The sequence below is a fragment of the Falsiroseomonas selenitidurans genome (assembly GCF_012103215.1).
In the GTDB taxonomy this organism is placed as follows: Bacteria; Pseudomonadota; Alphaproteobacteria; order Acetobacterales; family Acetobacteraceae; genus Falsiroseomonas; species Falsiroseomonas selenitidurans.
This window is the reverse complement of record NZ_JAAVNE010000016.1, coordinates 55,063-105,477: the sequence shown is the minus strand read 5'-3', so window position 1 is coordinate 105,477 and position 50,415 is coordinate 55,063. Positions and strand designations below refer to the sequence as shown.

The following is a 50,415-nucleotide window of genomic DNA, read 5'->3' as shown; positions in this document are numbered from 1 at the left end:
CCAACTCCTCCAGCGCGGCATTGGCCTCGCGCGGGCGGCGCTCGCGCGCCCGGGCTTCAGGGCGGCGGCGTTGCGGGTTGCCGCCGGGGGGCGGGCGGCAGCGTTGCGCTGGGCTGCGGGGCGTGCCGTGGCGGGGCGTTGCGCGGCGGTCTGGGCCGGCCGGGACTGCTTCTGCGCGCTGCGGGCGCTACGCTCCGCGGCGTCGGCCGGCGCGACGAACAGGGCGCTGCCGAGAAGGATACAGAGTGCTGCCAGCGTGCCTCTTGCCCGCATGTAGGACGATCCCCTGCTTCACCGCTCCCGTCATCCGGATGGACGACCTGGTATGCCCAACCCCACGGCTCCGTGAGGCCTGCCTCCGGTTAACCGTTGCAGCGGAAGCCGGGCAACCCGGTGTGATGACACGTGGCGAAATATGGGGTGATTCGTTCGTCGCGACGTCGTGCCGCGGCCTGGGACAGGATCATCTTCCTGCCGCGAAACACGATGAAACACGAAGCCACAGTGTTGCGGCACGAAAGCAACAGTCGAGCCGCAGAGTCGGGACGTGGTAAAACCGTGTCACATGGCTGTCATGCCGCCGCGGAATGACCCGCGGCGGCAACCAGCCCTGGTCGGGCTTCAGCGGCAGGCGGTGACCATGATCTCCACCAGGTGGCGCGGGTCGGCCATGTTGGCCTCGACGCAGGCGCGCACCGGGCGGCCGGCCTCGCCCAGCCACTCGATCCACACCTTGTTCATGGCGTCGCGGTCGCGGATGTCCTTCAGCCAGATCTGTGCCTGCAGCAGGCGGGTGTTGTCCGTGCCATTGGCTTCCAGCGCGGCGTCGATCTTGGCCAGCACCTGCCGGGTCTGGCCGGCGATGTCCTGCGACAGGTCGTCGGCGGTCATGCCCGCCAGATAGACGAAGTTGTGGTACTCGACCGAGGAGGACAGGATCTGGTTGCTGCCCTGGCGGGTGATCTTGGACATCGGCGCATGGCTCCTTCTGCGAAGCCGCGCTTCTACAGCAAGTTCGCGCGCAGCGGAATCGGCGGGGCGGCGGGAAATGGCCCGGGCCGGCCCCGCGGCTCAGCCTTCCGGCGCCGGCGCGGCCTCGCCATGGTCCGCCGCGCCGGCCGCCAGGGCGCAGCCGCAGAAGGGGCAGCGCGCCAGCGCCAGCAGGCGCCCCTGCAGCTCGGGCGGCAGCGGGGCGGCGGGCGGCAGGCCGGCGAGGTCGGCCGCCAGTGCCGCATGGTCCCCCGGCGCCGGGCAGGCGGCCGCGCCGTAATCCGACGCCACCGCGGCCGCGGGCACCTCAAGCCGGAAGGCGCGTGCGGGCGCGGCGGCCAGGGCCGCCGGCAGGCAGGCCAGCAGGGTACGGCGACGCGGGATCAAGCGGCGATCCTACGCCACCGCGCTGCCTCAGGCCACCACCGCGTAGCTGCTGCCGGAGGCCGCGGCGCCGATCATCGCCTCGAACACCGCGACGCCATGGATGGCCTGCTCGACCGGCAGCGGGTAGGTCGGGCCGCCGGCCACGGCGGCAGCGAATGCTGCAAGTTCCGCCGCTTCGATATCGGTCTTGGGAAACTGCTTCACCCAGGGCTCGCCTTCGCGCGGGGTGAAGCTGAGCGTCTCATGCCCCTGAAGCTGCAGGATTCCTTCGGTGCCGAACAGCGCCACCCGCCAGAAGGACGGGGTCAGCGCCAGGGTGGCGAAGCCCACCGTCGCGCCCCGCTCCAGCACCCCCAGCATCGCCGTGGTGTCATCAATGGTCCGGGAGACCAGGGCATGGCTCTGCACCGTCACCTGCCGGAAGCGGCCGGCCAGGTGGATGATCATGTCGATCATGTGGATGCCCATGCCCCCCATGCCGCCCAGCGGGCTTTCCGCCCGGTCCGCCCGCCACATGCCGGAGGTGTAGTTGCGCGCGCCGGGGCCGCTGAACTGGCCTTCCACATGCAGCAGCGTGCCCAGCGCGCCGCCATCGAGCATCGCCTTCATCTCTGCCACCGCGGGCAGGAAGCGGCGGTTGTGCCCCAGCGCCATCACCACCCCGGCCTCGGCGCAGGCGGCCACCGCGGCGGCGGCGCTGGCGCGGTCCAGGGTGAAGGGCTTCTCGACGAAGACATGCTTGCCGGCGCGCGCGGCGGCAATGACCTGCGCCGCATGCTGGGCGTGCGGCGTGGCCAGCGCCACGGCCTGCACCGCCGGGTCCGCCAGCACCGCCGCGAAATCCGGCAGGATCCGCAGGCCCTGGCCGGTGGCCCAGTCCCGCGCCTTGTCCGGGGAGCGGGTCTGCCCCGCCACGAAGTGGATCGTCGCCCCGGGCTTCGGGGCGCCACCCGCCTGGACGCTGTCCACCAGCACCTGGCCCCAGCGCCCCATGCCCACGATTGCCGCCTTCAGCATTCCCGCCACTCCCTCATCCCGCCGCCGGCCCGGCCGGCGTGCCTTCCAGTTCCTGCTGCATCCGCCGCAGCCGCGCGACCCCCCAGGCGAAGACGCCGAGGAACAGCAGCACCGCCACCAGCGTCGGCCAGCGCAGGCCGAACACCTCGCCCAGCGCGCCCAGCGCCAGCGCCCCCAGCGCCGGGCAGGCGCGGGTGATCAACCCCCACAGGCTCAGCATCCGGCCGCGATAGCCGGGGTCCGCCGCACTCTGGATCAGGGTCTGCACGCTGATCCCATGCACCGAAGCCGCGCCGCCGATCAGCGCCGCGCACAGCATGCCGAGCGGGAAATAGCCGGTGGCGATGAAGCCCACCGTGGCGATGGCCTGCGCCAGCGCGGCGAAGACCGCCAGCCGGGACGCGCCTTCCAGCCGCCCGCGCGAGGCCACCCAGAGCCCGGCGGCCAGCGCGCCGATGCCGAAGCAGGCGGTGAGGATGGCCAGGCTCTCGGCGCCGCGGCCGAACAGGCGTTCGACGAAGGGGGGCAGGATCTCCTGCATCCCGCGCAGCAGCACCGCGCCCAGCGCCGCATAGAGCAGCAGCGGCCCGAGCCCCTTGTGGCGCGCGGCATAGCTGATGCCGGCCAGAACCTCCCGCCCCAGGCTGGTGGAGACGGGGTGGCCGCGGCGCTCCTTCGGGTCCACCCGCAGCAGCCAGATGGTCGCGAAGGCGAACAGATAGCCAACCGCATTGGCGGCGATGGCCGGCACAACGCCCCAGATGGCGATCAGCGGCCCGGCGATGGCCGGCCCGACGAAGCGCGCCACGGCGAAGCAGAGGGAATTGGCGGCGACGGCGGCCGGCAGGTCGGCCCGCGCCACGATCCCCGGCATCAGCGTCTGCCGCGCCGGCTGGGCGAAGCTGGCCGCGGTGCCGCCGCAGACCTCCAGCACCAGCAGGATGCCGATGGTCATGTGGCCGCTATAAGTGATGCCGGCGACGGCGGCGGCCTGCAGGGCGATGGCGATCTGCGTCCACATCGCCAGCTGCACGCGGTCCACCCGGTCCGCCATGGCGCCGGCCAGCGGGCTGACGAGCACCGCCGGCGCCAGGTCGCAGAAGGCCACCATGCCGACCCAGAAGGCACTGCCCGTCAGTTCCCAGGCCAGCCAGGACACCGCGATGCGCTGCATCCAAAGCCCGGTCCAGGCGACCATGGAGCCGGTGAAGAACAGCCGCGAGTCGCGGGTGGACAGCGCGCGCGCCAGGGCGTTGGAGGAGGCCACCGGCGAGGCCGGTCAGCGCCTGCCGCTGGCCCCCGGCGTGGCATTGCCCGCCGCGCCGGTGCGGGCGCCGCTGCGCAGGCATTCGGCGATCATCCGGTCGCGGTCGATCTGCGCCGCGCCGCGGTCCGATTCCAGCCGGCTGAAGGGCGCGACGGTCAGGGTACCACGGCTCGACTCCATCTCATCCGTGCGCATCTGCTGGCCGCGTTCGCGGAACTGCACCACCCGCGTGGCCTCCGCCCGGCAGGCCTCGTAGCGTCCATCGCGCTCCCCGGCCGGCACCGGCGCGGGGGCGGCGATCGGGCTGGGCAGGGGAATGCTGCAGGCCGGCAGGGCCAGCAGGGCCAGAAGGGCCAAGGGTGCATTCAGGCGCGGCGAGCGGGGCATCGGGGTTCTTCCGGATCAGGCCGGGACGCGCGCCCCGGGCAGGGTGCGGGAGACTAGCGCGCGAAGCGCCTCCGCGTCGAACCTGCCGCCGGAATCGAGCGGCAGCACGCAGGCCGCGCGCAGCAGGGCCGGGTGCAGCTCCACCCCGTCGCGCGCCACCACGAACAGCCCGGCCATCCAGGCGCTGCGCCCCATCACCTCGACCAGCGCCAGCAGCCGCAGGCAGAGCGCGAGGCCCGGCAGGGTGGCGAGGCCGGCGCGGCGGTCCACCGCCTCGGCCCAGGACCGCGCATCGCGGTCGGCGATGAGCAGCACGGTGCCGCCGCCTTCCGCCGTGCGGAACAGCAGGCGGCGCACCGGCCCCCAGCTTCCACCCTGGGCATGGGCACGGGCCGCATCCCAGGCGGCGAGCAGCGCGGCGGGGGTGACGGCGGGCAGGGATTCGGGGGGCAGCGGCACGGCATAGCTCAGGGTGCCGTCCGGCGCTTCGGCCAGCTGGATCGCGGTGTCGGACATCGGTCCAATGTGGCACTGCCCGCCGCCGCTGCCAGCCCGGTTCACCTGCCGGCTTCGCAAAGCCGCCACATCGTGGCGGAATGGCCGCATGACCGATCCCGCCCGTCTGACCGCCACCGAAGCCGCCCGTGCCATTGCCGCCGGAACGCTGACCCCCGCCACCCTGATGGAGGCCTGCCTGGCCCGCGCCGCGGCGCGGGAGCCGGTGGTGCGCGCCTTCGTGCATCTGGACCCGGAGCAGGCGCGGCGCGCCGCGGCCGCGGCCCGGCCGGGCCCGCTGCACGGCCTGCCCTTCGGGGTGAAGGATGTGCTGGACACGGCACAGTCGCCGACCGGCTATGGCTCCCCGATCTGGGCCGGGCACCGGCCACGCGGCGATTCCGCGGCGGTGGCCGCGGCGCGCGCCGCCGGCGGCGTCATCATGGGCAAGACCGTCACCACGGAATTCGCCACCCGGCATCCTGGCCCCACCACAAATCCGCACAATGCGGCCCATACGCCGGGTGGTTCATCCTCCGGTTCCGCCGCCGCGGTGGCGGATTGCATGGTGCCGCTGGCCTTCGGCACGCAGACCGCCGGCAGCATCGTGCGGCCGGCGGCCTATTGCGGCGTGGTCGGCTTCAAGCCCACCTACGGCACCATCCATCGGGGCGGCATGAAGGTCTGCTCCGAAAGCCTTGATACGATTGGTATCATGGCGCGCAGCGTGGCCGATATCGCGCTGGGCATGACCGGGCTGACCGGCCGCGACCATGGCGACCCGGAGGCGAAGCGCGCCGCCCCGCCGCGCCTGCTGCTGAGCCTGGGCCACGCGCCGGAAGCGGCAGCGCCGGAGACGGTGGCACTGCTGGAGCGCGCCGCGGCGGCCGCCCGCGCCGCCGGGGCCGAGGTGGTGGAGTCCCCGCTGCCCGAGGCGCTGCGCCTGGCGGCGGAACTGCACCCCTTCATGATGAACATGGAAACCCGCCAGGGCCTGGCCTGGGAATATGCGGAGGCGCGGCACCAGATGTCCGCCGTGCTGCTGGACCGGATGGACTGGGCCAGCGGCTTCCCGCCGGCCAAGCTGGGCGAGGCGCGCCGCGCCGCCGTCGCCGCCCGCGCCGCCTTTGCCGAATGGACCGCCGGCTTCGACGCGGTGCTGACGCCATCCGCCCCCGGCGAGGCGCCGGAGGGGCTGGCCTATACCGGCGATGCCACCTTCAACCTGCTCTGGACGCTGCTGTACGGGCCGAATGTGACGGTGCCGGTCGGCACCGGGCCGAAGGGCCTGCCGCTCGGCGTGCAACTGGCCGGGCGCATCGCCGAGGACCCGGCGGTGCTGGCCACCGCGCGCTGGGTGCAGGCGGCGATGGCCTGAAAGGGGGGGATTGATGCCCGAAAGCGCCGTTGTCGCTGCCGATGTCGCAGGAGAAGGCTCCACGATATCAACGGGCATCAAGGCACACCCTCGGTTCATTCACGCTCCCTGAGGGGAACCCGGGCCCGCGCCGCCGCGTCTGCTTGCCGCATGGGGCAGGAGGCGGCGATGGCGCGGGTCCACTACCGGGTGGTGCAGCATGATGGCGGCTGGGCCTATCGGCTCGGCGACGTGTTCTCCGAGCGCTACCCGACCCATGACGCGGCGCTGGCCGCGGCGCAGCGGGTCGTGGCGGAACTGCGCCAGCCGGGCGAATCGGCGACCATCGAATACCAGGATGCCGAGGGTGCTTGGCACACCGAGCAGGTGGCCGCCGACGACCGGCCGGAGGCGGATGTCATCGATTCAACCGAGCGCCGCGAGCCGTGACGCCGTGACCGGATCCGCCGGGTAGAAGGATTCGATCGCGAGTTCGGACAGCGTCACCTCCATCGCCGTGCCGAACACCGTGGTGGTGCCCAGCAGGGTGAGGCGCCCCGCTGGACTTTCCAGCAGCAGTGGCACCACCACGCCGCCGGGGGCGAGGCTGGGTTGGCTCGGCGCCGCCAGGGGCGGGGCGGGCAGGGCCAGCAGTTCCGCCCGCAGCGCCTCCAGCACCGGGTCGCCGCTCGCCTCCAATTGCCGACGCAGGCGCTCCAGGATGTGGGCGCGCCATTCCGGCAGGTTGCCGATGCGCGGCGCCAGCCCGCCCGGATGCAGGCTGAGCCGCAGGACGTTCACCGGCGGCGCCAGCAGGGCCGGCTCCGCCAACCCGGCCAGCAGCTTCGGCAGCACGGCATTGGCGGCGACCAGATGCCAGTGGCGGTCCACCGCCAGCGCCGGGTTGGGCGCCTGCGCCGCCAGGATCATCGCCAGGGCCTGTCGCGCGCCTGCCATGGCCGGGTCCTCCAGCGCGGCATCCGGGTAGGCGGGGGCATAGCCGGCGGCCAGCAGCAGCGCGTTCCGGGCGCGCAGCGGCACCTCCAGCTGTTCCGCCAGGCGCAGCACCATCTCCCGGCTCGGCCTGGCGCGGCCGCTTTCGACATAGCTGAGATGCCGGGTCGACACCGCCGCATCCAGGGCGAGGTCCAGCTGGCTGCGGCGGCGGCGCTGGCGCCAGTCGCGCAGCAGGGCACCGATCGGGGGGGCGGGGTGGGGCATGGCGCGGATGCTACCGCCCGCATCGCCGGCTTCCCATGACCTGCGAGGTTATCGCGCGGCGGCCGGGCGCGGGTGTTGGGTGGGGCATCGGCAACCGAAGGAGGACAGCCCCGATGCCCCCGAACACCCTGCCAAACCCCAGCCTGCTGCACATGGCCCTGCTGGCCGATGCCGCGGGCTGCGCCGTCTCCGGCCTGGCGCTGGTGGCGACGGCTGGCGCGCTGGCCGCGCCGTTCGGCCTGCCGGAGGCGCTGCTGCGCGGCGTCGGGCTGGGGCTGCTGCCCTGGGCGGCCGGCATCGCCTGGCTCGGGCTTCAGCCCATGCCGTCGCGGCGCTTCGTGCTGGCCGTGGTGGTGCTGAACGCGATCTGGGTGCTGGACAGCCTGCTGCTGGCGGCCGGCGCCTTCGGCCCGGCGCCGACGCCGCTCGGCAACGCCGCGATCCTGGCTCAGGCGGCGCTGGGCGGCGGCTTCGCGGCGCTGCAATGGCTCGGGCTGCGGCGGGCGGAGTCCTTCGCATGATCCGCACCAGCGACGATGTCCGGCTGTTCCACCGCGCGCTTGGCGCGGGCCCGCCGGTGCTGTTCCTGGCCAGCTGGTCCCTGCCCAGCGACAGCTGGGGGCAGCCGATGCTGGCCATGGCGGAGGCCGGGCTGCGCGCCGTGGCCTATGACCGGCGCGGCCATGGACGCTCCGACCACCCGCCCGGCGGCTACGACTACGACCGGCTGGCCGATGATCTGGCCGAGGTGATGGCGGCGCTGGACCTGCGGGAGGTGACGCTGGTGGCCATGTCCGGCGCGGCGGGGGAGGCGGTGCGCTGCCTGACGCGGCACGGCGCGGCGCGGGTGGCGCGGCTGGCCCTGATCGGCCCGACCACGCCGCTGCTGCAACAGGCGCCGGACAACCCGGACGGCATTCCGGCCGCGGCGCTGGACGCGCTGCGGGCCGAATTGCGGGCGGATTTCCCGGCCTGGCTGGCGGCGAATGCGCGACCCTTCGGCGGGCCGAAGCCGTCCGAGGCCATGCTCGACTGGATCCGCGGCCTGGCGCTTCAGGCCAGCCTGCCCGGGCTGCTGGCCTTCCACCGGGCGCTGGCCGGCACGGATTTCCGGGCCGAGCTGGCGGCGCTGCGCCTGCCGGTGCTGGTGATCCAGGGCAGCGCCGACGAGACCTGCCCCATCGACCTCACCGGGCGGCGCAGCGCGGCACTGATCCCGGGCGCCAGGCTGCAGGAATACGCCGGCGCGCCGCATGGGCTGATCGTCAGCGACCCGGTGCGGCTGGCCACGGATCTGGTGGCCTTCGCGCGCGGCGCCTGAAGGCCCGGCGGCCACAACCGTCGGACCGGCCGGGACCCTGCGTGGCGCACCAGGTTCCGACCTGCGGCCCGCCCGGCGCTTGCGGCGCATGACGGTTTCACCGTCGTGCGCCGGCTGTCAGTCGGGCAGGGCGACGCGCTGGCCGGTGCCGGGCTCGCTGAACCAGCGCACATGCTCCGCCACCAGGTCCAGCGAAAGCTGCGCGCCTGCCGGCAGCGGCACCAGCAGGCCGGTCTCCACCGCCTCCCCCGGGGCCAGCGGCGCCTTCAGGAAGCGGTGGCGGCGCCAGTTCTGGTCCGCCAGGCTGCCATCCGCCTGCAGGAGCAGGAGGCCGAGATTGACCGCGCCGCGCTGCCCGCCGGAGGGCAGCCAGGTGGCATCGCCGGTGTTGGTGATGCGCAGCACCAGCCGGAAGCCCTGTTCGACACGCCGCGCCCGCAGCAGCGCGATGCCGGCGGCCAGGCCCTCCCGCTGCAGGCTGTCCTGCGCCGGCCCGGCGGCGCGGTGCAGCACGAACAGCCGCACACCCTCCAGCGCCGGGCGGGCCAGCGCCCGCAATGCTGCGATCTCCGCCGCCTCGGCAGGGCCCTCGGCCAGCAGGGCGGTGAAGGCGGCCGGGGGCAACAGCAGGGCCTGCTGGCCGAACAGCGCCCGGTCCAGCCGCACGAAGCCGCATTCCTCCGCGGCAAGGCGCAGGCGATCCGCGGCGATCTCCGGCCCGCCAGCCTCCTCCAGCAGCACCGCCCGGCCGCCGGGGGTGAGGATGCGGGCGAAATCGGCCAGCAGCCCGCCCGGATCGTCGGCGGCGAACAGCGCCCGGTGGCACAGCACCCGGTCCTGACTGGCGGCAGGCAGGTCCAGCCGGATGCCGTCATGCAGCAGATGGCCCGGCGGGGCCGCGCTGCCCGGCGGCGCGGCAAAGCAGGCCTGGCAGCCGGACGCTTCCAGCAAGGTGCCAGACCAGCCATCCCGGCTGCCGTAATCCAGCACCCGAAGCCCGGGCACCAGGGCCGCCGCGTCCAGCATCGCGGCCAGCCCGGCCAGGCGCACCGCCAGTGCGGCGGGCGCCCCGGGGCTCATCGCTTGGCCGCGTATTCGGGCAGGCCCTTCAGGCTTTCCGTCGTGTCGAAGTCGCGCAGCACGGCATCGCTGGCCATTTCCACCTCCACCAGCCGGTCGGCATGGCGGGCCGCCAGGTGGCGCGCGCCGATATCGCCGGTGATGGCCAGCATCTGCGGCAGGAATTCCCGCGCCCAGAGCATGGGGTTGCCCTGCTTGCCGCGGAAGGTGGGTTGCACGATGGCGCGACCCTCCTCCGGATCGAAGGCAGAAAGCAGGCGGTCCAGCATGACGCCGGAGACCAGCGGCATGTCGCCCAGGCAGACCATGATGCCTTCCGCCTCCGGCGGCACCGCCGCCAGCCCGGCCTTGAGCGAGGCGGACAGGCCATCGGCGTAGTTCGGCGCGAAGGCGAAGAGCACCGGCCGGCCGGCCAGCGCCTCCTCCACCCGCTCCCGCTCATGCCCCGTGACGACGATGACCGGGGAGGCGTGCGAGGCCAGGACGTTGTCCACCACACGGAGGATCATCGGCACGCCCTTGTTGTCGGGCAGCAGCAACTTGTTCAGCGGCGCCATGCGGCGCGACCGGCCGGCGGCCAGCACCAGGGCGCAGACGGTCCGCGCGCGGCGCGGCGGGCCGGTGACAACCGGGTTGCGCGGCGCCTCCGCCCGCGGCAGCGGCCGCGTCTCGATCTCCTTCAGCAGGCCGCCGACGCCCATGCCCATGATGTCGCGCGCCGTCACCTTCTGGCCGGCGAACAGGCGCGCCAGCACCCAGTCGAAGCCGTTGAGCTTCGGGCTGCGGGCGCAGCCGGGCAGCACCAGGGCCGGCACATCGCCCACCCTGCCCAGGCAGATCAGGTTGCCCGGGTCCACCGGCATGCCGAAATGCTCGATCACGCCGCCGGCGCGCACGATCGCCGCGGGGCCGACATCGCGCCGGTCCACCACCGCCGAAGCGCCGGCAATCAGCAGCAGGTCGGCGCCGGCGCGCTTCAGCCGCCCCAGCGCCTCGGCCACCGGCGCTTCCTCATGCCGCGCGCGCTCCACCGGGAGCATGGTGCCGAGCAGGGCACGGATGCGGGAATCCGTCGCCTCCACCGCGCCTTCCATGACGCTTTCCTTGATACCCGGCAGTTCGGTCAGCACCAGCCCGACGCTGAGTGCCCGGAAGGGCTGCACCGCCAGCGCCGGCAGGCCCGGGGCGCCGCTGCGGCGGCTGCGGGCGATCGCCTCCACCACCGCCAGCACCCGGCCGGGCACGGCGAAGGGGATGATCTTGATGGTGGCCAGCATCTCCTTGGCCGAGACCACGCTGTGGTTCGGCAGGGTGGCGATGGTGACGCTCTCATCCACCGCGTTCAGCCGCTCGATCAGCGCGGCATCCAGCGAGAACAGCCCGGCACTTTCGGCGAACAGGTTCACCCTGCCCGTCGCGGCGCGGGAGCGGGCGACCAGCGGCGCCATCAGCGCATCGGCGATGCGGTCCGCCGCCTCATCCTCCGGCACGTCGCCGGATTCGAGGCGGACGGCGACCACCTCCCGCCGCCCGGCATCGCGCAGCGCCGCGATGGCGGCCTCGTCCAGCACCGTGCCCTTCTTCAGCACCTTGCCGGTCAGGCGCACGGTGTGGGCGAGGATGGCGCCGCGCGCCTCCTCCAGCGGGGTGGGGCCGAAATTCATGTCTTCTCCGATTTCGGGCCGCGCCGGCTGGCAACGATCTGGGCAAGGATGGAGACGGCGATCTCGGGCGCCGTCACCGCGCCGATGTCGAGGCCGACCGGGGCGTGGATCTTCGCGAGTTGCGCCTCGTTCAGCCCCGCTTCCCGAAGTCTTTCCAGGCGCTTGGCATGTGTCCTTCGACTGCCGAGGCAGCCGATGTAGAAGGCCGGGCTGCGCAGCGCAACCTCCAGCGCCGGGTCGTCCAGCTTCGGGTCATGCGTCAGGGTGACCACGGCCGTGCGGCTGTCGGGCGCCAGCGCCGCCATCGCCTCGTCCGGCCATTCGGCGGAGAGGGCGACCTCGCCCAGCCTTTCCTCGGTGGCGAAGGCGCGGCGCGGATCGACCACGGTCACGGCGTAGCCCAGCCGGGCGGCCATCGGCACCAGCGCCTGCGCGATGTGCACGGCCCCGACCACGATGAGCCGCAGCGGCGGGTTGTGCGGGTGGATGAACCAGGCCTCGCCGTCGATCGTCACCTGGCGCGCGGCGTCCGCCCGCAGGGCCACATGCGCCGCGGCGGTCAGTTCCTCCGCCACCGGATCATCCGGGAACAGCAGCTGCGTGCCATCCGGCAGGCGGGTCAGCAGGGCGACGGGTCGCTTGGCGGCGCGCGCGGCGGCAAGCCGCGCCAGCAGGTCGGGCGTCATCCGAGCCGCTCGACAAAGACCTTCAGCTTGCCGCCGCAGGCCAGCCCGACCTCCCAGGCGCGATCGTCGGAAATGCCGAAATCCAGCAGCTGCGGCGTGCCCGTTTCCATCGTCTGCCGCGCCGCATCGGCCACCGCGCCCTCGATGCAGCCGCCGGAGACGCTGCCCTCCATGCGGCCGGAGGCCGTCAGCACCAGGCGGGAGCCGGCCGGGCGGGGGGAGGAGCCCCAGGTCTCCACCACGGTGGCCAGCGCCACCTTCTCGCCTTCCGCGGCCCAGCGGGCGGCGACGCCCAGCAGGTCTTCCGATTCGGTCGAAACGGCGCTCATCCCGCGCTCCTCATGCGGCCGGCGCGCGGGTCCGAGAGGGTGGAGACCAGGTCGCGCAGGCTGGACAGGTTATGCACCGGGCGAAACTCATCGACATGCGGCAGCATGGCCCGGATGCCCTGGGATTTGGGCTGGAAGGCCGCGTAACGCAACAGCGGGTTCAGCCAGATCAGGCGGCGGCAGGATCTTTGCAGGCGGTCCGTCGCCTCCGCCAGGCCGCGCGCACCTTCGCGGTCCAGCCCATCGGTGATCAGCAGCACCACGGCGCCCTGGCCCAGCACGCGGCGCGACCAGAGCCGGTTGAACAGCGCCAGCGAATCGCCGATGCGCGTGCCGCCGGACCAGTCCGGCACCGCCTTGGCCACCGCCTCGAAGGCCACTTCCGCGTCGCGGTGGCGCAGCTGGCGCGTCACATTGGTCAGCCTTGTGCCGAACAGGAAGGTGTGGACGCGGTCCCGGTCATTCGCCACGGCATGCAGGAAGTGGATCAGGATCTGCGCGTAGCGTGCCATGGAGCCGGAGATGTCGCACAGCGCCACCAGCGGCGGCGGGCGGACCACGCGGCGGCGGCGGGCGAGGTCCAGGATCTCCCCGCCCGTGCGCAGGCTGGCGCGGGTGGTCTGGCGCAGATCGGTGAAGGGGCCATTGGGGTCGGCGCGGAAGCGGCGGGTCGGGCGGGCATCCAGCGGCAGCACCATGCGGCGGATCTCCCGCCGCGCCGCGGCCAGCTCGGCCGCCGACATCGCCTCGAAATCCATCGCCTGCAGGCGTTCGCGTTCGCTCACCGTGAAGGTCATGTCCACCCGGTCCTCGGGTGGTTGCTCCGGCGGGCGGGGGGGCTTGGGGCGGTCGCCCTGCAGCGCCTCGGCCAGGCGGCGGGCGGCGGGCGGCGGCTTCTTCTCCTCCTTCATCCCGTCCATCAGCGCCATGGCGGCGGCGTGGCGGGCGGCGTCCGGGTCGCGCCAGAAGATGCCGAAGGCCTGGTCGAACAGCAGGAAATGCTCGTGCCGATGCACCATGGTGGCGCGCAGCGCGGCATGGACCTGGGCGCGGTCGCCGATCGCCACCTCGCCCAGCGCGGCGGCGCCGGCCAGCATCTCCGTCGGGCCGACCGGCAGGCCGGCGCGGCGCAGCAGCCGGCCGAAGGCGAGCAGGTTGGCCGCCAGCGCGCCGCCCTGCCCGGTGGGCGGCAGCGCCAGCGCGGCCTTGGGCGGGATCATGCGCGGCCCGGCTTCACGCCGCGCCCGCCTGCTTCGCCTCGGCCACCAGCCGCGCCGCTTCCGCGCCACGGATGCGGGCGATGTCGTCCTGGTACTTCAGGAGCGCGCCCAGCGTCTCATCCACCAGGGCCGGCTCCAGCTCCCGCGCATCGAGGGCGGACAGCGCGGCGGCCCAGTCGATGGTCTCCGCCACGCCGGGCGGCTTGAAGGTGTCCGCGCCGCGCACCGCCTGCACGAAGGCCACCACCTGGGCGGAGAGCGATTCCGCCACCTGTGGCGCGCGGATCTTCAGGATGGCGCGCTCGCGGGCCGCGTCGGGGTAGTCCACCCAATGGTACAGGCAGCGTCGGCGGATCGCGTCATGCACCTCCCGCGTCCGGTTGGAGGTGATGACCACGACGGGCGGGGTTGCGGCGCGCACCGTGCCCAACTCCGGGATGGTGATCTGGAAATCCGCCAGGATCTCCAGCAGGAAGGCCTCGAAGGGCTCGTCGGCGCGGTCCAGCTCGTCGATCAGCAGCACGGCCGGCGCGCCTTCAAGCGCATCGAGCAGCGGCCGGGGCTGCAGGAAGCGGCGGTCGTAGATGCCGGCCTCCAGCGCGGCGCGGTCCTCCGCCTGGCCGGCGGCTTCCGCCAGGCGGATGGCCATGAGCTGGCGCGCGTGGTTCCACTCATAGGCGGCGGAGGCCAGGTCCATGCCGTCATAGCATTGCAGCCGCACCAGCCGGCGCGGCAGCTGGGCGGCCAGGACCTTGGCGATCTCCGTCTTGCCGGTGCCGGGCTCCCCTTCCAGGAAGATCGGCCGGCCCATGCGCAGCGCCAGGTGGATGGTGGTGGCAAGCTGGCGGTCGGCGACATAGCCGCCTTCCGCCAGCAGGCGCTGGGTCGCGCCGACGTCCTGCGGCGTGGTCACGTCAGGAAGATGATCGCGAGCACGGCGAGCATGGCGGCACCGCCCAGCCAGACCTGGGCGGGGAAGCCCATGAAATCCTGCGTCAGCAGGCGCAGCGGCAGCGGCATCTCGGCCGGCGCCGGGCCGGGGCGCTGCACCGCCCCGCCGGGGGAGACGCCATCCGCCCCATGATGGGTGATCGGCGCGGTGCCGCGGCGATCCGCCAGGTACTCGGTGTCCGTGCCGGCGACGGGCGCGGCGAGGGCGGCTTCGGCCGGGGGCTCGGCGGCGGCGGCCATCGGCTCCGGCGCCACCGTCTCCGGCGCGGGCTGCAGCTGGGCCGCGAATCGGTCGAAGAACTGGTCGGCCATGGATTTGGCGGTGCTGTCGATCAGCCGGGCGCCGAGCTGCGCCATCTTGCCGCCGACCTGCGCCTTCACATTGTACTTCAGCAGCGTGTCGGAGGGGCCCAGCGCCTCCAGCGCCACATCGGCGCCGCCCTTGGCGAAGCCCATGGCGCCGCCCTGGCCCTCGCCGGAGATGGTGTAGGAGGCAGGGGGGACGATGTTGCTCAGCGTCACCTTGCCGCCGAACTTGGCGGACATCGGGCCGAGCTTCATCGATACCTTGGCCTGGAACTGGTCGTCGCCGATGCGCTCCACGCTTTCGCAGCCCGGAATCGCGGCCTGCAGCACCTGGGGGTCGTTCAGGGCTTCCCAAACCCGTTCGCGGGGCGCGCCGATGCGCCGTTCGCCGGTCATTTCCATGCGCAGGGTCTCCGATCTTCAGCGGCGGAAGGTAGGCCCGACCGCCGCCGGCGGAAAGGGCGCGGGGCAGGATCGTGACGGCGGGCCGGAATCCGGGGCCGGCGTGACGCGGCGGGCTTTCGCGGGTAATGGCGATGGCGGGAAGGCTGCAAGATGGAGTGACGCATGAGGGGGATGGTCCTGCGCCCGCTGGCCGGGGCGGCGCTGCTGCTGCCGGGCCCCGCCTTCGCGGCGGGCGTGCCGGGGGAGCAGCTTTCGCTGGCCTGGGGCATTCCCTTCGTCGGCATCCTGCTGTCCATCGCGCTGATGCCGCTGGTGGCCGCGCATCTGTGGCACCACCACTATGGCAAGATCGCCGCGCTCTGGGCGGCGCTGTTCGTGCTGCCCTTCGCCGTCGCCTTCGGGCCGGATGCGGCCTGGTACGAGCTGACGCATGTGATGGTGCTGGAATACGTGCCCTTCATCGCGCTGCTGCTGGCGCTGTACACCGCCGGCGGCGGGGTGCTGCTGAAGGGCTCGCTGGTGGGCACGCCCACCGTGAACACGGCGCTGCTGGCGGTGGGCACCATCCTGGCCAGCATGATGGGCACCACCGGGGCGGCCATGCTGCTGATCCGCCCGGTGCTGCGGGCGAATGCCTTCCGCACCCGCAAGACCCATACCTTCGTCTTCTTCATCTTCCTGGTGGCGAATATCGGCGGCAGCCTGACGCCGGTGGGCGACCCGCCGCTGTATCTCGGCTTCCTGCGCGGCGTGTCCTTCTTCTGGCCGACCACGCATCTGTTCGCGGAATTCCTGACCTGCGTCGTGATTCTGCTGGCGATCTACTGGCTGCTGGATACGCTCGCCTGGAACCGGGAGAAGCCCGTGGCGCCCGTGGCGGCGAAGGAGCCGCTGGGCATCGAGGGCTGGCTGAATGTCTGGCTGGTGCTGGCGATCGTCGCCGTGGTGATCGGCATGGGCTATGTGAAGCTGGAGGAGGTGACGATCCTCGGCCAGCCCATGGCGCTGGAACGCGTGCTGGGCATCGTCCTGTTCCTCGCCATCACCGGCGTATCCGTCGCCTTCACCAGCACGGCGCTGCGCGAGGCCAATGGCTTCGCCTGGGGCGCGATCCTGGAGGTGGCGAAGCTGTTCGCCGCGATCTTCATCTGCATGGCGCCGGTGCTGGCCATCCTGCGCGCCGGCTCGGCCGGCGATGCGGCGGGGCTGGTGGCGCTGACCTCCGGCCCTGACGGGGCGCCGATTCCCTGGGTGTATTTCTGGCTGACCGGCCTGCTGTCCTCCTTCCTCGACAATGCGCCGACCTACATCGTGTTCTTCGAACTGGCCGGCGGCGACCCGGCGACGCTGATGGGGCAGGGGGCGCTGACGCTGGCCGCGATTTCCTGCGGCGCGGTGTTCATGGGGGCCAATTCCTACATCGGCAACGCGCCGAACTTCATGGTGAAGGCCATCGTCGAGGAGAACGGCAACCGCATGCCGTCCTTCTTCGCCTATTGTGGCTGGGCGGTGGTGTTCCTGGTGCCGCTGTTCGTGCTGGTCAGCCTGATCTTCTTCCGGCCGGCGTGATGGACCAGGCCGCCTTCATGGCCCTGGCCCTGGACCAGGCGCGGATGGGGTTCGAGGAAGGTGGCGTGCCGGTGGGCGCGGTGCTGGTGGGGGCGGCGGGCCGGCTGCTCGGCGCCGGGCGGAACCGCCGGGTGCAGCAGGGCGACCCGATCGCGCATGGGGAGATGGATTGCCTGCGCCAGGCCGGCCGGCTGCGCAGCTATGCCGGGACCACCCTGTTCACCACGCTGACGCCCTGCCTGATGTGCGCCGGCACCATCGTGCAGTTCGGCATCCCCCGGGTGGTGATCGGCGAGAACCGCAGCTTCGCGGGCAACGAGGCGTTTCTCCGGCAGCGCGGGGTGGCCGTGACGGTGCTGGACGACCCGGCCTGTCACGCCCTGATGCGCCGCTTCCAGGCGGAGCGGCCGGCGGTCTGGGCGGAGGATATCGGCGCCTGACGCCCGCCCTGGCACGCCGCGCCGGCCGCTGGTAACCCTTGCGGCGTCCAGACCGGAGACGCCCGATGCCCTATGTGATCGCCGACGACCTGCCCGACGCCCCGGCGGGCCAGCGCTTCCGCGCCCTGCTGGAGCGGCCGCAGATCCTGCAGATGCCGGGCGCGCATCTGGGCATCGCGGCGCTGCTGGCGAAGCAGGCCGGGTTCGAGTCGCTCTACATGTCCGGCGCGGCGATGTCCGCCACCATGGGCCTGCCGGATCTCGGCATGATCACGGTGGACGAGGTCGCCTTCTTCATCCGCCAGGTCGCCCGCGCCGCCGGCCTGCCCATCCTGGTGGATGGCGACACCGGGTATGGGGAGGCGCTGAACGTCATGCACATGGTGCGGGTGTTCGAGGAGGCCGGCGCCGCGGCGGTGCATCTGGAAGACCAGCTGCTGCCCAAGAAATGCGGCCATCTGAACGACAAGAAGCTGGCCGATGCGCGCGACATGGCGGCCAAGGTCGCCGCCGCCCGCAAGGCCCGCCGGCACCTCTACATCATCGCCCGCACGGACGCCGTGGCCAGCGAGGGCATGGACGCGGCGGTGGCCCGCGCCCAGCTGTACCTGGATGCCGGCGCCGATGCGATCTTCCCGGAGGCGCTGGTGACGCGCGAGATGTTCGCCGAATTCGCCCGCCGCATGCCGGGGGTGAAGCTGCTGGCCAACATGACCGAATTCGGCCGCACACCCTTCTTCACCGCGCAGGAATTCCAGGACCTTGGCTACGCCATGGTGATCTGGCCGGTCAGCCATCTGCGCGTCGCCGCCCGCGCCATGGAGGAGCTCTACGCCGCCATCAACCGCGACGGCGGCACGATGAAGATGCTGGACCGGATGCAGACCCGCGCCGAGCTCTACGCCACCATCGGCTACCATGAGTATGAGGCGCTGGATTCCAGCCTGGTGGCCACGGTGATCCCGGAGGGGATGCCGCAATAAAGCCTGGTCCGCGCTGGACGAAGCGCGGTTCAGGCGCCGAAGAAGGCCGGAATCTCCGCAACGCTGGCGAACAGGATGTCGGGGCCGGCCGCCTGCAGCGTGGCAGGCTGGGCGTAGCCCCAGGCGACGGCCCCGGCCACCAGCCCGGCGCTGCGGGCGGCGGCGATGTCGCGCAGTTCGTCGCCGATGCTGATCGCCTGGCCCGGCAGCAGCCCGCTGCGCCGCAGCACCTGGCGAAACCGCCCGGCCTTGCCGAACAGGCTGGCATCGCAGGCCCAGTAGCTGATGCAGGCCGCGACCTCCGCCCCCAAAGCGCGGCGGGCATTGGCCTCGGAGTTGGAGGAGACCAGCGCCAGCTCCACCCCGGCCTGCCGCAGCCGCGCCAGCATCGCGTCGACCCCGGGAAACAGCGGCGGCGGCGGTACGGTGCCCGCGATGGCCTTGATATGCGCGGCGATGCGCGGAAGCTTCCACATCGGGATGCCGAACAGGCGCAGCAGCGTCCGCGCATCCCGGTCGCGCAGAGCCTCCGCCTCCTCCGCCGCCACCATGCGGAAGCCGAAATGCCGTGCCGCGCTGTTGAAGGCCTCCAGCATGACGCCGCGGCTGTCGGCCAGGGTGCCATCGAGGTCGAACAGGGCAAGGCGCAGCGGGCGGCCTTCCTGGCCGGGCATCAGGTCCCGCGGCATCAATCCCGTCCCAGCCTCCGCCATGCCCAGCGCGGGAGCAATGGCGCGTCCGCGGGCGGCGAACAAGCCCCGCCCGGGATCACGAGGCGGCGCGGCGGATCAGCGCGGCGGATCAGCGCGCCGGGGCGGGCCCGGGCGCGTCGGACAGCAAGGCCTGCAGCCGGCGCTGCGCCGCCCGGACCTCACAGGGGTATCCGTGCCGCCGCAGCAGGTCCGGCCGCGCCTGCTGGCGCGCCACGGGGGTCTGCAGCCGGGTCGCGTCGCGGGCCTTGTGGTGGTCGGCTCCGGTGCCCTGTCTGGATGTCATGTGCGGCCTCCTTCAAGCATCCTCACCCAACGGGTGGAGTGCGGAGCAGGCCTGGCGGCAAAGCGGCACTTCCATGGCAGGCGCATCCGCGTGTCGCCTTGCCAGCGCCTCCCGCTTTGATATGTTATGTTATATCATGCCATTGTCGGAGCCCCTCCCGCATGCCCCGCCGCTTGACCGTCGCCGACAATGACCGCACCGCGCGGGATGGCCTGTGGCGGCGCTTCGCCGGGGATAACTGGGCGGCTTTTGATGCGCTGCCGGCGGCGGCGCGGCGGCGCCTGCAGGAACACGCCTACGACCCCTGGTCGGTGAATGCTGCGCGGCTCTGGCGGCTGTTCCTGCGCCGCACCGCCAGCAGCGACCGCGCGCTGCGCCGCCTGCTGCGCCATATCGATGCCTGCGAGGCGCTGGAGCGCGAGGCCTTTGCCGTCGCGCATCGGCAGCGCCATGCGGCGGCGCTGCCGCATGTGGCGGCAGGCGCCAGCGTGCCGCGCTATGCTGGCCGCCGGGCTGAGCCCGCCCGGCCGCCGGCCGGGCCATGAACCGTACCGGAGGTCAGGCCATGAACCGCCGCCGCCTGTTCGGCCTCGTTGCCGCCATCGCCACGCTGCCGCCGGCCGAGGCAGTGGCGGAGGTGACCATCAGCCGCGCCAGCGGCGGCGGCGTCGCCAGCGACCTGGCCGGCGCCTGCCGCCGCGGCGCCGCGCGGCAGCCCCGCCACCCGGGCCATGACGGGAAGGCCCGCTTCTGCCCGGCCTGCGGCTGCGCCATCCGCGACTGAGGATCCAGGACCGGGCGATCCGCGACCGGGCGATCCAGGACCGGGCGCCGGCGCTACATCTCCGCCCAGCGGCGCAGCAGGTTGTGGTAGCTGGCGGTCAGCGTGACGACGGCGGGATGGTCGTCCGGCAACGCCTGGCGCAGCCCCATGATCGCCATGTCCATGTCGTGCAGATGCGCCCGCTTTCCGTCATCCTTCACCATGGACTGGCTCCAGAAGAAGCAGCCCCAGCGGCTGCCGCGGGTGATGGGGGTGACGTTGTGCAGGCTGGTCGCCGGGTAGACCACCAGGTCGCCGGCCGGCAGCTTCACTGCATGCGCGCCGTAGGTGTCCTGGATCACCAGCTCGCCGCCCTCGTATTCCGCCGGATCGCTGAGGAACAGGGTGGAGGAGACATCGGCGCGGAGGCGCATGCCGCCGGTGCCGGGAACGTGGCGGATGGCGTTGTCCACATGGGCGTGGAAATGCATGCCCTCCTCGTAGCGGTTGAACATCGGCGGATAGACGCGCAGCGGCAGCGCGGCGGAGGTGAAGATCGGGCTGCGGCCCAGCGCCCGCAGCACCACCTCGCCCAGTTCGCGTGCCACCGGCGAGCCTTCCGGCACCTGCAGGTTGCGCTTCACCTTGGCGGATTGCTCGCCGGCGGTGGCGCGGCCATCCACCCATTGGCTCGCTTCCAGCAGGCGGCGGCAGTGCAGGATTTCCTCGCGGTTCAGCACCTCGGGGATACGGACGAGCATGTCAGGCCACTCCCTGCCGGCGCGGGGCGCGAAGCCCCGGGCCGGCCCTGCTTCAGTAGGTGACGGCCAGGCTGAACAGCACGGTGCGGCCAGCGCCCGGCACCACGCGGTTGCCGAACAGCGTGTCGTAGTTCAGCTCGTCGGTCAGGTTGTAGCCGTTGACCGAGACGCGGAACCGGTTGTTCTCGCCGAAGCTGTGCGAGGCGAGGGCATCGAGGCTGAAGCTCTCGCCGACTTCGGAGGTATTGCCGGCGTTCAGGTAGACCTGCCCGCGATAGGTGACGCCGCCACCGAGCGTCATGTTGTAGGCGGTGCCGCGGAACGCCTCGTAGGTGGTCCAGACCGAGGCCGCGTGTTCCGGCACGAAGGCGACGCGCTTGCCCTCGTTCGTCGCGGTGGAGGAGCGCGTGGTCTCGCTGTCGAAGTAGCTGTAGGCGGCGGTCACGCTCCAGTCGCGGGTGATCTGGCCGGTGGCGCCGAGCTCCACGCCGCGCACCCGCTGCCGGTCGCCGGACTGCACCGTGGTGCCGCTGACCGGATCGGTCTCGAAGGCATTGCCCTTCTCGTTCTGGAACACCGCGCCGAACAGGCCCAGCCGGTTGTCCAGCAGGCTGAACTTGGCGCCGACCTCGTAGATGCGGTTGCGCTCGGGGTCGAGCGCGCTGGTGTTGGCGTTGAAGCTGCCGGGCTGGGTGGTGATGAAGGAGCCGGGCGGGCTCGTCGATTCGGCGTAGGAGAAGTAGTAGGTCTGGCTTTGCGTCGGCTCCCAGATCAGGGCGCCGCGCGGGTCGATGAAGGTGTCGTTGGCGGCCAGGCGCGTCGGCGCCGTGGTCGGGCCGGAGGTGGTGTAGTCCACGTCGTAGTTGCTGATGCGCACGCCGCCCACGATCGAAAGCTGCGGCGTCAGCCACAGGCGCTCGGAGAAGAACACGCCGAGATGGCGCTGCTCCGTCTCCCGCGTCGCATTGGCCGCGGTGCTCGGCACCACGCTGTAGCCGGCGGAGGAATGGCTCGGGTCGTACAGGCTGACGAAGGGCCGGGTGCTCGGGCTGTAGCTGTAGCCGGTGCGCTCGTCGCGCTGGATCCAGGCATCGAAGCCGGCCGTCGCCTGGTTGCGGAAGCCGGCGAAGGTGAAGTCGGCGACCGCGGTGGTCACGTTCTGCGCGCCCCAGGTCTCCTGGTGGAAGGGGCTGCCGGCGCCGCTCGCCTGCACGGTCGGGATGGTGGCGGGGTTGCCGTCGAACAGCGCGGTGACGCAGGCGGCGGCGCAGCTGGTGGGGGAGGCGGCGAAGTCCCGCGTCACGAAGCCGACCCGGCTGTCATTGTGCAGCGTCAGCCAGTCATTCGCCTGGTGGCGCAGCCGGGCCGTCACGCGGTCCACCGTCACGTCGTCGCGGTCCAGCCCGAAGCCGTACCAGTTGGAGCGCGGCACGCCGAATTCCGTGACGGGCCGGCCGATGGAGGTGCCCGGCGCGGTCACCACCGGCACGCCGTAATCCGGCACCCGGTCATCCTCCAGGTGCAGGTAGTCCACGCTGAAGGTGGTGTCGGTGCCGAGGCCGAAGGCGATGGAGGGCGCGATGCCCCAGCGGCGGGAGCGCACCTCGTCGCGGTCCACGGCCTCCGAGGACTGGCCCATCAGGTTCAGCCGCACGGCGGCGGTCTCGCTGATCTGCTGGTTGATGTCGACGCTGCCGCGATAGAAATTGCCCGTGCCGCCGGTGGCGACCGCGCCGTATTCGTTGCCCAGATGCGGCAGGCGGGTCTGCACATTCACCGCGCCGCCCGCGGTGTTCTGGCCGAAGGTGTTGCCGGAGGGGCCCTTCAGCACGGAGACGCTTTCATAGGTGAAGGCATCGCGGGTGTAGGAGCCGAAGTCGCGCAGGCCATCGACATAGATGTCGTTCTGGCCGGAGAAGCCGCGGATGCGCAGCTGGTCGCCGTTGACGCCGCCATTGCCCTCGCCGATCGAGGCGGTGATGCCGGGGACGTTGCGCAGCGCTTCCTGCAGGGTCGTCACGCGCTGCTGTTCCAGCACGGCGCGCGGGATCACGTTGATGGTCTGCGGCGTGTCCTGCACCGTGCCGGGCAGGCGGCCGATGCCGGTGGCGCGCTGCAGCGTGTTGGCGGGGTCCGTCTCCACCGTCACGGCGGGAAGCTGCAGGGGCGAGGCGTGGGGCTGGGGCGTCCCGGCCGGCGCTTCCGCGGTGCCGGCCACCTGGCCCTCCGCGGCATGGGTGATGGCCAGCGCCAGGCCGGCCATCAGCGCCACGCCGGCCGGGCCGCTCAGCACACGAAGGCGTCGCGACATGGGGTATCCTTTCCGAGATGCTAATTGCGAATGATTCTTATTAGCATCTCACGCCGTCACGCAATGCTTCGCGCTGCAACATTCCCCGGGCCTGCCCGCCGCCCTCCTTCCTGTGGCGGGAAGGTCACACCCGCCTTGCCGGCAGGCGCCGGCCCTGGCTACAGCCCGGCCGATGCGGCAACCCCAACCACGGCGCAGGACGCCGGGAGAGACCCCGATGTACGCCGCGCCCGCCATCCCGCCCGGCACCGTCACCCTGGACGACTACGAGGCCGCCGCGCGGCAGCGCCTCGACCCGCGCATCTGGGCCTATCTGGCCGGCGGCGGCGCGGATGAGGTGACGCTGGCCGCCAACCGCGCGGCCTTCGCCGGGCTGCGCCTGACCGGGCGCGTGCTGCGCGACCTGCGCCAGGCGCATACCCGGCTGGCCTTGTTCGGCCAGGCCATGGACCATCCCATCCTGCTGGCGCCCGTCGCCTTCCACCGCCTGGTGCATCCGGATGGCGAGCGCGCCACCGCCTTCGGCGCCGCGGCCATCCGCGCCACCCTGGTGGTCAGCACCCAGTCCAGCACGGCGGTGGAGGAGGTGGCGGCGGCGGGGCAGGGGCCGCTCTGGTTCCAGCTCTACATCCAGCACGACCGCCCCTTCACCGAGGCGCTGCTGCGCCGGGCGGAGGCGGCGGGCTGCCAGGCCATCGTGCTGACCGTCGATGCGCCGGTCGGGCTGCGCAACCGCGAACAGCGCGCCGGCTTTGCCCTGCCGCCGGGGGTGGAGGCGGTGCATCTGCGCGGCCTGCCCCCGCCCCCGCCCAACCGCGCCGACCGGGCAGAGAGCGAGGTGTTCCGCGGCCTGCTGGATGGCGCGCCACGCTGGGCGGATGTCGCCTGGCTGCGCCGCCTGACGCGGCTGCCACTGCTGCTGAAGGGCATCATGGCGCCGGATGATGCCCGCCGGGCGATCGAGGCCGGGGCGGATGGCCTCATCGTCTCCAACCATGGCGGAAGGGCGCTGGACACCATGCCGGCCGCGATCGAGGCGCTGCCGCGCATCGCCGCGGCCGTGGCCGGGCGGGTGCCGGTGCTGGTCGATGGCGGGATCCGGCGCGGCACCGATGTGCTGAAGGCCATCGCACTGGGGGCGAGCGCGGTGCTGATCGGCCGGCCCTACATCCACGGCCTGGCCGTGGGCGGGCCGGTCGGGCTCGCCCATGTGGTGAAGATCCTGCGCACGGAGCTCGAGATCGCCATGGCGCTGACCGGCTGCGCCACGCTGGCCGAGATCGACCGCGGCGTGTTCTGGGACGAGGCTCAATAGACGTCGCGCCGGTAGCGGCCGGCTTCCGACAGCGCCTCCACCACCGCCGCGCCCAGCACCTCGACCAGCACAGCCTGCACGCCGGCCGCCATGCCCTGCCGGCTGCCGCAGACCAGGATCGCCGCGCCGTCATCCACCCATCGCCGCAGCTCGGGCGCCGCCTGGCGCAGCCTGTCCTGCACATGGGCGCCATCGGCCGCATCGCGGGAGAAGGCGAGGTCCAGCCGCGCCAGCGTGCCATCGGCCCGCCAGCCCGCGATCTCGGCCCCGTGGAACAGGTCGTGCGCCCGCGTGCGCTCGCCGAACAGCAGCCAGTTGGGCCGCGCCCCGGCCGCCCGGCGGGCCAGCAGATGCGCGCGCAGACCCGCAAGGCCGGTGCCATTGCCGATCAGGATCAGCGGGCGCGTGGCCGCCGGCGGGTGGAAGGCGGCGTTGCGGCGCAGGCGCAGCGCGACCGCCCCGCCGAGTGGCGCGTGCAGCGCCAGCCAGCCCGAGCCGAGGCCGGGCCGCCCATCCGCCCGCCGCACCAGCCGCACCAGCAGCTCCACCTGCCCGGATGCAGGCAGGGAGGCGATGGAATAGGCCCGGTGCGGCGGTGCCGGCAGGGCCGCCACGGGGTCCGGCAACCCGCGCAGCGCGGCGATCGCCGCCGGGTCCTCCGGCAGCAGGCGCGAGTCCAGCCCGGGCAGGGCGCCGCGGCCGAGCCGGGCCGTGAAGGCTGCCACCGCCGCCGGCGGGTTGCGCGGGCCGATCTCGGCGATGTCGCCCGCCTGCCAGTCCGGCCGCATGCCGGCCGGGGGCCGCAGCGCCAGGTGCCAGGCCTGGCCGCCGGGACTGCCGGGGTTCAGCAGCCGGCGTTCCACCAGCCGCCAGGGTTCAAATCGCGCCGGTGCCCAATCCGGCAGGGCATCCACGCCCGCCAGCCGGCCGAGATGGTCCTGCCAGTGGTGCAGCGCGGCCGCATCGCCGTCATCCACCTCCACCCGGTCGAACAGCGGCGTGGCACCGTGCTGGCGCAGCCAGGCATCCAGCTGCCGGCCGAAGGCGCAGAACTGCGCATAGCTGCGGTCGCCCAGCGCCAGCACGCCGTAGCGCAGCCCGGCGAGGTCCGGCGCCGCCGGCATCACCCGGCGCAGGAAGCGGCCCGCCGAGTCGGGTGCGTCGCCCTCGCCGGTGGTGCTGACGACGAACAGCGCGCTTCCGGCGCCGGCCAGCGCCGCGGAATCCAACGCGCCGAGCGCCGCCAGCGCCACGGGCAGCCCGCCGGCGCGCAGCGACTCGGCGCTGCGCCGCGCCAGCGTCTCGGCCAGGCCGGTCTGGCTCGCATGCACCACCAGCACGGCCGGCGCGGCATCGGATTGCGCCGCCCGCGCCCGCCGGCGCCGCCTTTCGCGCCAGAGGATCCCGGCACACAGCGCCAGCCACAGCAGCACCAGGGCGAGCGCCGCCAGCAGGCGCGGCATCGAGCTCGTCACGCAGCCAATCCCCTGGTCAGTCCAGCATGGCGGCGAGCGCCGGCGACATCACCTCAGCCAGGCCGGAGGGGCCGCGCAGCAGGAAGCGGGCGGCGAGGCCGTGGCGCGCGGCATAGGCGGGGCCGGCCTCCGGCCCCAGCACGGTCAGCGCGGTGGCCCAGGCATCGGCGTGCAGGCAGTCCCCCGCCAGCACGGAAACGGCGGCCACGCTGGCGCCCAGCGGCACGCCTTCCGCCGGGTCCAGCGTGTGCGCATAGCGCCGCCCGCCATGGCTGAAGCCGCGGCGATAGTCGCCGGAGGTGGCGACGGACAGGCCATGCAGCGCGACCAGCAGTTCCGTCGCCGCCCCGGCTTCCGGCGGGCCCTCCAGCGCCACCCACCAGGGCGTTCCATCCGGGCGCACGCCCTCGCCGCGCAGCTCGCCGCCGATCTCCAGCAGGAAGCCGGTGAGGCCGGCATCCAGCAGCCGCGCGGCGACGCGGTCCACCGCATGGCCCTTGGCGATGCCGTTGAGGTCGATGGCCAGCCCGCCCGGCTGCAGGAAGCGCCCCTCGGTGTCCTGCCGCAGGCGCTGCCAGCCGGCGGCCCCCCGCGCTGCCGCCAGCGCCGCGGCGGGGGGCGGGGCCGGCCAGGGCGGCGGGTTGGGGCCGAAGCCCCACAGATCCACCAGCCGGCCCAAGGTCGGGTCGAAGGCGCCATCGGTGGCCGCCGCCACCGCCAGCGCTGCGCGCAGCACCATCGCGAACGCCCCCGGCAGCGCGTGCCAGCTTCCGGCCGGGGCGCGGTTGAAGCGGCAGAGGTCGGAGCCTTCCTCCCAGGCGCTCATCTGCTGCACCACCGAGGCGAGCGCCGCCTCGACCAGCGGGCGCGGGTCCGGCCGGCCGGGATCGACCCAGAGCAGCGACCAGACGGTGCCCATGGTGGCGCCGCCGATTCGCCGCAGCTGGCCCGGGACGGGGCGCGGCGCGGTGGCGATCGGCGGGACCAGCACGCGCCGGTCGGCGAGGCGGCTCAGGGCAGGACCTCCAGCGTCGCGGCGTAGCTGGCGCTGCGGCCGACATTGGGGATGCCGGATCTGGCGTCGCGCACCTCGGCGTTCAGCCAGTACATCCCGGGGCCCTGCCAGGTGACGGTGAAGGCGCCTTCCGCATCCGCCTTGACATTCATCTCGCCCAGCTGGTCGCGGTAGCGGTTGCCGCCGGGGATGACGGTGACCTCCACCCCCGCCGCCGGCTGTCCGTCCAGCAGCAGGCGGAAGCGCGCCGGCTCATCGGCCACCAGGTCGTTCGGGTGGGTGATCGGCACCATCTCCAGCCCCTCGTTCAGCGGCTGCAGGGCGCGGTCCGTCGGTGCGCCGCGGGTCACGAAGACCTCCACCCGGCGCTGGCCGAGGCTGGCGCGCAGGCCTTCGGCATTCGCCGGCACGCGCTGGGCGAATTCCTCGCGCGTGCCGCGGAAGCGGCGCGGCTGGCCGTCCTCCGTCCAGCGCGCGAACATCCCGCTGCCGGCGACCGAGAGGCGGTAGGTGCCAGGCTGGCTCAGGCGCAGATCGAAGGTGCTGCGGTAGCGGCCGCGCGCCTGGTTCTCCGCCACCAGGGCCGAGCCGTCCGGCGCCACGATCGACAGGCCATCGAGCTGCATGGGGAAATGCTCGAAGTAGAACAGGTCGTTGGAGATGGCGGCGTCCACCGTCACCCAGGGGTCCTCGCCCGAGAGCACGGTGGCGGAGGGCAGCATCCAGGCGCGGTGCGCCAGGGCCGGGACCGGCAGGGCGAGCAGGGTGGCCAGCGCCAGCGGGCGCAGGCGGCGGAGGAAGGGAAGGTCCATGGGGCGGGTCCTGTCTCTCAGGGCTTCAGGGTCAGGCTGACGGCGCCGAGTTCCGTGCCGCCCTGGGCGGCGGCGGCCTGCGGGCCGGCGGGCGGCCATTGGAAGGGGATGCGGAGCAATTCCCGGCCGCCGACCTCGCGCGCCGCTTCCACCACCAGGGCGTAGCGGCCGGGCGCCAGCCCATCGAGCTGGGTGGTGAAGGCCTGGCTGTGGCGGCCGGGCGCGCGCGTGGCACCGCTGACGCCATCCGCCGGCATGGTCATGCTGCGGCCGGCGCGGCGCCACCACTGGCGCATGTCCTTCAGCCACTTCTCGCCTTCGCTGTTGCGCATGGCGACGTCGTACCAGACCGCCAGCGTGGCGACGGCCTGCTGGTCCGGGCGTTCCACCCAGATGGCGACATAGGGGCGGTGGTATTCGGCGACGTTCAGGCGCGGGATCTCGATCGTCACGCCAAGCTCCGCCGCCTGGCCCGCCAGGGGCGTGGCGGCGGCGAGGCCGGTGGCGACCAGGGGAAGGAATCGCATGGGGCAGGGGCCTCGTCAGTGGATGAACAGCAGGGCGAGCAGGGCGGGCACCAGCAGGCCCAGCCCGGCCAGCGGCCAGGTGGCGGGGCGGCCGCCGGCATGCAGGTGCAGCAGCAGCAGGCCGGTGGCGCAGAACACCAGGCAGCCGGCGGCGAAGACATCGATGAACCAGCGCCAGGCGAGCCCGGTGTCGCGGCCCTTGTGCAGGTCGTTGAGGTAGGCGACCCAGCCGCGGAAGGTGGTCTCCAGGGTCACCGCGCCGGTGGCGCGGTCGATGCTGACCCAGCCATCGCCGCCCGGGCGCGGCAGGGCCAGGTAGAGGTCGCCGGCGGACCATTCGGCGTCCCGCCCGCCGGTGCGCACGCCGAGCGCCGCGGCGAGCCATTCCTGCACCGGGGCGGGCAGCGGCTGCCGCGCCTCGCCGGCGGGGGATTCCAGCAGGGGCAGCAGGGCGGGCGGCAGGGTGGCGTCGCGGCTGGTGGTGACCGGGCGGGCGCCGATATCGGCGGCGTGGTTCAGCGTGATGCCGGTGGCGGCGAAGAGCAGCATGCCGACCAGGCAGGTGGCGGCGCTGACCCAGTGCCAGCGATGCAACTGCCTGAGCCAGAAGGACCGGTGCCGGAAGGATGGCCCAGTGGCGGGCAGGGCGGCGGGCAGGGCGGCGGGCAGGGCGGCGCGGGCAGGCAGGGGCGGGGAGGAGCGGCCCGGCATGAGGTCCCATCGGCTGCGAGAATAAGAATGATTCTCATTATCACCACTGGAAGCACCGCACAATCGCGCCGCGCGGGCCTCGCAGGCGGAGGCCGGGCGAAAACGGGCGGAGAGGAAGGGGGGGGGGAAATTGGCTCCGGCGGTTGGATTCGAACCAACGACCAACGGATTAACAGTCCGCTGCGCTACCGCTGCGCCACGCCGGATCAGCCAAGGTGCCGGGCTATAGCGAGCCCCCGGCGCCGGGTAAAGCCCCCCATGAAGTCAGGAGGGGAGGAAAGGCCGCGGCCGGAATCGAACCGGCATATACGGATTTGCAGTCCGCTGCATCACCACTCTGCCACGCGGCCCCGCTTGGGCCTGGCAGTCCAGGCCCCGCGGTTGCGGCCTCTATCCGGCAGGCCGGGCCGGCGGTCAAGCGGCTCGTGCCCGGGGGGGCGTGCTGCGGCGCCGAAGTGCTGCTTGGCCGGCGCGCGGGCGGACCGTATAAGCGCGACATGGACAAGGCGGCGATGATGGACCTGGATCGCACGGCGATGGCCGGCATGACGCATGGGGCGCCGGGCGGCCCGGCCGCGCCGGATTGGGAAGCGGCGCGCCGCTTCATGGTCGACGGCCAGCTCCGGCCGAACAAGGTGACGGACCCGCTGCTGCTGGCCGCCATGGGCGCCCTGCCGCGGGAGCGATTCGTGCCCGCCGCCCTGGCGCCCCGGGCCTATGCGGATGAGGATGTGCGCCTGCCCGGTGGCCGGGCGCTGATCGAGCCGATGGTGATCGCCCGCCTGCTGCAGCTGCTGCGTCTGCGCGAGGGCGACCGCATGCTGGTGCTGGGCGCCGGCACCGGCTACGCCGCCGCGGTGGCGGCGCGCTGCGGCGCCCGGGTGGTGGCGGTGGAGGATGACCCGGCGCTGCTCGGCATCGCCCGCCAGGCGCTGGACGGGCTGCTGCCGGCCGGCGCGGTGTCCCTGGTGCAGGCCGACCCGGTGCAGGGCCACGCCGCCGGCGCCCCCTATGACGCGATCCTGATCGAAGGCGAAATCCCGGCGGTGCCGCCGGCGATCGCCGCGCAACTGGCCGAAGGCGGCCGGCTGGCCACCATCCTGCCCGGCGCCGCGCGCGGCCAGGCGGCACGCGCCGTGTCCGGCCTGCGGGCCGGCGGCAGCTTCAGCGTGACGGACGCCTTCGATTGCGCCACGCTGGCGCTGCCGCATTTCCAGGCGGCGCCAGGCTTCGTGTTCTGATGGCCGGGGGGGAGGCAGGCGCCCGAATCCCCCACCGCGCCGGCGACCGGCCCAGCCGGTCGGTCCGAGTCCCGTTCCGCTGGTCGACCCGCCGCGCTGTGCGGGCCGTAGGAGTTGCCCTGCGATGATGCCCACCCGTTCCGCCTTCACGCTCGCCGCGCTGCTGATGGCACCGGCCGCCCTGGTCGCGAGCCACCGCCCCGCCTCCGCCCAGTCGCTGCAGGAGGCGCTGGCACTCGCCTATTCCAACAACCCGACCCTGCAGGCCGCCCGCGCCCAGCTGCGCGCAGTCGATGAGAATGTGCCCCAGGCGCTGGCCGGCTGGCGGCCCACGGTGCAGATCGCCTCGAGTGTCGGCCAGGCCACCACCTCGACCAATGCCGCCGATCGCGTCACCTCCCCCTGGCGGGCGCGGAATGTCGTCTCCAACCAGGCTTCCGTCACGCAGCCGATCTACCGCGGCGGCCGCACCGTCGCCGCCACCCGCCGGGCGGAGAACCAGGTGCTGGCCCAGCGCGCCCGGCTGCTGGCGACCGAACAGCAGATCCTGTCGGACACGGTGAACGCCTATGTCGCCGTGATCCGCGACCAGGAGGAAGTGCGCCTCAACATCAACAACGAGCAGGTGCTCACCCGCCAGCTCCAGGCCACCAACGAGCGCTTCCGGGTGGGCGAGATCACCCGCACGGACGTGGCGCAGGCGGAAAGCCGGCTGGCCGGCACCCGCGCCTCCCGCGCCGATGCGGAAGGCCGGCTGCAGCAATCCCGCGCCACCTTCACCCGCCTCGTCGGCCAGGCGCCGCAGCGCCTGGTGGCGCCGCAGCCGCTGCGCGTGCCGGTCGCAACCGCCGCGGAGGCCGGCACGCTGGCCGGCCAGAACAACCCCAATGTGGTGGCCGCCCTGTTCGACGAGGCAGCGGCGCGCGACCTGGTGGATGTGAACTTCGCCAGCCTGCTGCCGCAGGTCAGCGTCACCGGCTCCACCTTCCGCAACGACAACTCCACCACCAGCCTGGATACGCGCGTGAACGGCACGCAGGTGACGGCGAACCTGACCGTGCCGCTGTACCAGGGCGGCGCCGAATACGCCCAGGTGCGCCAGGCCCGCCAGACGGCGCAGCAGGCCCGCCAGCAGGTGAACGACCAGCGCCGCGCCGCGACCCAGCAGGCCACCCTGGCATGGGAGACGCTGACCGCGGCCCGCGCCCAGGTGGAAAGCGTGCGCGCACAGATCCGCGCCGCCGAGATCGCGCTGGACGGCGTGCAGCGGGAAGCCATCGTCGGCAGCCGCACCACGCTCGACGTGCTGAACGCGGAGCAGGAACTGCTGAACGCACGCGTCAGCCTGGTGCGCGCCCTGGCCAATGTCATCACCGCCTCGCACAGCCTGGCCTCCTCGCTCGGGCGGCTCACCGCGCGGGACCTGAACCTGCCGGTGCAGATCTATGACATGGAGGCCTACTACAACGAGGTGCGGAACCGCTGGGTCGGCTTCGGCGACTACGCCGACCGGGGCCGCTGAGCGATGAGCGGGGGCCAGCCGCCGAAGCCCGGCCCGGGGGGCAGCGACCCGGCGATGGACGACATCCTCGCCTCGATCCGCCGCATCCTGAACGAGGACGAGGCGAACGAGCAGCCGCCCGGCGCGGCGGAGCCGGAGCCGCTGGACCTCACCGAGGCGATGCTGGTCGCCGCGCCCGCCGACCCGCCCGCGCCGGAGGCTGAAGCGGTGCCCGAGCCCGAGCCGCCCCCCGCCGCCCCTGCGCCGCAGCCGGAACCGCCGGCCCCGCCCGCCGCGCCGCCCCAGCCTGCCCCGGTCCCGGTCGGGTCACCCCCGGCGCAGCCGCCTGCTCCGCAGGCGATGAGCGTCGATGCGGTGATGAGCGCCGCGGAGGGGCTTATCGCCCCGGCCGTTGCCGCCGCCACCACGGCCAGCCTCGCCAGCCTGCTGCGCAGCGTCGCCAGCGAGCGCACCGCGCCGGTGCATCGCGGCGGCCCCTCCATCGAGGATGTGGTGCGGGAGGAGCTGCGCCCGCTGCTCAAGACCTGGCTTGACGAGCACCTGCCGCCGCTGGTGGAGCGTCTGGTCCGGGTGGAGATCGAGCGCGTCATCGGCCGCGCGATGCCCTGAGCCGCCTGGCGCGGCGCCGCATCGCGCGCGGTCCCGCCGCCGCCACCCCTTGACGCCGGGCGGGCGGCGGGGAAGGGATGCCGCCATGCTCGACAAGACCTTCGACCACGCCGCCATCGAACCCCGCCTCTACCAGGGCTGGGAAGCCTCCGGCGCCTTCGCCGCGCATCCGGAGGGGCCGGGGCGGCCCTTCACCATCATGATCCCGCCACCCAATGTCACGGGCAGCCTGCATATCGGCCACGCCCTGACCATGACGGTGCAGGACATCCTGACCCGCTTCCGGCGGATGCAGGGCCGTGACGCGCTGTGGCAGCCGGGCACCGACCATGCCGGCATCGCGACCCAGATGGTGGTGGAGCGCCTGCTCGCCTCCCAGGGCCTGAAGCGCCGGGAGATGGGGCGGGAGGCGTTCCTGGCCCATGTCTGGGAATGGAAGCGCGAATCCGGCGGCACCATCACCCGCCAGCTGCGCCGCCTGGGCGCCAGCCTGGACTGGCCGCGCGAACGCTTCACCATGGATGAGGGCCTGTCCGAGGCGGTGCGCGAGGTGTTCTGCACCCTGCACCGCCAGGGGCTGATCTACCGCGACCGCCGGCTGGTGAACTGGGACCCGGTGTTCCAGACCGCGATCTCGGACCTCGAGGTCGAGAGCCGGGAGGTGAAGGGCCACCTCTGGCACCTGCGCTACCCGGTGGAGGGCGAGGCGGACCGCTTCGTCACGGTGGCGACGACCCGGCCGGAGACGATGCTGGGCGACACCGCGGTCGCGGTGCATCCGGAGGATGCGCGGTATGCCGACCTGGTCGGGAAGCACCTCGTGCTGCCGCTGACCGGCCGGCGCATCCCGGTGGTGGCGGATGCCTATTCGGACCCGGAGAAGGGCACCGGCGCGGTGAAGATCACCCCCGCGCACGACTTCAACGATTTCGAGGTCGGCCGCCGCCACGGCCTGGCCATGCCCTCCGTCCTCGATGCGGACGCTAAGGTGACGCTGGCCGAGATCGGCGGCGACTGGGCGGAGCCCGACTTCGTCCGCGGCCTGGAGGGGCTGGACCGCTTCGAGGCCCGCAAGCGGATCGTCGCGCAGTTGGAGGAAATGGGGCTGCTGGCGGCGGTGGAGCCGCATGTGAACCAGGTGCCGCATGGCGACCGCTCCGGCGTGCCGATCGAGCCGCGGCTGACGCTGCAATGGTATGTCGATGCCAAGACCCTGGCGCAGCCCGCCATCAAGGCAGTGGAGACCGGCCAGACCGTCTTCGTCCCGCGGCAGTGGGAGAACACCTTCTTCGCCTGGATGCGCGACATCCAGCCCTGGTGTGTCTCCCGCCAATTGTGGTGGGGCCACCAGATCCCGGCCTGGTACGCGCCGGATGGCGAGGTGTTCGTCGCGAAGACGGAGGAGGAGGCCCGCGCCGCCGCGAAGGCCAAGTTCGGCCGCGACGTGGAGCTGGTGCAGGATCCGGACGTGCTGGACACCTGGTTCAGCAGCGCCTTGTGGCCCTTCAGCACGCTCGGTTGGCCGAACCAGACGGCCGAGCTGTCAAAATACTATCCGGGCGACGTGCTGGTCACGGGCTTCGACATCATCTTCTTCTGGGTCGCCCGGATGATGATGATGGGCCTGCACTTCATGGGGGAGGTGCCGTTCCGGCAGGTCTACATCCATGGCCTCGTGCGGGACGAGAAGGGCCAGAAGATGTCGAAATCCAAGGGGAACGTCATGGACCCCCTGGAGCTGATCGAGGCCTTCGGCACCGATGCGCTGCGCTTCACCATCGCCTCCCTGACCGGCCCTGGCCGCGACGTGAAGCTGGGCCGCAAGCGCGTCGAGGATTTTCGTTCGTTTGGCACCAAGATCTGGAACGCCGCGCGCTTCCTGGAGATGAACGGGATCAAGGCCGATCCGGCCTTCAACCCGGCCTCCGCGACCACGCCGCTGGCGCGCTGGATCCTGGATGGCGCGAACCGCGCGGTGGCAGAGGCGACGGCGGCGCTGGAAGCCTATCGCTTCGACGAATATGCCGGCGCCGCCTACCGCTTCGTCTGGGGCAGCTACTGCGACTGGTTTCTCGAGTTTGCCAAGCCGGTTCTCAACGGGCCGGATGGCCCGGCCAAGGACGAGGTGAAGGGCGCCGCGCAGCATGTCTTCGGCACCATCCTGAAGCTGCTGCACCCCGCCATGCCCTTCATCACGGAGGATCTGCACGCGCAGTTCGGCTACGGTGCGCCCTGCACGCTGATCCGCGCCGAATGGCCGAAGGCCGCCCCGGTGGCCGAGGCAGAGGCATCGCGGGAGGAGTTGGACTGGCTGGTGCGGCTGATCTCCGACGTGCGCGGCGTGCGCGCCGAGATGAACGTGCCGCCTTCCGTTACCGTGCCGCTGCTGCTCGCCGGTGCCTCCGCCACCACGCTCGCCCGCGCCGGGGCCTGGATCGACGTGATCCGCCGCATGGCCCGCGCCACCGAGGTGCGGGCACTGGAGGGTGCGGTGCCGAAGGGCGTGGCGCAGGTGGTGGTGGGGGAGGCGACGGTGATGCTGCCGCTGGCCGACGTCATCGACCTGGGCGCCGAACGCGCCCGCCTGGCGAAGGAACGCGCCAAGGCGGAAGCCGAGGCCGGCAAGGTCACCGCCAAGCTCGGCAATGCGGAATTCGTGGCCCGGGCGAAGGAGGAGGTGGTGGAGGAGAATCGCGAACGCCTCGCCGCCTTCCAGGCCGAGATGGCCCGGCTGGACGCGGCCCTGGCCCGCATCGCGGGGTAGCGGGGCCGGCGCCTCCCCGGGCGGGAACAGCGATTCCAACGCGGGGCCCAGCCCCGGCCGGTCCAGGACCAGCGGGCCGGCCGCCGCCATCGCCCGGCGCAGGGCGAGCCGGCATGCGCTGGTCCGGGCCGCGGGCAGGCCGGACCCCGGCGGGATAGGGGATCGCCGCGCGCAGGATGGTCGCGGCGGCCCCTCGGTCGTCCAGCGTCAGCGGCGCAGCTGTTCCATGAAGCGCTGGTGGTTCTGGTCTTGCATCTGCTGCTGCTGGCGCATCTGGTTCTGGTGCGCCTGGAATTGCTGCTGCTGTTGCTGCTGGCGCATCTGGTGGTCCTGCGTCATCTGCCGCGGCGAATAGCCTTGGCCGCCACCGCCACCCGCGGCCATGCCGGCCTGGGCCTGCTGCCAGGCGCCCACCACCTGCTGCGCGCCGGCCTGGAAGTACTGGCAGGCCTGCATGTTGCCCTGCTGGCAGGCGAACTGCGCCTGGGTCAGCTGCCGCGCCAGGCCCTGCAGCTGCTGCATGCTGCCGCAGCCCTGCGGGTTGCCCTGCTGGCAGGCCATCTGCGCCGCCTGGAACAGCTGCTGCAGGGGCATCGCCACGCGGGGGTCGAGCTGCGCCGCCGCCGGGCCGGCCAGCAGCAGGCCGGTGAGACCCGCCAGGCATGAAAGGCGACCGATCCTGGCCATGGGGTCGTGTTCCTCGGCTTGATGCCGATCGATCATGACGGCGGCGTCATCCCGCGGCCAAGCACGCAGTCCGGGCCCGCGGGAACTTGTCCGTGAGGCCGCCGCGTTGCCAGCCCGCCGGCGATGCGGTGTGATCGGCCCTCGGGCAGGGCCGCACCCGGCCGCCCGCAACAACGGGATCCTCGATGGCTGCTTCCGCCCTGGTGCTCGGCGCCGGCATGGTTGGCGTGTCCGTGGCGCTGCATCTGCGCCGCCGCGGGATGGACGTGGTGCTGCTGGACCGCCAGGGTCCGGGCGAGGGTGCCAGCTTCGGCAATGGCGGCCTGCTGCAGCGGGAAGCCGTGCACCCGCACCCCTTTCCGCGCGATTGGTCGGAGTTGTGGCGCATCGCCGGCAACCGCGCCGTGGACGCCACCTACCACCCCGTCGCCCTGCCGGGCCTTGCCCTGCCCCTGCTGCGCTACTGGTGGCATTCCGAGCCGGCGCGCTATGCCCGCATCGCGGAGGCCTATGCCAAGCTGATCGCCACCTGCCTGGACGAGCATCTGGCGCTGGCGCGCGGCACGCCGGCGGCGGCGCTGCTGCGCCCGATCGGCTGGATGCGCCTTTTCTCCACCCCGCAGCGGCTGGAGGCGGCGCTGGCCCTGGCGGAGGCCGCACGGCGCGACCACGGCGTGGGCTACCGCGCCCTGGACGGCGCGGCGCTGGCGGCGGCGGAGCCGCACCTGCAGGTGGCGCGTGCCGGCGCGCTGCACTGGACGGACCCGCTCTCGGTCAGCGATCCGCATGCGCTGACGCTGGAATACGCGGCGCGCTTCACCGAGGCCGGCGGCAGCCTGGCGCGCGGCGATGCCACCACGCTGACGCGCCATGGCGCCGGCTGGCGGGTGCAGGCGCAGCAGGGCGGGGTGGAGGCGGCGCAGGTGGTGGTGGCGCTGGGTGCCGCCGCCGGGCAGGTGACGCGCCGGCTGGGCTATGCGCCGCCGCTGTTCGGCAAGCGCGGCTACCACCGGCATTTCCGCCTGCGGGGCAATGCCGTGCTGCACCGGCCGATCCTGGACACGGAAAGCGGCTTCCTGCTGGCGCCGATGCAGGCCGGCATCCGCCTGACCACCGGCGCCGAATTCGCCCGGGACGCGGCACCGCCCACCCCGGTGCAATTGGCGCGGGCGGAGCCGCTGGCGCGCCGGCTGCTGCCGCTGGGGGAGGCGGTGGAGGCCTCGCCCTGGATGGGCGTGCGCCCCTGCACGCCGGACATGCTGCCGATCATTGGCCCGCTGCCCGGCCAGCCCGGCGCCTGGTGCGCCTTCGGCCACGCGCATCAGGGACTGACGCTGGGCCCCACCACCGGCCGGCTGCTGGCGGAGATGATGACCGGGGAGACGCCCTTCCTCGACCCGGCACCCTATCGCGCGGAGCGTTTCAATTAGAGCATTTTCAACGTCTTGCGGCTTCGCAAGGCGACTCCGAAAAGGCGCCGAAACAATAAGCTGGAGCCGTTTCACCGTCTTCGCTGGCGGTGGAACGGCTCTAGCGGTTCAGCCCGCCCGCCCCGGCATCCGGTGGCGGAAGGCCAGCGCCTCCGCCACATGGGCGCGGCCGGTGCGGGCGGCGCCGGCCAGGTCCGCGACGGTGCGGGCCACGCGCAGGGCGCGCACCTGGCCGCGGGTGGACAGCCGCAGCCGGGTTGCCGCCAGCTCCAGCAGCGCCAGCGCCTCCGGCTCCGCCAATGCCTGCAGCGCGTCCCATTCGGCCTCCGCATTGCAGCGCGCGCCGCCACGGGCGCGCTGGCGGTCCCGCGCCGTGGCGACGCGGCCGGCGATCACCGCCGTGGTCTCGCCCACCGGGGCGCGGGCGAGTTCGGCCGGCGGCAGGGGCTGCACCTCGATGGTCAGGTCCATGCGGTCCAGCAGCGGGCCGGACAGGCGCATCTGGTAGTCCTGCCCGCAGCCCGGCGCCCGGGCGCATTCGCGGCTGGCATCGCCCAGATGGCCGCAGCGGCAGGGGTTCATCGCGGCGATGCATTGGAAGCGCGCGGGGTAGGTCACATGCGCATTGGCGCGGCTGATGGTCGTGCGGCCGGTCTCCATCGGCTGGCGCAGCGCCTCCAGCGCCGGACGGGGGAATTCCGGCCATTCGTCGAGGAACAGCACGCCGAGATGCGCCAGGCTGATCTCCCCCGGCCGCGCCCGGTGCCCGCCACCGACCAGCGCCGGGACGGAGGCCGAATGGTGCGGGTCCCGGAAGGGCGGGCGCTTCAGCAGGCGGCCGCCCACCAGCATGCCCGCCACCGAATGCACCAGCGAGACCTCCAGCGCCTCGGCCGGCGTCAAATCCGGCAGCAGGCCGGGCAGGCGGGCGGCGAGCATGGATTTGCCGGCGCCGGGCGGGCCCACCATCAGCAGGTTGTGGCCGCCGGCCGCCGCCACCTCCAGCGCCCGCTTGGCGCTTTCCTGGCCGCGCACCTGGCTGAGGCAGGGGCCGGTCCAGGGGGTATCATCCAGCCGCGGCGGGTCCGGCGCCGGCAGGGTCTGCAGGCCGCGGAAATGGTTGATCAGCGCCGGCAGGTCGGGCGGCGCCAGCACCTGGATGCGGCCGGCCCAGGCGGCTTCCGGCCCCTGCGCCCCCGGGCAGACCAGCCCCAGCTCCCGCGCACTGGCCGCCATGGCGGCGGGCAGCACGCCGGCGACGGCGGCCAGGCCCCCATCCAGGCCCAGCTCCCCCAGCGCCGCGAAATCCGCCAGCTCATCCCGCGGCAGAACCTCCATCGCCGCCAGCACGCCGAGCGCGATGGGCAGGTCGAAATGGCTGCCCTCCTTGGCGATGTCGGCGGGCGCCATGTTCACCAGCACGCGCTTGGGCGGCAGCGACAGGCCGATGGCGGTCAGCGCCGCGCGCACCCGTTCCTTCGATTCGCCCACCGCCTTGTCCGGCAGGCCGACGATGAGGAAGGCCGGCAGGCCGGGCGCGATCTGCACCTGCACCTCGACCGGCACGGCCTCGATTCCGGCGAAGGCGAAGGTCTGGATGCGGGCGATGGCACTCACGCACCCAGGGTTGATTCTTTTCGGGGTCTAAATCAACCGTTCCAGCCGTTCAGGAAGCGCTCCAGCAGCGCCCCCAGCAGGTCCACATTGTAGCCACCCTCCTGGATGATCGCGGCGGCCAGCCCCGCGCCCGCGATCATCCGCCCGGCGCTGGCGAATCCGTCCGCGGTGACGGAGAGGAAATTCAGCGGCTCGTGCTCGCTGGCATCGAAGCCGAGCGAGACCACCAGCGCATCGGCGCCGAAATTGCGGATCGCCGTCAGGCCGGTGCCGATGGCGGCCAGCCAGGGCGCATCGCCGCTGCCCTGCGCCAGCGGCAGGTTCAGGTTGCAGCCCAGCCCGGCGCCGCCGCCCAGCTCCGCCGCCGTGCCGACATACCAGGGGTAGTAGCCGGCGGGATCGCCATGCACGGACACGGTCAGGACATCGGCGCGCTCCCAGAAGATGCCCTGGGTGCCGTTGCCGTGGTGGCTGTCGATGTCGAGCACGGCCACGCGCGCGGCCCCGGCGCGCTTCAGCGCCTCCACCGCGATGGCGGCGTTGTTCAGGTAGCAATGGCCGCCGGCGCGCGCCGCATAGGTGTGGTGGCCGGGCGGGCGGCACAGCGCATAGGCATGGCGGCCGGCCGCCGCTTCCGCCGCCGCGGCCAGGGCGCAGGCGGCAGCCCCCGCGGAGGCCGCCCAGGTGCCGGGGCCGATGGGGCAGGCGGTGTCGGCGGTGTACCAGCCGATGCGGCCGACCAGGCCCGTGGGGCAGGGCGCACCCTGGGCCAGCATCTCGGGGCTCGGATGCACATTGGCGACGATCTCCGGCCCCGCGCCGGGCAGCTTCGCCCATTCCGCCGGGGCGTCGCGCAGGAAGTCGAGGTAGGCGGCGGGGTGCACCGCCTCCAGCGCCGCGCGTGGCGCCTCGGGCGGGGTGGCGGGGTGCAGGCCCAGCCGCGCCAGGCCCTCGGCCAGGGCAGCGGCACGGCCCGGCACCTCGAAATTCGGGCGCACCTGGCCGCGCATCAGGAAGAAGCGCGGGCTGTGCAGATCCTGGGCAGGATGGGCGAATGTCTTCATGCCGGGGACGGTAGGGGGCCGAAAGCCGCCTTGTCCATGCGGCGCGGCCAGGGCTAGCCTTGCCGAGGGATGCAGCGCGCCACGCCTGCCCCAAGCACCCGGCCCGTGCCGCCGGGCGCCGTGCCGCAGCCGCCAAGCGAGAGGATCTGATGCAACTGGACCAAGGCGCCCGCCGCGCCATCCTGGAGGCCTGCGATGTGCTGCGCGGGGAGGGCGAGCAGGCGCTGATGCGCCTGGTGCGCTGCCCCTCCACCCTGGGCAACGAGCAATCGGCGCTGGCCGAGATGGCGCGGGTCTATGAGGGGCTCGGCCTGGCGCCGCGGCGCGTGCCGACGGACCCGGCGCAGCTTGCCGGCCATCCGGGCTTCTCGCCGCCGCTGATCGGTTATGAGGGCCGCGACAACGTGGTGGCGGTGCACCGGCCGCGCAGCGTGAAGGGCCGGTCGCTTGCCCTGCAGGGTCATGTCGACGTGGTGCCGGAAGGCGCCGAGGATGAATGGACCACGCCGCCCTATGAGCCCGCGATCCGTGGCGGCCGGATGTATGGCCGCGGCGCCGGCGACATGAAGGCAGGCATCCTCTCCTATGTCACCGCCTTCCGCGCCCTGAGGCTGGCCGGGCTGCAGCCGGCGGCCGAGGTGCAGATGCAGTCGGTGATCGAGGAGGAATGCACCGGCAATGGCGCGCTCGCCTGCATGCTGGCGCTGCCGAGGACGGATGCCGTCATCATCCCCGAACCCGGCCCCGGCCTGCCGGCGATGTACAGCGCGGAGGTCGGCGTGGTCTGGGCCTGGGTGACCGTGACGGGCCGCCCCGCCCATGTGCGGGACAAGCAGGCGGGGGTGAATGCGGTGGAGGCGGCCATGTCCATCTGGACCCGCTTCGAGGCCTATGAGCGCGACATGAACCGCGGCGAGCTGATCCATGCCAGCTTCCGCGGCGTGAACCACCCGGTGAACGTGAACCTCGGCACCTTCACGGGCGGCGAGTGGAATTCCTCGGTGCCGACGCGCGCCACGCTGGGGCTCCGCGTCGGCGTGATGATGGGCAACAGCGCCGCGGCCGTGCGCGCCGATATCGAGCGCATCGTGCAGGAGGCGCGCGGCGATGCCGCGCTGAAGGGCGCCAAGGTGAAGCTGGAGTTCAAGGGCTTCATGGCGGACCCCTGCGTCTTCGACCTGCAGGCGGAAATCGTGCAGGTGTCCATGCGCCATTTCGCCGAGCTGACCGGCAGCGAGCTGCGGAAGTATCCGGCGACCGGCCTGACGGATGGGCGCTTCTTCACCCTGTACCAGGACACGCCGGTGGCCTGCTTCGGGCCGGATGCGCAGGACATCCACGGCATCGACGAAAGCGTCGGCATGGACAGCATGCACGACATCACGCGGACCATCGCGGTGACCATGGCGGAGTGGTGTGGAGTGGAATCGGCATGAGCGTGGCCAGCAATTTCCGGCCCTCCGGCGCCCGGCTCTGGGACAGCCTGATGGAATTTTCCCGCATCGGCGCCACGGCCAAGGGCGGCAACAACCGGCAGACGCTGACGGAGCTGGACGGCGAGGCCCGCGCGCTGCTGCAACGCCAGGCGGAAGCCGCCGGCGCGCTGCTCAGCCTGGACCGGCTGGGCAACATGGCGCTGACGCGGCCGGGGCGCGACCCGTCGCGCCGGCCCGTGGCCATCGGCAGCCATCTCGACACGCAGCCGACGGGAGGAAAATTCGACGGCGTGCTGGGCGTTCTGGCCGGGCTCGAGATCCTGCGCGCGCTGGACGAGGCGGGGATCGAGACCGAGGCGCCGGTCATGCTGATCAACTGGACGAATGAGGAAGGTGCCCGCTTCTCCCCGCCCATGATGGGCAGCGGCGGCGCCATGGGCATTTTTCCCGAACCCGAGGTGCTGGCCAAGACCGACAGCGCCGGCGCGGCCTTCGGCGCGGAGCTGGCGCGAATCGGCTGGGCCGGCAGCGCCGACCCCGCCGCGCTGCAGGGGCTGGAGGCCTATTTCGAGCTGCATATCGAGCAGGGGCCGGTGCTGGAGAGGCTGGGCCTCGACCTCGGCATCGTCACCCACGCCCTGGCGCAGCACTGGTTCGAGGTGGTGGTGACCGGCGAGGAGGCGCATGGCGGCAGCAGCATGGCCGGGCGGCGCGACGCCATGATGGGCGCGGCGGAGATGATGCTGGCGATCGAGGCCGCGGCGCTGGCCGCCGGCGCGCGGGCCACGGTGGGCCGCGCCACCCTGCACCCGGACAGCCGCAACGTGGTGCCGGGCCGGGTCTGGTTCAGCCTGGATACGCGGCACGACGACGAGCACAAGCTGGCCGCGCTGGCTGCCACGCTGCGGGCGGAGGCGGCGTCGATCGGCGCGCGGCGCGGGCTTTCCATTGCCGTGGAGGATTTCTGGATCTCCCCGGCGACGCTCTTCGCCACGCCCCTGGTGACCAGGCTGCGGGAAGCGGCGGTGGCCCGCGGCATCGCCTTCCAGGAGATGCCGACGGCCATCGGCCACGACGCCGTCTACTGCGCCCGGCGCGTGCCCAGCGTGATGCTGTTCTGCCCCTGCCATGGCGGCATCAGCCACAACGAGGCGGAAAGCATCACCCCCGCCTGGGCCGAGGCCGGGCTGCTGGTGATGGCGGATGCGGTGCTGGCCACCGCGGGGGTGGCCCGCGGTTAGCGACGGCCGCGAACCCTCTCCCGCCTTTGCGGGGGAGGGTGGCCGCGCCAGCGGCCGGGCGGGGGCCGGCGCTACGCCTGGCCGAGAAACCCCAACACCGCCGCGTTGAACGCCACCGGCTGTTCCCACTGCGCCGCATGGCCGCATTCGGCCAGGATCACCAGCGCGCTGCCCGGGATGGCGCGCTGGAACAGGCGGAAGGCCGGCGGCGGCGCCCAGAGATCGGCGTCCCCGCCCACCAGCAGCACCGGCGCCGCCAGCCGTCCCAGCGCCGCCCGGTCCAGCCGGTTCAGCCGGCGCTGCTCCAGCCTCGGCCCCATCAGCGCCGCGTGTTCCAGCGCCAGCCAGGCCGCCGCGCCCGCCGGATTGGCGAAGCGGTAGGCCGGTCCGAGTTCGCGGAAACTGCCGGGCATGCGGGCGAAGCCCTCCGGCCGCAGCCCGGCGCTGAGCGCGGCATAATCGGCATCCTCCAGCCCCATATGGGTGCAGGCCAGCACCAGCCGCGCGACGCGGGCCGGGAAGGACAGCGCGAAGTCGAAGGCGACGATGGCGCCGGCCGCGCAGCCCAGCAGATGCGCGCGCGCCACGCCGAGATGGTCCAGCAGCGCCGCCAGGTCCGTGGCCGCGCAGCCCGGATCCGCCGTGGCCGGGGAGCCCCTGTGCCCACGGCGCGAATAGGCGATGACGCGGAAGCCCGAAGCTGCCAGTGCCGGCACCTGGTAGCCCCAGACGGCATGGCTGCCGGTGCCGGGATGCAGCAGCACCACCGCGGGGCCGGGCCCGCCCGTATCCCAGTATTCCAGCAAGGCCCCCGCCACGGCCGCCTGGCGCAGCGCCAGGCCGTGGGGCGGGGGCAGGGGTTGGCGCAGCGCCTCGTCCGACATGCGATCTCTCCGGCTTTGCGCCAGGATGCCGGATCGCGCGCGCGGGCGGCAGCCCGTCTTCCCGCCACGGCGCCGGGCTGGCAGGGTCGCGCCCGATCACGGAGACCCGGCATGCGCATCGCCATCGGCGGCTTCCTGCATGAAAGCCATTCCTTCGCCCCCATCCCCACGCGCTGGGTGGATTTCCTCGCACCCGGCGGCTGGCCCGCGGTGCAGCGCCCGGCGACGCTGCTGGACACGCTGCGCCCCTCCGCCGTGCCCGCCGCCGGCGCCATCCGCCTGGCCGAGTCGCGGGGAGTCACCCTGGCGCCGCTGTCCTGGGGCTTCGCCAATCCGGCCGGCCCCGTCACCGCGGAGGCCTTCGAGCGCCTGGCGGCGCTGATCTTCCACGACCTCCAGGCGGCGCTGGAGGAAGGCCCGCTGGATGGCCTGTATCTCGACCTGCACGGCGCCATGGTGGCGGAGCACTTTCCGGATGCGGAGGGTGAGCTGCTGCGCCGCGCGCGCGCCATCCTCGGCCCCGATTTGCCGATCACCGCCAGCCTCGACCCGCATTGCAACCTGACGGAGGCCATGGTGCGCCATGCCGACGCGCTGGCGCCCTTTCGCACCTATCCGCATGTGGACATGAAGGAGGCCGGCGCGCGGGCGATGCAGCTGCTGTTCGACCGCATCGCCCTCGGCCGGCCCTTCGCCAAGGCGTTCCGGCAGATCGACTACCTGATCCCGATCACGGCGCAATGCACGCTGGTCTCCCCGATGCGGGACGCCATGGCGGAACGCGGCCAGATCGCGGAGCGCACGGGCGTGGCGGAACTCGCGCTCTGCTTCGGCTTCCCCTACGCCGACTTTCCCGATTGCGGCATGGCGCTGGCCGCCTTCGCCGCCGATCCCGCCGCCGCCGAGGATGCGGCGACGGCGCTGGCCCTGGACCTTTCGGCGCGGGAGACCGCCTTCACCGCGGAGATCCACGATGCCGCCGCCGGCGTGGCGGAGGCGCTGCGCCTGGCCGCCGGCGCCACCCGCCCCGTCGTGCTGGCGGACACGCAGGACAACCCCGGCGGCGGCGGGCATGGCGACACCACCGGCCTGCTGGCGGCGCTGATGGACCAGAAGGCGGAAGGTGCGGTGCTGGCGCTGATCAACGATGCCGAAAGCGCGGCCGCCTGCCATGCGGCCGGGGAGGGGGCGGAGGTCGCGCTCAGCCTCGGCGGCAAGTCGGATGGCGCGCCGCTCGCCGTCACCGCGCGGGTCCTGAAGCTGACCGATGGCTGCTTCACCTGCACCGGCCCGATGGCCGGCGGCAACCCGGCGGACCTCGGCCCGACGGCGTTGATCAGCCCGCAGCCGGGCATTCGCGTAATCGTGACCAGCCGCAAGATGCAGGCCTATGACCAGGCCCTGTTCCGGCATGTGGGGGTGGAGCCTTCGGCGCAGCGGCTCCTCGCGCTGAAGTCCAGCGTGCATTTCCGCGCCGATTTCCAGCCAATTGCGGCGGCGGTGCTGGTCGTGGCCGCGCCTGGGCCGGTGGTCGCGGACCCGGCAACGCTGCCCTTCACCAGCCTGCGACCCGGCCTGCGGCTGCGGCCTGGCGACAACCGCCGCACGGTGTGAGCCTGGCGGCCCCTGGCGCGGCCGGCGGGCTGGTCCTAGATGCGGGCCTCACCGCACAAGGCCCGGCCGCCCGTGCTCCACAAATTCCGCCCCGACGGCGCCGGCCAGCCGGCGATCCGCATCGAGCGCATCGTCAGCCTGCCCGCCGGATTCGCGGAGCTGGCGGCCGATGCGCTGGGGGATGGCCAGCGGATGCTGGCGGTGCTGGAGGAGGATTGGCACGCCGGCACGCTGCGCTTCGATGGTTGGGGCGATGCGCTGTTTGCCGCCCATGCCGGCTCCGCGCTGGTGGGGCTCTGCGGCCTGACGCGCGACCCCTATCTGCCGGAGGAGCGTGTGGCGCGGCTGCGCCGGCTGTATGTGCTGCGCGCCGCCCGCCGCGCCGGTGCCGGCCGTGCGCTGGTGGCGGCGGTGGCGGCGCAGGCGGAAAGCTGCGGCTATCCGCGGCTGCGGGTGCGCGCGCCGGTTTCGGCCTTCGCCTTCTACGAAAGCTGCGGCTTCCTGCGCGCGGTGGGCGAACCCGCCGCGACGCATACCCGACAGCTGGGCGCATGATCCACGCCGGAGGATGCGCGGCGGCCGGGGCGGAGACGGGTCAGCGGATGAACTGGTCCACATAGTCCGCGCCCAGCCCGTTCGCCGCATAGGCGCGGCGGCATAGGTCGAGCTTCACGAAGACATCCTCGAAGCCGGTGCAGGCGCCGGCCTCGTCCACGTAGAACATGCAGCCGGAGATGGAGAAGAAGGTCACCATCTCCTCCGCGCTGTCGACCACCAGCGTGTGCGTCTCGCCCGGCGGTTCGAAGACGAAGCTGCCGGCTTCGGCCACCCAGTCATGCTCCAGGTAGCGCCAGGCGCCGCGGATGACGTAGCCGGTGACGATGCCCGGATGCCGGTGGCGGGATAGCACGCCCTGCCGGCGCACCCGCAGCAGGTTGCACCAGGCGCCCTGCACGGTGTTCAGCAGCAGCGGGCGGAACCAGACATTCGGCGCCTGTTCCACCCACACCCGCTCATCCACCGGCTCCGCCGCGATGGCGATCTCCTTCGGCGCCATGGGGTGGATCTTCGCCAGGTCGGGGTTCGCGAAGCTCATGCGCCGTGGCCCTCCCCCTGGGCCTCCCCCTGGGCTTCCAGGAAGGCATGCACCGCCGCCGCGCTGGGGATCGGCGCCACGGCGCCGTAGCCGGTGGTGGACAGCGCCGCGGCGGCGTTGGCGTAGCGCGCGGCCTTCCAGGTATCATCGCCGGCAACGGCGCGGGCCATGAAGGCGCCGGCCAGCGTGTCCCCGGCGCCGGTGGCGTCCACCGCCTCCACCTTGAAGCCGGGGATGCGGGCGCGGGCCTCCCGCGTCGCCACCAGCAAACCCTCCTCGCCCAGCTTCAGCAGCACCAGCGGGCAGAGCTTCAGGTAGAAATCCGCGATCGCCTCCGGCTCGGCCAGGCCGGTCAGCAGCTTCGCGTCATCCAGCGACGGGAACGCCATGTCGGCCATGCCGACCGCGGTGTGGATGCAGGCGGAGGCACGGCGCAGCGGCCACAGGCGGAGCCGCAGATTGGTGTCGAAGGACACGGTGACGCCGGCCTGCCGTGCCACCTGGATGGCGTGGAAGGCGGCGTCGCAGGCGGAGTCGGAGATGCCGAGGCTGATGCCGGACAGGTGCAGGATGCGCGCCTGGCGGATCGCCGCCTCCGGCACGTCCTGCACCCGCATCCGGCTGGCGGCGCTGCCCTTCCGGTAGAAGGTGAAGTCGTGGCCCTTCTCCGAATGGGTGACGAAGTAGATGCCGGTCGGCGCCTCCGGGTCGGTGCGCACCGTCGCCGTGTCCACGCCCTCCATCGCCCAGAGTTCGGCGAAGCTGCGGCCGGGCCGGTCGTCGCCCATCTGGGCGATCATGCCGGCATCGGCGCCGCTGCGCGCCGCGGCGATGGCGGCGTTGGAGGTGTCGCCGCCATGGCCTTCCAGGTACAGGCTGCGGCCGTCCGGGCCGGTGGGCTGCTGGTTGAACTCCAGCATCGGCTCACCGAGGCAGAGGATATCGGGCATGGCGGGCGGGCTCCTGGCTGCCGGGACTCAGATCCGGCCGTATTTGGCGAGACCCTGCTTCAAGGACTTGGTTTCGACAATGAGGCGGGCCTGCTCGGCTTCCCGCGCATCGATCTCGCGCGCCATCTGCAGCACCGCCGCGGCGTGTTCCGGGCGGATGATGCAGACGCCGTCGACATCGCCCACCACCAGGTCGCCGGGGTGGATGACGATGCCGCCCACGGTGACGGGGATGTTGGCGGCGATGGTCGCGGTGCGGCCCAGGCTGGTACCGGGGGAGACATGCGGGGCGAAGACCGGCAGGTCGTAGTCGCGCTGGATTTCCTGGATGTCGCGCACCCCGGCGCCGAGCAGCGCGCCGGCATGGCCCATGGCGAAGGCGCCCGCGGTCATGATGCCGCCCCAGAAGGCGACGTCGTCATCCGCCCCGGCGCAGCCGATGACGATGACCGAGCCCGGGGCGCTGTCCTCGATCAGGTCCAGCGCCTTGGACGGCGGCAGGAACTCATGCGTCGGCGCGTGCAGCGTGGTGACGGCCGGGCCGACCATGCGCTTCTGGTTGATCTGGTTCTTGACCTTGTGATGCAGGTAGCCGCGGCGGCCGGCCACCTTGTCGATCGCATCCGCGACGGAGGCGATGGCGACGCTGCGGAAGCCTTCGATGATCTCGGGGGTCAGCATGGACAGAATCCTCCTTCAGGCTTGCATGAGGCCGAGCACGTCGCGCGCCGCGGCCTCGATCGCGGCGCGGTCGCCGCGCGCCAGCAGGGCTTCGTCCACCAGCCGCCCGCCGATGCCGACGAAGGCGGCGCCGGCGGCGAGGTAGTCCGGCGCGTTGCGCGCATCGACGCCGCCGGTGGGGCAGAAGGCGACCTGTGGGAACACCGCGCGCAGCGCCTTCACATGGCCGGGTCCGCCGGCCGAGGCCGCCGGGAACACCTTCACCACATCGGCGCCCGCGGCGAGTGCCGCGCGCACCTCCGTGGGCGTCATGGCGCCGAGCATGGAGGCGGCGCCGGCCGCCCGCGCGGCCTCGGCCACCGCCCCGTCAACCCAGGGCGAGACCAGGAAGCGGGCGCCGGCGTCCAGGCAGGCTTCCGCCGTCGCGCGGTCCGGCACGGTGCCGGCGCCGATGGTCAGCGCCGGGTCGGCGGCCAGCGCCCGGATCAGGTCCGTGGCGCCGGGCACGGTCATGGTGATCTCGAAGATTGTCAGCCCGGCGCCGCGCAGCCATTCCACGGCACGGGCGGCCAGCGCCGCATCCGTGGTGCGCACCACGGGGATGACGCGCGCGGCCCGAAGCTGCGGCAGCAGGGGATGGGTCACGGCATTCACTCCCAACGGTTCACCTGGTGCCGCGGCACCTCGCCGCGCAGCATCCGGGCGATCTCCTCCGCCGCCTTGCGCTGCAGGTCAACGATGGCGGCTTCCGAATACCAGGCGGCATGGTCGGTGAGGATCAGGTTTGGCGCGCCGCGCAGCGGGCTGTCGGCGGGCAGGGGCTCCACCTCGAACACATCGAGCCCGGCGCCGAGGATCAGCCCCTTGTGCAGCGCGGCGGCCAGCGCCGCCTCATCCACCAGGGCGCCGCGGCTGGTGTTCACCAGCACGGCGTTGCGCTTCATCCGCACCAGGAAGGCGTGGTCGACGATGTGGCGCGTGGCGGGCGTTGCCGGGGCGTGCAGGCTGATGGCATCCGCCTGTTCGGCCACCACCAGCGCATCCGCCAGTTCGCAGCCCTCGGGCGGCCGGCGCAGCCCGGGATCGGCGATCAGCACCCGGGCGAAGCCCAGCGCGCGGGCCTTGCGCAGGAAGGCGCTGCCGATCCGCCCCAGGCCGATCAGCCCCAGCGTGCCGCCGGCCAGGCGGAAGACGGGGGCGGCGCGCGGCACGCCCCAGCCGCCCGACCGCACCCGCGCCTCCGCCATCGGCAGGCGGCGCGCGGCGGCCAGCAGCAGGGCCAGGGCGTGGTCCGAGACCTCCTCCACCCCGTAATCCGGCACGTTGCAGACGGGAATGCGCCGCGCCGCCGCGGCGGCCAGGTCGATATTGTCGACGCCCACGCCATAGCGCACCAGGCCGCGCAGGCCGGGCGCGGCGGCGAAGGCCGCGGCATCCACCGGGCTTTCGCGCACCAGCGCGGCATCCGCCCCCGCCAGTGCCGCCCGTACCGCCGCGGCATCGCCACGGCAGGGGGACAGCACCAGCGACGCGCCGAGCGGGGCCAGGATTGCCCGCTCGGCCTCGTAATGGTCGTAGCCGTCGTCGAGGATGACGACGCGCATCAGCCCGCCGTCGCGGCCCGGGTGGCGGAGAGCAGCTTCTCCACCCACTCCCGGCCGATCTCGGCTTCCAGCCAGCTGCGGACGGCGGGCTGCGCCTTCTGGCGGAAGGCGTCGATCTGCGGCGCGGTCAGGCGCTGCACGGTCATGCCCTTCTCCTTCAGGATCGGCTCCGCATTCGCATCCTGCGCCGTGGTCATGCCGCGGTGGATCACCTTGGCGATCTCGGTCGCCTGGAGCACCGCGGCCTTTTCCTCATTGCCGAGGCGGTTGAAGAAGCGGTCGGACATCAGGTAGGCGTGCAGCGAATACACATGCCCGTTCAGCGTGATGTGCTTCTGGTGCTGGTACAGCGAGGCGGCGAGGATGTTGGTGACGCCGTTCTCCTGCCCATCCACCGTGCCCTGGGCCAGCGCTGCCGGCAGCTCGCCCCAATCGATGGCCGACGGGCTGGCGCCGAGGCTTTCCACCAGCTTCACGAAGACCGGCGCCGGCTGCACGCGGATCTTCAGGCCGCGCATGTCATCCGGGGTGACGATGGGGCGCTTGGAATTGGTGAAGTGGCGCACGCCGTTATCGGCATGGCCCAGCAGGCGGATATTGGCGCGGCGGCGCATGTCCTCCGCCATTTCCGCCCCGAAGGCGCCGTCCAGCACCTTCCAGGCGATCGCCTGGTTTTCCCAGATGAAGGGCAGGGAGAAGACCTGGTAGGGCGCATAGGTGCCGGAGATGCCGCCATCATGCACCACCGCCATCTCCAGGCTGCCGAGGCGGAGCTGTTCCATCACCTGCGGCGCCGGGCCGATCTGGCCGGCGGGGAAGATGTCCACGCGCATGCGGCCGCCGGTCAGCCCCTCCAGCGTGGATTTGAAGGCCAGCGCGGCGGCGTGCTTCGGCTGGTCCAGGCGGCCGGGCTGGAAATGCGTGTAGCGGACCACGCGCGGTGCCTGGGCGCGGACGACGGACGGCATGGCAAGCATGGCGGCGCCGGCGGCGCCCAGCAGGCCGAGGTTGCGACGGGTGATGGTCATTCTTGTTTCCTCCTTCAATGCGTGTAGCCAAGCGCGTGGGGCAGGGCCGTGGACAGGCCCGGCAGGAAGGTCAGCAGCAGCAGCACGAGGATCTGCGCCCCCAGGAAGGGCCACAGTTCCCGCACGATCTGGCCCATCGGCACGCGGGAGACGATCTGCGTGACGAAGAGCAGCCCGCCGACCGGC

The 50,415-nt window shown here is 72.9% G+C and carries 53 protein-coding genes and 2 tRNA genes (1 of these 55 only partly in view); 19 read left to right on the top strand and 36 right to left on the bottom strand.

The genetic code is table 11. The features are described 5' to 3' along the window. Positions 1-621 precede the first annotated feature (621 nt). From HEQ75_RS11995 to HEQ75_RS11970, 6 genes are all read right to left on the bottom strand, one after another. Positions 622-972 carry a RidA family protein gene (locus HEQ75_RS11995; RefSeq protein ID WP_168030721.1) on the bottom strand — a complete coding sequence of 117 codons (351 nt, stop codon included), beginning with the start codon at positions 970-972 and terminating at the stop codon, positions 622-624. A 99-nt stretch (positions 973-1,071) separates the two neighbouring features. Beyond that, complete coding sequence (locus HEQ75_RS11990; protein ID WP_168030720.1) at positions 1,072-1,377, bottom strand: hypothetical protein; 306 nt, start codon at positions 1,375-1,377, stop codon at positions 1,072-1,074. Between the two features lie 27 nt (positions 1,378-1,404). After that, complete coding sequence (locus HEQ75_RS11985) at positions 1,405-2,394, bottom strand: Gfo/Idh/MocA family protein (RefSeq protein WP_168030718.1); 990 nt, start codon at positions 2,392-2,394, stop codon at positions 1,405-1,407. Positions 2,395-2,407: 13 nt separating this feature from the next. Then, on the bottom strand, positions 2,408-3,661 hold the full coding sequence (locus tag HEQ75_RS11980) for an MFS transporter (protein WP_328733698.1): 1,254 nt from the start codon (positions 3,659-3,661) through the stop codon (positions 2,408-2,410). A 12-nt stretch (positions 3,662-3,673) separates the two neighbouring features. Then, positions 3,674-4,018 (bottom strand): hypothetical protein, encoded by a 345-nt coding sequence (locus HEQ75_RS11975; protein WP_168030716.1) that lies wholly within the window; start codon positions 4,016-4,018, stop codon positions 3,674-3,676. Between the two features lie 45 nt (positions 4,019-4,063). Beyond that, positions 4,064-4,564: a hypothetical protein gene (locus HEQ75_RS11970; protein ID WP_168030714.1), complete on the bottom strand. Its 501-nt coding sequence runs from the start codon at positions 4,562-4,564 to the stop codon at positions 4,064-4,066. Between the two features lie 88 nt (positions 4,565-4,652). Between HEQ75_RS11970 and HEQ75_RS11965 the strand changes: the two genes are divergently transcribed. Continuing rightward, positions 4,653-5,921, top strand: coding sequence for an amidase (locus HEQ75_RS11965; RefSeq protein WP_168030712.1), 1,269 nt, complete (start codon positions 4,653-4,655; stop codon positions 5,919-5,921). A 168-nt stretch (positions 5,922-6,089) separates the two neighbouring features. Continuing rightward, positions 6,090-6,350: a DUF2188 domain-containing protein gene (locus tag HEQ75_RS11960; RefSeq protein WP_168030710.1), complete on the top strand. Its 261-nt coding sequence runs from the start codon at positions 6,090-6,092 to the stop codon at positions 6,348-6,350. On the opposite strand, the gene HEQ75_RS11955 is transcribed toward HEQ75_RS11960, so the two are convergent. Further along, positions 6,327-7,121 (bottom strand): helix-turn-helix domain-containing protein, encoded by a 795-nt coding sequence (locus HEQ75_RS11955; protein WP_168030708.1) that lies wholly within the window; start codon positions 7,119-7,121, stop codon positions 6,327-6,329. The two genes, HEQ75_RS11960 and HEQ75_RS11955, sit on opposite strands and share 24 nt — an antisense overlap. 113 nt (positions 7,122-7,234) lie before the next feature. Here HEQ75_RS11955 and HEQ75_RS11950 point away from each other — a divergent pair, with 113 nt between their 5' ends. Next, entirely contained in the window at positions 7,235-7,642 is a 408-nt protein-coding gene (locus HEQ75_RS11950; protein ID WP_168030706.1) for a hypothetical protein, read from the top strand. Then, positions 7,639-8,442: an alpha/beta fold hydrolase gene (locus tag HEQ75_RS11945; RefSeq protein WP_168030704.1), complete on the top strand. Its 804-nt coding sequence runs from the start codon at positions 7,639-7,641 to the stop codon at positions 8,440-8,442. Before HEQ75_RS11950 ends, HEQ75_RS11945 begins: the two co-directional genes overlap by 4 nt. Positions 8,443-8,559: 117 nt before the next feature. Here the strand turns inward: HEQ75_RS11945 and HEQ75_RS11940 are convergent, their stop codons facing one another. Genes HEQ75_RS11940 through HEQ75_RS11910 form a run of 7 tightly spaced genes read right to left on the bottom strand, consistent with a single transcriptional unit; the run spans position 8,560 to position 15,080 of the window. Further along, a complete protein-coding gene (locus HEQ75_RS11940) occupies positions 8,560-9,522 on the bottom strand; it encodes a class I SAM-dependent methyltransferase (RefSeq protein ID WP_168030702.1) in 963 nt (320 codons plus the stop codon). Then, entirely contained in the window at positions 9,519-11,186 is a 1,668-nt protein-coding gene (locus HEQ75_RS11935; protein ID WP_168030700.1) for an NTP transferase domain-containing protein, read from the bottom strand. Before HEQ75_RS11935 ends, HEQ75_RS11940 begins: the two co-directional genes overlap by 4 nt. Then, on the bottom strand, positions 11,183-11,872 hold the full coding sequence (locus HEQ75_RS11930; protein ID WP_168030698.1) for an XdhC family protein: 690 nt from the start codon (positions 11,870-11,872) through the stop codon (positions 11,183-11,185). Before HEQ75_RS11930 ends, HEQ75_RS11935 begins: the two co-directional genes overlap by 4 nt. Next, on the bottom strand, positions 11,869-12,201 hold the full coding sequence (locus HEQ75_RS11925; RefSeq protein WP_168030696.1) for an XdhC family protein: 333 nt from the start codon (positions 12,199-12,201) through the stop codon (positions 11,869-11,871). The genes HEQ75_RS11930 and HEQ75_RS11925 overlap by 4 nt, the downstream gene beginning before the upstream one ends. Further along, a complete protein-coding gene (locus HEQ75_RS11920) occupies positions 12,198-13,421 on the bottom strand; it encodes a vWA domain-containing protein (RefSeq protein WP_168030694.1) in 1,224 nt (407 codons plus the stop codon). The genes HEQ75_RS11925 and HEQ75_RS11920 overlap by 4 nt, the downstream gene beginning before the upstream one ends. A 13-nt stretch (positions 13,422-13,434) precedes the next feature. Then, on the bottom strand, positions 13,435-14,334 hold the full coding sequence (locus HEQ75_RS11915) for an AAA family ATPase (RefSeq protein ID WP_168030692.1): 900 nt from the start codon (positions 14,332-14,334) through the stop codon (positions 13,435-13,437). After that, the gene (locus HEQ75_RS11910) at positions 14,331-15,080 is read right to left on the bottom strand and encodes a CoxG family protein (RefSeq protein ID WP_168030690.1); all 750 of its coding nucleotides are present in this window, start codon (positions 15,078-15,080) and stop codon (positions 14,331-14,333) included. Before HEQ75_RS11910 ends, HEQ75_RS11915 begins: the two co-directional genes overlap by 4 nt. Before the next feature lie 165 nt (positions 15,081-15,245). Here HEQ75_RS11910 and HEQ75_RS11905 point away from each other — a divergent pair, with 165 nt between their 5' ends. The 3 genes from HEQ75_RS11905 (at position 15,246) to prpB (ending at position 18,075) form a co-directional block, all read left to right on the top strand. Then, positions 15,246-16,652 carry a sodium:proton antiporter gene (locus HEQ75_RS11905; protein ID WP_168030688.1) on the top strand — a complete coding sequence of 469 codons (1,407 nt, stop codon included), beginning with the start codon at positions 15,246-15,248 and terminating at the stop codon, positions 16,650-16,652. Beyond that, on the top strand, positions 16,652-17,092 hold the full coding sequence (locus HEQ75_RS11900; protein ID WP_168030686.1) for a nucleoside deaminase: 441 nt from the start codon (positions 16,652-16,654) through the stop codon (positions 17,090-17,092). The genes HEQ75_RS11905 and HEQ75_RS11900 overlap by 1 nt, the downstream gene beginning before the upstream one ends. A 65-nt stretch (positions 17,093-17,157) precedes the next feature. Then, positions 17,158-18,075 carry a methylisocitrate lyase gene (gene prpB, locus HEQ75_RS11895; protein ID WP_168030684.1) on the top strand — a complete coding sequence of 306 codons (918 nt, stop codon included), beginning with the start codon at positions 17,158-17,160 and terminating at the stop codon, positions 18,073-18,075. Positions 18,076-18,104: 29 nt separating this feature from the next. On the opposite strand, the gene HEQ75_RS11890 is transcribed toward prpB, so the two are convergent. Further along, positions 18,105-18,764 carry an HAD hydrolase-like protein gene (locus tag HEQ75_RS11890; RefSeq protein ID WP_209318504.1) on the bottom strand — a complete coding sequence of 220 codons (660 nt, stop codon included), beginning with the start codon at positions 18,762-18,764 and terminating at the stop codon, positions 18,105-18,107. A gap of 112 nt (positions 18,765-18,876) precedes the next feature. Continuing rightward, complete coding sequence (locus tag HEQ75_RS11885) at positions 18,877-19,071, bottom strand: hypothetical protein (protein WP_168030682.1); 195 nt, start codon at positions 19,069-19,071, stop codon at positions 18,877-18,879. Positions 19,072-19,232: 161 nt separating this feature from the next. Here HEQ75_RS11885 and HEQ75_RS11880 point away from each other — a divergent pair, with 161 nt between their 5' ends. Continuing rightward, positions 19,233-19,616 (top strand): DUF6525 family protein, encoded by a 384-nt coding sequence (locus HEQ75_RS11880; protein ID WP_168030680.1) that lies wholly within the window; start codon positions 19,233-19,235, stop codon positions 19,614-19,616. A gap of 20 nt (positions 19,617-19,636) precedes the next feature. Continuing rightward, the gene (locus HEQ75_RS11875) at positions 19,637-19,855 is read left to right on the top strand and encodes a hypothetical protein (RefSeq protein ID WP_168030678.1); all 219 of its coding nucleotides are present in this window, start codon (positions 19,637-19,639) and stop codon (positions 19,853-19,855) included. A 53-nt stretch (positions 19,856-19,908) separates the two neighbouring features. Here HEQ75_RS11875 and HEQ75_RS11870 read toward each other — a convergent pair whose 3' ends face one another. After that, a complete protein-coding gene (locus HEQ75_RS11870; RefSeq protein WP_168030676.1) occupies positions 19,909-20,595 on the bottom strand; it encodes a Fe2+-dependent dioxygenase in 687 nt (228 codons plus the stop codon). Between the two features lie 52 nt (positions 20,596-20,647). Further along, positions 20,648-22,906, bottom strand: coding sequence for a TonB-dependent receptor (locus HEQ75_RS11865; RefSeq protein ID WP_168030674.1), 2,259 nt, complete (start codon positions 22,904-22,906; stop codon positions 20,648-20,650). A gap of 217 nt (positions 22,907-23,123) precedes the next feature. On the opposite strand from HEQ75_RS11865, the gene HEQ75_RS11860 reads away from it, so the two are divergent. Beyond that, positions 23,124-24,221: an alpha-hydroxy acid oxidase gene (locus HEQ75_RS11860; RefSeq protein WP_168030672.1), complete on the top strand. Its 1,098-nt coding sequence runs from the start codon at positions 23,124-23,126 to the stop codon at positions 24,219-24,221. On the opposite strand, the gene HEQ75_RS11855 is transcribed toward HEQ75_RS11860, so the two are convergent. The 7 genes from HEQ75_RS11855 to HEQ75_RS11825 form a co-directional block, all read right to left on the bottom strand. Next, the gene (locus HEQ75_RS11855) at positions 24,215-25,684 is read right to left on the bottom strand and encodes a sulfite reductase subunit alpha (protein WP_168030670.1); all 1,470 of its coding nucleotides are present in this window, start codon (positions 25,682-25,684) and stop codon (positions 24,215-24,217) included. The two genes, HEQ75_RS11860 and HEQ75_RS11855, sit on opposite strands and share 7 nt — an antisense overlap. A 28-nt stretch (positions 25,685-25,712) precedes the next feature. Next, entirely contained in the window at positions 25,713-26,687 is a 975-nt protein-coding gene (locus tag HEQ75_RS11850; protein ID WP_209318503.1) for an FAD:protein FMN transferase, read from the bottom strand. Positions 26,688-26,707: 20 nt separating this feature from the next. Beyond that, on the bottom strand, positions 26,708-27,523 hold the full coding sequence (locus HEQ75_RS11845; protein WP_168030668.1) for a DUF4198 domain-containing protein: 816 nt from the start codon (positions 27,521-27,523) through the stop codon (positions 26,708-26,710). A 17-nt stretch (positions 27,524-27,540) separates the two neighbouring features. Beyond that, positions 27,541-28,050: a DUF2271 domain-containing protein gene (locus HEQ75_RS11840; protein ID WP_168030665.1), complete on the bottom strand. Its 510-nt coding sequence runs from the start codon at positions 28,048-28,050 to the stop codon at positions 27,541-27,543. Between the two features lie 15 nt (positions 28,051-28,065). Next, entirely contained in the window at positions 28,066-28,761 is a 696-nt protein-coding gene (locus HEQ75_RS11835; RefSeq protein WP_168030663.1) for a PepSY-associated TM helix domain-containing protein, read from the bottom strand. A gap of 131 nt (positions 28,762-28,892) precedes the next feature. Next, positions 28,893-28,967: transfer RNA gene (locus tag HEQ75_RS11830), tRNA-Asn, on the bottom strand. Positions 28,968-29,040: 73 nt separating this feature from the next. After that, a tRNA-Cys gene (locus tag HEQ75_RS11825) sits at positions 29,041-29,111 on the bottom strand. 147 nt (positions 29,112-29,258) lie between these two features. On the opposite strand from HEQ75_RS11825, the gene HEQ75_RS11820 reads away from it, so the two are divergent. From HEQ75_RS11820 to HEQ75_RS11805, 4 genes are all read left to right on the top strand, one after another. Beyond that, complete coding sequence (locus tag HEQ75_RS11820) at positions 29,259-30,002, top strand: protein-L-isoaspartate O-methyltransferase family protein (RefSeq protein ID WP_235961524.1); 744 nt, start codon at positions 29,259-29,261, stop codon at positions 30,000-30,002. Positions 30,003-30,126: 124 nt separating this feature from the next. After that, positions 30,127-31,524 carry a TolC family outer membrane protein gene (locus HEQ75_RS11815; protein WP_168030661.1) on the top strand — a complete coding sequence of 466 codons (1,398 nt, stop codon included), beginning with the start codon at positions 30,127-30,129 and terminating at the stop codon, positions 31,522-31,524. Between the two features lie 3 nt (positions 31,525-31,527). After that, positions 31,528-32,133, top strand: a complete 606-nt coding sequence (locus tag HEQ75_RS11810) for a DUF2497 domain-containing protein (RefSeq protein WP_235961522.1) — start codon at positions 31,528-31,530, stop codon at positions 32,131-32,133. A gap of 85 nt (positions 32,134-32,218) precedes the next feature. Next, the gene (locus HEQ75_RS11805) at positions 32,219-34,897 is read left to right on the top strand and encodes a valine--tRNA ligase (protein ID WP_168030659.1); all 2,679 of its coding nucleotides are present in this window, start codon (positions 32,219-32,221) and stop codon (positions 34,895-34,897) included. Between the two features lie 207 nt (positions 34,898-35,104). On the opposite strand, the gene HEQ75_RS11800 is transcribed toward HEQ75_RS11805, so the two are convergent. Beyond that, entirely contained in the window at positions 35,105-35,584 is a 480-nt protein-coding gene (locus HEQ75_RS11800; RefSeq protein ID WP_168030649.1) for a hypothetical protein, read from the bottom strand. A gap of 185 nt (positions 35,585-35,769) precedes the next feature. On the opposite strand from HEQ75_RS11800, the gene HEQ75_RS11795 reads away from it, so the two are divergent. Next, on the top strand, positions 35,770-37,014 hold the full coding sequence (locus HEQ75_RS11795; protein ID WP_168030647.1) for an NAD(P)/FAD-dependent oxidoreductase: 1,245 nt from the start codon (positions 35,770-35,772) through the stop codon (positions 37,012-37,014). A gap of 108 nt (positions 37,015-37,122) precedes the next feature. Here the strand turns inward: HEQ75_RS11795 and HEQ75_RS11790 are convergent, their stop codons facing one another. After that, the gene (locus tag HEQ75_RS11790; RefSeq protein WP_168030645.1) at positions 37,123-38,631 is read right to left on the bottom strand and encodes a YifB family Mg chelatase-like AAA ATPase; all 1,509 of its coding nucleotides are present in this window, start codon (positions 38,629-38,631) and stop codon (positions 37,123-37,125) included. A gap of 32 nt (positions 38,632-38,663) precedes the next feature. After that, positions 38,664-39,695, bottom strand: coding sequence for a histone deacetylase family protein (locus HEQ75_RS11785; protein WP_168030643.1), 1,032 nt, complete (start codon positions 39,693-39,695; stop codon positions 38,664-38,666). A gap of 149 nt (positions 39,696-39,844) precedes the next feature. Between HEQ75_RS11785 and HEQ75_RS11780 the strand changes: the two genes are divergently transcribed. Both HEQ75_RS11780 and HEQ75_RS11775 read left to right on the top strand, forming a co-directional pair. After that, a complete protein-coding gene (locus tag HEQ75_RS11780) occupies positions 39,845-41,131 on the top strand; it encodes an ArgE/DapE family deacylase (RefSeq protein ID WP_235961520.1) in 1,287 nt (428 codons plus the stop codon). Further along, entirely contained in the window at positions 41,128-42,372 is a 1,245-nt protein-coding gene (locus tag HEQ75_RS11775; protein ID WP_168030641.1) for an allantoate amidohydrolase, read from the top strand. The genes HEQ75_RS11780 and HEQ75_RS11775 overlap by 4 nt, the downstream gene beginning before the upstream one ends. 71 nt (positions 42,373-42,443) lie before the next feature. On the opposite strand, the gene HEQ75_RS11770 is transcribed toward HEQ75_RS11775, so the two are convergent. Beyond that, positions 42,444-43,256, bottom strand: coding sequence for an alpha/beta fold hydrolase (locus HEQ75_RS11770; RefSeq protein ID WP_168030639.1), 813 nt, complete (start codon positions 43,254-43,256; stop codon positions 42,444-42,446). A gap of 111 nt (positions 43,257-43,367) precedes the next feature. Between HEQ75_RS11770 and HEQ75_RS11765 the strand changes: the two genes are divergently transcribed. Both HEQ75_RS11765 and HEQ75_RS11760 read left to right on the top strand, forming a co-directional pair. Then, a complete protein-coding gene (locus HEQ75_RS11765; RefSeq protein WP_168030637.1) occupies positions 43,368-44,870 on the top strand; it encodes a M81 family metallopeptidase in 1,503 nt (500 codons plus the stop codon). Between the two features lie 72 nt (positions 44,871-44,942). After that, positions 44,943-45,425 (top strand): GNAT family N-acetyltransferase, encoded by a 483-nt coding sequence (locus HEQ75_RS11760; protein WP_168030635.1) that lies wholly within the window; start codon positions 44,943-44,945, stop codon positions 45,423-45,425. Between the two features lie 40 nt (positions 45,426-45,465). Here the strand turns inward: HEQ75_RS11760 and HEQ75_RS11755 are convergent, their stop codons facing one another. The 7 genes in view from HEQ75_RS11755 to HEQ75_RS11725 are tightly spaced (at most 27 nt apart) and all read right to left on the bottom strand, a layout consistent with a single transcriptional unit that may run on beyond the window. After that, entirely contained in the window at positions 45,466-45,966 is a 501-nt protein-coding gene (locus tag HEQ75_RS11755) for a 2,4'-dihydroxyacetophenone dioxygenase family protein (RefSeq protein WP_168030633.1), read from the bottom strand. Beyond that, positions 45,963-46,916 (bottom strand): sugar kinase, encoded by a 954-nt coding sequence (locus HEQ75_RS11750; protein WP_168030631.1) that lies wholly within the window; start codon positions 46,914-46,916, stop codon positions 45,963-45,965. The genes HEQ75_RS11755 and HEQ75_RS11750 overlap by 4 nt, the downstream gene beginning before the upstream one ends. A gap of 27 nt (positions 46,917-46,943) precedes the next feature. After that, positions 46,944-47,597, bottom strand: coding sequence for an RraA family protein (locus HEQ75_RS11745; RefSeq protein WP_168030629.1), 654 nt, complete (start codon positions 47,595-47,597; stop codon positions 46,944-46,946). A 15-nt stretch (positions 47,598-47,612) separates the two neighbouring features. Then, positions 47,613-48,242, bottom strand: a complete 630-nt coding sequence (locus HEQ75_RS11740) for a bifunctional 4-hydroxy-2-oxoglutarate aldolase/2-dehydro-3-deoxy-phosphogluconate aldolase (protein WP_168030627.1) — start codon at positions 48,240-48,242, stop codon at positions 47,613-47,615. Positions 48,243-48,247: 5 nt separating this feature from the next. Further along, positions 48,248-49,201, bottom strand: coding sequence for a C-terminal binding protein (locus tag HEQ75_RS11735; RefSeq protein WP_168030625.1), 954 nt, complete (start codon positions 49,199-49,201; stop codon positions 48,248-48,250). Further along, positions 49,201-50,229 carry a DctP family TRAP transporter solute-binding subunit gene (locus HEQ75_RS11730; RefSeq protein WP_168030623.1) on the bottom strand — a complete coding sequence of 343 codons (1,029 nt, stop codon included), beginning with the start codon at positions 50,227-50,229 and terminating at the stop codon, positions 49,201-49,203. Before HEQ75_RS11730 ends, HEQ75_RS11735 begins: the two co-directional genes overlap by 1 nt. Before the next feature lie 14 nt (positions 50,230-50,243). Further along, positions 50,244-50,415, bottom strand: the end of a protein-coding gene (locus tag HEQ75_RS11725; protein WP_168030621.1) for a TRAP transporter large permease. 1,115 nt of this gene lie beyond the right edge of the window; 172 of the gene's 1,287 nt are visible here — the last part of the coding sequence; the start codon falls outside the window, past its right edge; the stop codon is at positions 50,244-50,246.

Excerpts from the sequence above, each read along its gene's own strand:
- HEQ75_RS11970 (WP_168030714.1), bottom strand. The coding sequence starts at position 4,564 with ATGTCCGACACCGCGATCCAGCTGGCCGAAGCGCCGGACGGCACCCTG.
- HEQ75_RS11840 (WP_168030665.1), bottom strand. The coding sequence starts at position 28,050 with ATGCGATTCCTTCCCCTGGTCGCCACCGGCCTCGCCGCCGCCACGCCC.
- HEQ75_RS11785 (WP_168030643.1), bottom strand. The coding sequence starts at position 39,695 with ATGAAGACATTCGCCCATCCTGCCCAGGATCTGCACAGCCCGCGCTTC.
- HEQ75_RS11865 (WP_168030674.1), bottom strand. The coding sequence starts at position 22,906 with ATGTCGCGACGCCTTCGTGTGCTGAGCGGCCCGGCCGGCGTGGCGCTG.
- HEQ75_RS11965 (WP_168030712.1), top strand. The coding sequence starts at position 4,653 with ATGACCGATCCCGCCCGTCTGACCGCCACCGAAGCCGCCCGTGCCATT.
- HEQ75_RS11890 (WP_209318504.1), bottom strand. The coding sequence starts at position 18,764 with ATGCCGCGGGACCTGATGCCCGGCCAGGAAGGCCGCCCGCTGCGCCTT.
- HEQ75_RS11855 (WP_168030670.1), bottom strand. The coding sequence starts at position 25,684 with ATGCCGCGCCTGCTGGCGGCGCTCGCCCTGGTGCTGCTGTGGCTGGCG.
- HEQ75_RS11730 (WP_168030623.1), bottom strand. The coding sequence starts at position 50,229 with ATGACCATCACCCGTCGCAACCTCGGCCTGCTGGGCGCCGCCGGCGCC.
- HEQ75_RS11905 (WP_168030688.1), top strand. The coding sequence starts at position 15,246 with ATGAGGGGGATGGTCCTGCGCCCGCTGGCCGGGGCGGCGCTGCTGCTG.
- HEQ75_RS11930 (WP_168030698.1), bottom strand. The coding sequence starts at position 11,872 with ATGACGCCCGACCTGCTGGCGCGGCTTGCCGCCGCGCGCGCCGCCAAG.
- HEQ75_RS11985 (WP_168030718.1), bottom strand. The coding sequence starts at position 2,394 with ATGCTGAAGGCGGCAATCGTGGGCATGGGGCGCTGGGGCCAGGTGCTG.
- HEQ75_RS11945 (WP_168030704.1), top strand. The coding sequence starts at position 7,639 with ATGATCCGCACCAGCGACGATGTCCGGCTGTTCCACCGCGCGCTTGGC.
- HEQ75_RS11910 (WP_168030690.1), bottom strand. The coding sequence starts at position 15,080 with ATGGAAATGACCGGCGAACGGCGCATCGGCGCGCCCCGCGAACGGGTT.
- HEQ75_RS11900 (WP_168030686.1), top strand. The coding sequence starts at position 16,652 with ATGGACCAGGCCGCCTTCATGGCCCTGGCCCTGGACCAGGCGCGGATG.
- HEQ75_RS11775 (WP_168030641.1), top strand. The coding sequence starts at position 41,128 with ATGAGCGTGGCCAGCAATTTCCGGCCCTCCGGCGCCCGGCTCTGGGAC.
- HEQ75_RS11920 (WP_168030694.1), bottom strand. The coding sequence starts at position 13,421 with ATGATCCCGCCCAAGGCCGCGCTGGCGCTGCCGCCCACCGGGCAGGGC.
- HEQ75_RS11960 (WP_168030710.1), top strand. The coding sequence starts at position 6,090 with ATGGCGCGGGTCCACTACCGGGTGGTGCAGCATGATGGCGGCTGGGCC.
- HEQ75_RS11845 (WP_168030668.1), bottom strand. The coding sequence starts at position 27,523 with ATGGACCTTCCCTTCCTCCGCCGCCTGCGCCCGCTGGCGCTGGCCACC.
- HEQ75_RS11795 (WP_168030647.1), top strand. The coding sequence starts at position 35,770 with ATGGCTGCTTCCGCCCTGGTGCTCGGCGCCGGCATGGTTGGCGTGTCC.
- HEQ75_RS11885 (WP_168030682.1), bottom strand. The coding sequence starts at position 19,071 with ATGACATCCAGACAGGGCACCGGAGCCGACCACCACAAGGCCCGCGAC.
- HEQ75_RS11750 (WP_168030631.1), bottom strand. The coding sequence starts at position 46,916 with ATGCCCGATATCCTCTGCCTCGGTGAGCCGATGCTGGAGTTCAACCAG.
- HEQ75_RS11805 (WP_168030659.1), top strand. The coding sequence starts at position 32,219 with ATGCTCGACAAGACCTTCGACCACGCCGCCATCGAACCCCGCCTCTAC.
- HEQ75_RS11955 (WP_168030708.1), bottom strand. The coding sequence starts at position 7,121 with ATGCCCCACCCCGCCCCCCCGATCGGTGCCCTGCTGCGCGACTGGCGC.
- HEQ75_RS11935 (WP_168030700.1), bottom strand. The coding sequence starts at position 11,186 with ATGAATTTCGGCCCCACCCCGCTGGAGGAGGCGCGCGGCGCCATCCTC.
- HEQ75_RS11765 (WP_168030637.1), top strand. The coding sequence starts at position 43,368 with ATGCGCATCGCCATCGGCGGCTTCCTGCATGAAAGCCATTCCTTCGCC.
- HEQ75_RS11810 (WP_235961522.1), top strand. The coding sequence starts at position 31,528 with ATGAGCGGGGGCCAGCCGCCGAAGCCCGGCCCGGGGGGCAGCGACCCG.
- HEQ75_RS11735 (WP_168030625.1), bottom strand. The coding sequence starts at position 49,201 with ATGCGCGTCGTCATCCTCGACGACGGCTACGACCATTACGAGGCCGAG.
- HEQ75_RS11780 (WP_235961520.1), top strand. The coding sequence starts at position 39,845 with ATGCAACTGGACCAAGGCGCCCGCCGCGCCATCCTGGAGGCCTGCGAT.
- HEQ75_RS11815 (WP_168030661.1), top strand. The coding sequence starts at position 30,127 with ATGATGCCCACCCGTTCCGCCTTCACGCTCGCCGCGCTGCTGATGGCA.
- HEQ75_RS11820 (WP_235961524.1), top strand. The coding sequence starts at position 29,259 with ATGGACAAGGCGGCGATGATGGACCTGGATCGCACGGCGATGGCCGGC.
- HEQ75_RS11770 (WP_168030639.1), bottom strand. The coding sequence starts at position 43,256 with ATGTCGGACGAGGCGCTGCGCCAACCCCTGCCCCCGCCCCACGGCCTG.
- HEQ75_RS11880 (WP_168030680.1), top strand. The coding sequence starts at position 19,233 with ATGCCCCGCCGCTTGACCGTCGCCGACAATGACCGCACCGCGCGGGAT.
- HEQ75_RS11995 (WP_168030721.1), bottom strand. The coding sequence starts at position 972 with ATGTCCAAGATCACCCGCCAGGGCAGCAACCAGATCCTGTCCTCCTCG.
- HEQ75_RS11940 (WP_168030702.1), bottom strand. The coding sequence starts at position 9,522 with ATGAGCCCCGGGGCGCCCGCCGCACTGGCGGTGCGCCTGGCCGGGCTG.
- HEQ75_RS11925 (WP_168030696.1), bottom strand. The coding sequence starts at position 12,201 with ATGAGCGCCGTTTCGACCGAATCGGAAGACCTGCTGGGCGTCGCCGCC.
- HEQ75_RS11755 (WP_168030633.1), bottom strand. The coding sequence starts at position 45,966 with ATGAGCTTCGCGAACCCCGACCTGGCGAAGATCCACCCCATGGCGCCG.
- HEQ75_RS11875 (WP_168030678.1), top strand. The coding sequence starts at position 19,637 with ATGAACCGCCGCCGCCTGTTCGGCCTCGTTGCCGCCATCGCCACGCTG.
- HEQ75_RS11800 (WP_168030649.1), bottom strand. The coding sequence starts at position 35,584 with ATGGCCAGGATCGGTCGCCTTTCATGCCTGGCGGGTCTCACCGGCCTG.
- HEQ75_RS11835 (WP_168030663.1), bottom strand. The coding sequence starts at position 28,761 with ATGCCGGGCCGCTCCTCCCCGCCCCTGCCTGCCCGCGCCGCCCTGCCC.
- HEQ75_RS11860 (WP_168030672.1), top strand. The coding sequence starts at position 23,124 with ATGTACGCCGCGCCCGCCATCCCGCCCGGCACCGTCACCCTGGACGAC.
- prpB (WP_168030684.1), top strand. The coding sequence starts at position 17,158 with ATGCCCTATGTGATCGCCGACGACCTGCCCGACGCCCCGGCGGGCCAG.
- HEQ75_RS11950 (WP_168030706.1), top strand. The coding sequence starts at position 7,235 with ATGCCCCCGAACACCCTGCCAAACCCCAGCCTGCTGCACATGGCCCTG.
- HEQ75_RS11870 (WP_168030676.1), bottom strand. The coding sequence starts at position 20,595 with ATGCTCGTCCGTATCCCCGAGGTGCTGAACCGCGAGGAAATCCTGCAC.
- HEQ75_RS11745 (WP_168030629.1), bottom strand. The coding sequence starts at position 47,597 with ATGCTGACCCCCGAGATCATCGAAGGCTTCCGCAGCGTCGCCATCGCC.